50 protein-coding genes and 1 rRNA gene (1 of these 51 running past the window's edge) are annotated in these 57671 nt (G+C 35.9%); 50 read left to right on the top strand and 1 reads right to left on the bottom strand.

What is annotated here, in order from left to right:
- The 5 genes from BLP68_RS16915 to spoIIR form a co-directional block, all read left to right on the top strand.
- Positions 1-87: the end of a CLC_0170 family protein gene (locus tag BLP68_RS16915; RefSeq protein ID WP_330389209.1), read on the top strand. Its footprint begins 117 nt before the window's first position; only the last 87 of its 204 coding nucleotides appear in the window; the start codon falls outside the window, past its left edge; its stop codon occupies positions 85-87.
- Between the two features lie 18 nt (positions 88-105).
- Positions 106-1686, top strand: a complete 1581-nt coding sequence (locus BLP68_RS16910) for a spore germination protein (protein WP_091546107.1) — start codon at positions 106-108, stop codon at positions 1684-1686.
- On the top strand, positions 1686-2798 hold the full coding sequence (locus BLP68_RS16905; RefSeq protein ID WP_091546106.1) for a GerAB/ArcD/ProY family transporter: 1113 nt from the start codon (positions 1686-1688) through the stop codon (positions 2796-2798). The genes BLP68_RS16910 and BLP68_RS16905 overlap by 1 nt, the downstream gene beginning before the upstream one ends.
- On the top strand, positions 2791-3960 hold the full coding sequence (locus BLP68_RS16900; protein WP_091546104.1) for a Ger(x)C family spore germination protein: 1170 nt from the start codon (positions 2791-2793) through the stop codon (positions 3958-3960). The genes BLP68_RS16905 and BLP68_RS16900 overlap by 8 nt, the downstream gene beginning before the upstream one ends.
- 86 nt (positions 3961-4046) lie before the next feature.
- The gene (gene spoIIR / locus BLP68_RS16895; RefSeq protein ID WP_091546101.1) at positions 4047-4709 is read left to right on the top strand and encodes a stage II sporulation protein R; all 663 of its coding nucleotides are present in this window, start codon (positions 4047-4049) and stop codon (positions 4707-4709) included.
- 77 nt (positions 4710-4786) lie between these two features.
- Here the strand turns inward: spoIIR and BLP68_RS16890 are convergent, their stop codons facing one another.
- A complete protein-coding gene (locus tag BLP68_RS16890; RefSeq protein ID WP_143003116.1) occupies positions 4787-6091 on the bottom strand; it encodes a helix-turn-helix domain-containing protein in 1305 nt (434 codons plus the stop codon).
- Between the two features lie 208 nt (positions 6092-6299).
- Here BLP68_RS16890 and BLP68_RS16885 point away from each other — a divergent pair, with 208 nt between their 5' ends.
- The 45 genes from BLP68_RS16885 to BLP68_RS16665 form a co-directional block, all read left to right on the top strand.
- The gene (locus BLP68_RS16885) at positions 6300-7394 is read left to right on the top strand and encodes a D-alanine--D-alanine ligase (RefSeq protein WP_091546096.1); all 1095 of its coding nucleotides are present in this window, start codon (positions 6300-6302) and stop codon (positions 7392-7394) included.
- 20 nt (positions 7395-7414) lie between these two features.
- Positions 7415-7837, top strand: a complete 423-nt coding sequence (locus BLP68_RS16880) for a YwiB family protein (RefSeq protein WP_091546095.1) — start codon at positions 7415-7417, stop codon at positions 7835-7837.
- 253 nt (positions 7838-8090) lie between these two features.
- Positions 8091-9317 carry an MFS transporter gene (locus tag BLP68_RS16875; RefSeq protein ID WP_176759080.1) on the top strand — a complete coding sequence of 409 codons (1227 nt, stop codon included), beginning with the start codon at positions 8091-8093 and terminating at the stop codon, positions 9315-9317.
- 100 nt (positions 9318-9417) lie between these two features.
- Positions 9418-10197, top strand: a complete 780-nt coding sequence (locus BLP68_RS16870) for an XdhC family protein (protein ID WP_242877022.1) — start codon at positions 9418-9420, stop codon at positions 10195-10197.
- Positions 10198-10436: 239 nt separating this feature from the next.
- Positions 10437-11528, top strand: a complete 1092-nt coding sequence (locus BLP68_RS16865; RefSeq protein ID WP_242877019.1) for a Gmad2 immunoglobulin-like domain-containing protein — start codon at positions 10437-10439, stop codon at positions 11526-11528.
- A 1046-nt stretch (positions 11529-12574) separates the two neighbouring features.
- On the top strand, positions 12575-13711 hold the full coding sequence (locus BLP68_RS16860) for a THUMP domain-containing class I SAM-dependent RNA methyltransferase (protein WP_091546085.1): 1137 nt from the start codon (positions 12575-12577) through the stop codon (positions 13709-13711).
- 102 nt (positions 13712-13813) lie between these two features.
- The gene (locus BLP68_RS16855; protein WP_242877021.1) at positions 13814-15259 is read left to right on the top strand and encodes a sigma-54 interaction domain-containing protein; all 1446 of its coding nucleotides are present in this window, start codon (positions 13814-13816) and stop codon (positions 15257-15259) included.
- Between the two features lie 280 nt (positions 15260-15539).
- Positions 15540-16577 (top strand): L-erythro-3,5-diaminohexanoate dehydrogenase, encoded by a 1038-nt coding sequence (gene kdd / locus BLP68_RS16850; RefSeq protein ID WP_091546082.1) that lies wholly within the window; start codon positions 15540-15542, stop codon positions 16575-16577.
- Positions 16578-16596: 19 nt separating this feature from the next.
- Positions 16597-17847, top strand: a complete 1251-nt coding sequence (gene kamA / locus BLP68_RS16845) for a lysine 2,3-aminomutase (RefSeq protein ID WP_091546080.1) — start codon at positions 16597-16599, stop codon at positions 17845-17847.
- Between the two features lie 72 nt (positions 17848-17919).
- Positions 17920-18951 (top strand): lysine 5,6-aminomutase reactivase subunit KamB, encoded by a 1032-nt coding sequence (kamB, locus tag BLP68_RS16840; protein ID WP_091546077.1) that lies wholly within the window; start codon positions 17920-17922, stop codon positions 18949-18951.
- Position 18952: 1 nt separating this feature from the next.
- Positions 18953-20620, top strand: a complete 1668-nt coding sequence (gene kamC / locus BLP68_RS16835; RefSeq protein WP_091546075.1) for a lysine 5,6-aminomutase reactivase ATPase KamC — start codon at positions 18953-18955, stop codon at positions 20618-20620.
- Between the two features lie 28 nt (positions 20621-20648).
- On the top strand, positions 20649-22214 hold the full coding sequence (gene kamD / locus BLP68_RS16830) for a lysine 5,6-aminomutase subunit alpha (RefSeq protein ID WP_091546073.1): 1566 nt from the start codon (positions 20649-20651) through the stop codon (positions 22212-22214).
- Entirely contained in the window at positions 22205-22960 is a 756-nt protein-coding gene (gene kamE / locus BLP68_RS16825; RefSeq protein ID WP_091546070.1) for a lysine 5,6-aminomutase subunit beta, read from the top strand. Before kamD ends, kamE begins: the two co-directional genes overlap by 10 nt.
- Positions 22961-23335: 375 nt before the next feature.
- Positions 23336-24076, top strand: a complete 741-nt coding sequence (locus BLP68_RS16820) for a vWA domain-containing protein (RefSeq protein WP_091546068.1) — start codon at positions 23336-23338, stop codon at positions 24074-24076.
- A 165-nt stretch (positions 24077-24241) separates the two neighbouring features.
- Positions 24242-25147, top strand: a complete 906-nt coding sequence (locus tag BLP68_RS16815; protein ID WP_091546065.1) for a protein kinase domain-containing protein — start codon at positions 24242-24244, stop codon at positions 25145-25147.
- A gap of 75 nt (positions 25148-25222) precedes the next feature.
- A complete protein-coding gene (tilS, locus tag BLP68_RS16810) occupies positions 25223-26620 on the top strand; it encodes a tRNA lysidine(34) synthetase TilS (protein ID WP_091546064.1) in 1398 nt (465 codons plus the stop codon).
- 100 nt (positions 26621-26720) lie between these two features.
- Positions 26721-28742 (top strand): ATP-dependent zinc metalloprotease FtsH, encoded by a 2022-nt coding sequence (gene ftsH / locus BLP68_RS16805; RefSeq protein ID WP_091546061.1) that lies wholly within the window; start codon positions 26721-26723, stop codon positions 28740-28742.
- A 65-nt stretch (positions 28743-28807) separates the two neighbouring features.
- Positions 28808-29650 (top strand): fumarate hydratase, encoded by an 843-nt coding sequence (locus BLP68_RS16800; protein ID WP_091546058.1) that lies wholly within the window; start codon positions 28808-28810, stop codon positions 29648-29650.
- 15 nt (positions 29651-29665) lie between these two features.
- On the top strand, positions 29666-30229 hold the full coding sequence (locus BLP68_RS16795) for a Fe-S-containing hydro-lyase (RefSeq protein ID WP_091546055.1): 564 nt from the start codon (positions 29666-29668) through the stop codon (positions 30227-30229).
- Positions 30230-30321: 92 nt separating this feature from the next.
- Positions 30322-30651 carry a DUF3870 domain-containing protein gene (locus BLP68_RS16790; RefSeq protein ID WP_091546053.1) on the top strand — a complete coding sequence of 110 codons (330 nt, stop codon included), beginning with the start codon at positions 30322-30324 and terminating at the stop codon, positions 30649-30651.
- A 592-nt stretch (positions 30652-31243) separates the two neighbouring features.
- Positions 31244-32923 (top strand): acyl-CoA mutase large subunit family protein, encoded by a 1680-nt coding sequence (locus tag BLP68_RS16785; RefSeq protein ID WP_091546051.1) that lies wholly within the window; start codon positions 31244-31246, stop codon positions 32921-32923.
- Between the two features lie 33 nt (positions 32924-32956).
- A complete protein-coding gene (locus BLP68_RS16780) occupies positions 32957-33361 on the top strand; it encodes a cobalamin B12-binding domain-containing protein (protein ID WP_091546048.1) in 405 nt (134 codons plus the stop codon).
- Between the two features lie 70 nt (positions 33362-33431).
- On the top strand, positions 33432-34364 hold the full coding sequence (meaB, locus tag BLP68_RS16775) for a methylmalonyl Co-A mutase-associated GTPase MeaB (RefSeq protein ID WP_091546045.1): 933 nt from the start codon (positions 33432-33434) through the stop codon (positions 34362-34364).
- Between the two features lie 19 nt (positions 34365-34383).
- A complete protein-coding gene (mce, locus tag BLP68_RS16770; protein ID WP_091546043.1) occupies positions 34384-34791 on the top strand; it encodes a methylmalonyl-CoA epimerase in 408 nt (135 codons plus the stop codon).
- A gap of 88 nt (positions 34792-34879) precedes the next feature.
- Positions 34880-36427 carry an acyl-CoA carboxylase subunit beta gene (locus BLP68_RS16765; protein ID WP_091546041.1) on the top strand — a complete coding sequence of 516 codons (1548 nt, stop codon included), beginning with the start codon at positions 34880-34882 and terminating at the stop codon, positions 36425-36427.
- Between the two features lie 30 nt (positions 36428-36457).
- Positions 36458-36853 (top strand): OadG family protein, encoded by a 396-nt coding sequence (locus BLP68_RS16760; protein ID WP_091546038.1) that lies wholly within the window; start codon positions 36458-36460, stop codon positions 36851-36853.
- Positions 36854-36909: 56 nt separating this feature from the next.
- On the top strand, positions 36910-37305 hold the full coding sequence (locus BLP68_RS16755) for a biotin/lipoyl-containing protein (protein WP_091546035.1): 396 nt from the start codon (positions 36910-36912) through the stop codon (positions 37303-37305).
- Between the two features lie 39 nt (positions 37306-37344).
- Entirely contained in the window at positions 37345-38580 is a 1236-nt protein-coding gene (locus tag BLP68_RS16750) for a sodium ion-translocating decarboxylase subunit beta (RefSeq protein ID WP_091546032.1), read from the top strand.
- Between the two features lie 389 nt (positions 38581-38969).
- Positions 38970-39950 carry a biotin--[acetyl-CoA-carboxylase] ligase gene (locus BLP68_RS16745; protein ID WP_091546029.1) on the top strand — a complete coding sequence of 327 codons (981 nt, stop codon included), beginning with the start codon at positions 38970-38972 and terminating at the stop codon, positions 39948-39950.
- A gap of 302 nt (positions 39951-40252) precedes the next feature.
- Positions 40253-41431: an acetyl-CoA C-acetyltransferase gene (locus tag BLP68_RS16740; protein ID WP_091546025.1), complete on the top strand. Its 1179-nt coding sequence runs from the start codon at positions 40253-40255 to the stop codon at positions 41429-41431.
- A 69-nt stretch (positions 41432-41500) separates the two neighbouring features.
- A complete protein-coding gene (locus tag BLP68_RS16735) occupies positions 41501-42961 on the top strand; it encodes a sigma-54 interaction domain-containing protein (RefSeq protein ID WP_242877018.1) in 1461 nt (486 codons plus the stop codon).
- A 269-nt stretch (positions 42962-43230) separates the two neighbouring features.
- Positions 43231-44784: an acyl CoA:acetate/3-ketoacid CoA transferase gene (locus BLP68_RS16730; RefSeq protein WP_278278243.1), complete on the top strand. Its 1554-nt coding sequence runs from the start codon at positions 43231-43233 to the stop codon at positions 44782-44784.
- Between the two features lie 18 nt (positions 44785-44802).
- The gene (locus tag BLP68_RS16725) at positions 44803-46104 is read left to right on the top strand and encodes a GntP family permease (RefSeq protein ID WP_091546022.1); all 1302 of its coding nucleotides are present in this window, start codon (positions 44803-44805) and stop codon (positions 46102-46104) included.
- 65 nt (positions 46105-46169) lie between these two features.
- A complete protein-coding gene (gene fabG / locus BLP68_RS16720) occupies positions 46170-46910 on the top strand; it encodes a 3-oxoacyl-[acyl-carrier-protein] reductase (RefSeq protein WP_091546020.1) in 741 nt (246 codons plus the stop codon).
- A gap of 334 nt (positions 46911-47244) precedes the next feature.
- Positions 47245-47661, top strand: a complete 417-nt coding sequence (locus BLP68_RS16715; RefSeq protein ID WP_091546018.1) for a MaoC family dehydratase — start codon at positions 47245-47247, stop codon at positions 47659-47661.
- 28 nt (positions 47662-47689) lie between these two features.
- Positions 47690-48829, top strand: coding sequence for an acyl-CoA dehydrogenase (locus BLP68_RS16710; protein ID WP_091546016.1), 1140 nt, complete (start codon positions 47690-47692; stop codon positions 48827-48829).
- A 13-nt stretch (positions 48830-48842) separates the two neighbouring features.
- A complete protein-coding gene (locus BLP68_RS16705) occupies positions 48843-49625 on the top strand; it encodes an electron transfer flavoprotein subunit beta/FixA family protein (RefSeq protein WP_091546013.1) in 783 nt (260 codons plus the stop codon).
- Between the two features lie 15 nt (positions 49626-49640).
- Positions 49641-50645 carry an electron transfer flavoprotein subunit alpha/FixB family protein gene (locus tag BLP68_RS16700; protein WP_091546010.1) on the top strand — a complete coding sequence of 335 codons (1005 nt, stop codon included), beginning with the start codon at positions 49641-49643 and terminating at the stop codon, positions 50643-50645.
- A 503-nt stretch (positions 50646-51148) separates the two neighbouring features.
- The gene (locus BLP68_RS16695; protein WP_242877017.1) at positions 51149-51667 is read left to right on the top strand and encodes an ECF transporter S component; all 519 of its coding nucleotides are present in this window, start codon (positions 51149-51151) and stop codon (positions 51665-51667) included.
- Between the two features lie 26 nt (positions 51668-51693).
- Positions 51694-52494 (top strand): type III pantothenate kinase, encoded by an 801-nt coding sequence (locus tag BLP68_RS16690; RefSeq protein ID WP_091546007.1) that lies wholly within the window; start codon positions 51694-51696, stop codon positions 52492-52494.
- Positions 52495-52752: 258 nt separating this feature from the next.
- Positions 52753-53718 carry a tRNA dihydrouridine synthase DusB gene (gene dusB / locus BLP68_RS16685; protein WP_091546004.1) on the top strand — a complete coding sequence of 322 codons (966 nt, stop codon included), beginning with the start codon at positions 52753-52755 and terminating at the stop codon, positions 53716-53718.
- Positions 53719-53804: 86 nt separating this feature from the next.
- Positions 53805-54728: a quinate 5-dehydrogenase gene (locus tag BLP68_RS16680; RefSeq protein ID WP_091546001.1), complete on the top strand. Its 924-nt coding sequence runs from the start codon at positions 53805-53807 to the stop codon at positions 54726-54728.
- 276 nt (positions 54729-55004) lie between these two features.
- Positions 55005-55481 carry a transcription elongation factor GreA gene (gene greA, locus BLP68_RS16675; RefSeq protein ID WP_091545999.1) on the top strand — a complete coding sequence of 159 codons (477 nt, stop codon included), beginning with the start codon at positions 55005-55007 and terminating at the stop codon, positions 55479-55481.
- Between the two features lie 12 nt (positions 55482-55493).
- Positions 55494-56972 (top strand): lysine--tRNA ligase, encoded by a 1479-nt coding sequence (lysS, locus tag BLP68_RS16670; protein ID WP_091545997.1) that lies wholly within the window; start codon positions 55494-55496, stop codon positions 56970-56972.
- Positions 56973-57454: 482 nt separating this feature from the next.
- A 16S ribosomal RNA gene (locus tag BLP68_RS16665) occupies positions 57455-57671 on the top strand; the annotation flags it as partial.

Raw genomic sequence — 57671 nt, 5'->3', positions numbered from 1 at the left:
AAAAAGGAAGAAAAAATATCAAAAGCATTAGGATATATTTATGTTGTATTAGGAATAGGAAGCTATATCATTTTTGCAATTTTTTAAAGGGAGGAGAGACCAAACATGGGTTTATGGAAAAAGCTCTTGGGCAACAAAGGAGAGAAAAAACAACAGGAAGGAACTTCACCCCATAAGAACATTGATACAAATCTGAAGGCCATAAAGGATATATTTGAGGATTGTGATGATATTGTTTATCGTGAAATTGAAGTGGGGGTGGATAGTAAAATAAAGGCTGCCCTTATCTACGTTGATGGAATGGCGGATAAGTTTTTACTAAATGATTTTATCCTTGATAATATAATGGTATCTATTCGAACAACACCACCAAAGGCAGAAAACGTTAAAAAGCAATTGGCAAGTCACTTAAAGGACCATACCCTTGCCGTAAGTGAAATGAAGGAAGTAGAAACAATTGAAGAGGGAATAGATAACATACTCAGTGGTGAGACGGTTCTTTTATTGGATGAGTACGACAAAATAATAATTATCGCCTCAAAGGGCTGGCAGGCAAGAGGAGTATCTGAGCCCGTCACAGAAACAGTAATTCGGGGGCCTAGGGACGGCTTTGTAGAAACCTTTAGGGTGAATACTGCCCTAATAAGAAGAAGAATAAGAGACCCAAAGCTTAAGCTTAAAACTCAGCAGGTGGGAGTTCGGTCAAAAACCGATTTAGCTATTTTATATATCGATGATATTGTTGATAAAAGAATACTCAAGGAAGTAGAAAGCCGTATAGAAAAAATTGATATGGATGCAATTTTAGATAGTGGATATGTAGAACAATTGATTGAAGACAATTGGTTTTCGCCCTTTCCCCAGGTACAAAATACTGAAAGACCCGATGTAACAGCAGCCGCACTGTATGAAGGTAGAATAGTTATAATTGCAGATAACAGCCCCTTTGCATTAATAGTTCCAACGACACTAAACTCAATGCTACAATCATCAGAGGACTATTATGAGCGCTGGAATATAGCAACTGCAGTACGATTACTTAGGTATTTTGCAGCGTTCGTTTCTCTAATCCTGCCCTCATTATATGTTGCAATTACATCCTTTCATCCCCAAATGATTCCCACAAAGCTAACCTTGGCCTTGGCTGCAAACCGTAAGGGGGTACCCTTCCCTGCAATAGTAGAGGCTCTAATAATGGAAACCACAATTGAGTTATTGAGGGAAGCCGGGGTAAGGCTCCCGGGTCCAATTGGAGCCACCATCGGAATTGTTGGGGGGTTAGTAATCGGACAGGCAGCTGTTGAGGCAGGTATAGTTGCTCCATTAATGGTAATTATTGTTGCCATAACAGCAATTGCCTCCTTTGCAATTCCCAGCTATAATGTTGCAATTGGCTTTAGGCTACTAAGGTTTTTGTTTATTTTTGCAGCAGGTTTTTTAGGTCTCTATGGAGTTATATTGGCTATTTTACTTTTGTTAAGTCACTTATGTAGCTTAAAGAGCTTTGGTATACCCTACCTACATCCCTTTGTTAACTTTGTGGATGATATAGGTGATATGAAGGACACCTTTGTAAGGGCACCCATGCCCAGCATGAACAACCGAGAAACAGTAGGCAATAAAAAACAAAAAAATAGATTGGATGATAAGCGTGAAGAATTCCGCTATGAGAAGGAGGACAAATAATGTTTCGTAATAATGATAAGATATCCCCTTCACAAATCGCAAATATTTTAATTTTAATAATGCTGGGGACAGGTGTATTAACCTTGCCGCGGAGCTTAGCAGAGGCAGCAGGGGCAGATGGTTGGATTATTCTATTGGTTGGAGGGCTATTGATTTCCCTAATAGCCATTGCCCAGGCCTATATAGTTAAATCCTTACCCGGCAAAAATTATATGGAGATAATTACTGCAACTCTATCAAAGCCTGTGGCGTATATTTACATTGTATTTTTAGTACTTTTCCTAATAATGCTAAATGGATTTTTAGTTAGGATTTTTGCAGAGGTTGTAAAGATGTTTTTATTATTCAGAACACCGCTGGAGGTTATTATAGTTAGTGTATTATTGGTGACTGTATATCTTGTTCGGCAAGGAATTGAACCATTGGCAAGGATGGCAGACCTATTATTACCCACCATTTCAATTTTATCATTGGTACTATTTGCCTTAACCATTAGAAGTGGTGATTTAAAAAATCTATTACCGGTATTTCAAGTGTCGCTTAAACAAATAGTGGAGGCTATACCCTTGGTTTTATTTAGCTTTTTGGGCTTTGAATTTGTACTAATATTTGGCACCTATGTAAATAAGCCTGAAAAACTAACTAAATCCTCTGGAGGGGCTGTATTGTTTATTCTCCTTATATATTCAGTACTAAACCTTGCAACAATGCTAACCTTTGGAACGGAACAAACAGTACACTTAATATGGCCCACCCTAACCCTCTTTAAAACAATTGAATTTCCCGGTTTATTTATAGAAAATGTAGAAGCCTTTGTCATGGCCCTATGGGTATTTATTGTATTCATGTCCATAGCCCCCCTATATTTAGCAAAGGTGGTTTTACTGTCAGACCTAATTAAAACTAAAGAATTTAACTTTTTTGCCCTACCACTAATTCCTTTAGTGTATTTAGCGTCCTTAATTGGAGATAGCTTGGCAGAGGCCTATGAAATACTGGACATATTTACTAAATATGCAGCAACCATAGTAGCCTTCATTTTTCCTGCCTTAATTTTAATATCATTATTAATTAGAAAAAAGCTTAAGAAGGAGGGGAATACCAATGCGTAAAAAAATACTCTTACTTAGTTTATTAATTTTTTCTATTTCCTTAACTGCCTGCTGGGATAGTGTTGAAATAGATGATAGAACCTTCATACTGGCCATAGGGGTTGATGTTTATCACCCAGAGGAGGACGATGGGAATATAGATGAGGAAAGACAATATTACCCTGAGCATCATCGCCCCGCAATATTAGCAACATTTGTGGCACCAAAGGCCTTGGCTGGTGGAGGAGGGGAGATAGAGGTTGAGAATGTAAGCATGAGTAGCGTTGCCCATAGTGCCTTCCTTGCCAGAAATCAAATGGTGGCTAGGTCTGACGATCAGTTATTCCTTGGTCATTTAAAGACTCTTTTGATAGGAGAGGAGCTGGCCCAAAACCCAATGCTACTTAGAGAAGTTTTGGATCGAATAGAAAAGGACGCCCTCATTAGCAGAAGAATTTCATTGGCGGTGGTGGATGGAATGGCTAAGGAGGCCCTAGAGGTACAGCCTAAGCTGGAGCCAATGACTGGACAATTTATCAATGATCTCTTTAAGGATCAAGCTCGAACAAATAGAGCTCCCATTGCAGATGTCGGAGAAATTTTAATATCCCTCCATCGAAACAGCAATGCACTTATCCCTAGATTAGTATATTCAGAGGATGAAATTAAAGTAGGTGGAGGTGCAGTAATAAAGAATTACAAAATGGTGGGCTGGATTGGAGAAATGGAATCTATAGCCTATATGATAATTACAGATAATTTAACGCAATTGGGGTTAAACCATCATATGGACTATTATATTATTCCCTATAGCATAACTGATTTAAGCACCTCCATGGAGCTTCAGGAGAATAATGAAAATATTAAAATAATTATTTCTGTAACAGGCGAGGGGGATATCGAAGGTCTATATTTTAATCCTGAAGATGATGTATTGGATCCCAGTTTTGTAGAAAAGGTTCAAGAGGGCATAGGTCAGGACATTAAGGAATTATTGGTTGAAACTATAGATGTTTTTCAAAATGAATATCAAGTGGATGTGCTGGGGTTCGATGAATACCTTAAGAAGTATAAGCCAGGCCTTTGGAGAGAAGTTCGGGAAGACTGGGACGACATATTTCCTTTAGTAGAGGTGGAGGTAGAGGTGGATATTTTCATCCGACGGGTGGGACTATCAAGATAATAAATAACCCCTATATTGTATAAATTTTCCCATACTTGTACATAATGAAAGTATAACAAACTAATGGAGAAGCAGGGGGAATTTCTATGAAAAAGAAAAAAATTATATTGTTAATTACATCCATATTTATATTAGGTAGTATACTTTCCATTGGGAAAGTAGAGCCTGTATACCAAGAAGCCAGCTATGCCAATAAAAGCTTAATAAGATTTCATGTTCTAGCCAATAGTGATTCATCTGAGGACCAGCTTTTAAAGCTTAAGGTTAAAAATCAAATAATTACTCAAATGGCAAAGGATTTAGAAGGGGTGGCCACTATTGAGGAAAGCAGAGAGATTATTGCCAATAACCTTTTAAAAATTCAAGAGATTGCCAGAGAAGAGCTAAAAAGAAATGAGAAGGACTTTCCTGTTAAAGTTAGCCTTGGTCAGCAGGTTTTCCCCACAAGAAAATATGGTGACATTGTTTTAGCTGCTGGCAGCTATGAGGCGTTGAAGGTTGAAATCGGAGAAGGAAAGGGACAAAACTGGTGGTGTGTTATGTTTCCACCCCTATGCTTTATAGATGTGAAAAATAGCTTGATTGATGAAGAAACAAAGAATCAACTAAAGGAAGTTTTGACTGAGGAAGAATACCAAATGATTATATCTGATATAGATGAAAATGAGTTGCCCCTTCAATTAAGGTCAAAGCTATGGGATTTGTTTAAATCTTCTAGAAATCAAATAGTTAAGTGGGCAAAATTATAAAAAGACAGGCAGAAAATTTAAATTTGAACCTATATGATGGACACTTGTAAGATTAGAGTCCATCATATAGGTTCTTTTTATATTTCCGATAATTTATTTATGTAGTAAATACACTTCTGTTGGTTACTTAAGGTGCAATATAAGGCTGCCAGCTTAGAATATACGTCATAATACTTGGCTTTAGTAGTATCTTCATTTAATAGCGACTCAGCTTTTTTAAGATATTCCTCTACTAAGGTATATTCTTGAAGATACTGGTATATATCCCCATAGCACAGTAATATTTGAAACTCAGAATTATTATCAGAAAGCTGCTTTGATATATTATGGGCTTCCTTTAATATTTCAATAGCTTTTTCTGTAATGTTTAACCTTCTATAGCATTGAGCCAGCTCCAACAAGAATAAATGGGGGCAGTCATCTATTTCATCCTTTAGTTCATAGGATTTATTTATGTATTCAATTGCTTCATCAATTTTTCCCATTAGACGATAAGCGATGGATATACTATTGTATAGATGAGCCCTCTTAGTAGCTGATAAACCATCACATCTACTAATTAGACGTTCGTACAGCTTGAAGGCCTTCTCAAAATTACCAATATCCCTATAGGTATCTGCCTCCATTAAAGTGGCCTGATCTATGGATGCATCATCTAAGCCTTTGAGCTCCTTAAAGATATATAGCTGTTGAAGGGCTAAATCATATTGCTTTAATTTTTTATAACAAATAATAAGATTCATAGTGGCTTCAAGCCTAATTTGATCATGGTTAATGGTTGTATTTTCTACTGAAATGGTTTGGGCTTTATTATAATAAAGCTTAGCCTCCTCTAAAAAAAGCTTGCTAAGATAACAGTTACCAATTCCCATATATATATCAGCAGCCTTTTCATAATTACGGGATTCTAAAGTGAATTCTAAAGCACTAAAATAATCCATAAGGGCTAAATTGTACTTTCTTATATGATAATGAAAATTACCTCTGTAAAATAATACCTTAGAAAAATCTGATTTTAAAGACCAGTTAGTAGCTAGGTCCATCATCCGATTGAAAATTCCATGTATATGATTATGCTCTAAATTCTTTTTACTATTTAGTAGTAAACTTATATTATCCAATTGCTCTTGAATAATATTTTGAACCTGAGCCTCCTTTGATTCTAAAAGATACTCTGTAGTTATTTTCTTTCCTAGGTTCTTATAATAGTAATTAAGCTTTTTAGCAATAATAGCAGCAGTTTGGGGGCTGAGAGATCTTTTGCCACTTTCAATCATACTGATTAAGCTTCTAGTGACTTGGGCATCTGTTAGTTCTTCCTGCTTGAGACCTAAATCCTTACGTAATTTTTTTATTTTTTCTCCAACGCTTAACAACTCCAAGATCAATCCCCTCCATATCTTAACAATAATTCATACACTTAATATACTAAAAAGATAACAAAAAATCAATTTAATGTTAACTTTATTAAAAAATATGTATTTCCTATACCAATATAATTTAATCAAAGACCCTCTTTAAATGTATTAAAAGTTGAATAATAGTTTAAACAAGAGTAGAATATTAATAGTAATGAAAGTAGGTGGAAAAATGAAAAAAATAAATGTTATGGTATTATTTGGTGGAAAATCAGGAGAGCACGAAGTTTCATTGATGTCTGCTGCTTCAATATTGAGGGCAATCAATAAAGAAAAGTACAATATTATTCCAGTAGGAATAACTAAGGATGGTACATGGAAAAAATGCAACACAACTATAAATGAAATTGAGTCTGGAGAATGGGAAGGTATTACTAATAAGCTATTGGGTGATGATGGTATAGATTCACAGGTATCTTTAATACCAAAGGACTCCAGTGGCAGATCAATAGTTCTTGGCGATAGTATTGAAAATGTAGATGTAGTTTTTCCGGCATTACATGGACCCTATGGTGAAGATGGTACAATACAAGGATTACTGGAAATCATGAATATTCCCTATGTAGGAGCAGGTGTATTGGCCTCAGCTCTGGCTATGGATAAGGCCATTGCTAAAACTATTTTTAAAGCAGAAAATATCCCTCAGGCAGATTTTGAAGTTATATACAGAAAAAAATATAAGCAAAATCCTATTGGAGAAATTGAAGCCATTGAGGCAAGGATTAATTATCCAGTATTTGTGAAGCCTGCCAACTTAGGCTCAAGTGTGGGAATTTCAAAAGCTAAAAATAGAGAGCAATTAATAGCGGCAATGGAAATCGCTGCACAATATGATAGAAAAATTGTTATTGAAGAGAGTATTAATGCCAGAGAGATCGAATGCTCTGTATTAGGAAATGATGACCCGATAGCCTCCTTGCCGGCAGAGATAATTCCATCCCATGAATTCTATGATTATCAAGATAAGTATTTTGATGGAACAACACAATTTATAATTCCAGCGGATTTACCAGAGGAAATGATAGCGGAAGTGAGAAAACTGGCTGTTAGGGTCTATAAATTAATTGACTGTAATGGCTTAGCAAGGGTAGATTTTTTTGTTGAAAAGGATACAAACAAAATATTAATTAACGAAATAAATACTATGCCTGGTTTCACCAAAATAAGCATGTACCCTAAAATGTGGGAAGCCACTGGGATATCATATGAGGAGTTAATTAATCGATTAATTGATCTCGCAATAGAAAGATTTAACGAAAGAAATTAATAGAAGAAAAGGTTGATATTATGAAGGAAGAGATACTTATAAGAGTTTCAGGAGTACAAAAAGATAGCAAAGGTGAAGAAAATAAAATTGAATTAGTAACTGAAGGGATAATATACAAAAAAAACAATTATCTTTTCATTGTTTATGAGGAATCGGAGATCTCAGGAATGGAGGGTACAACCACCACTATAAAAATCGAAGGTGAAAATAAGATTTTCTTAAAAAGATATGGGAATAATGATTCCACTATGGTATTTGAAATGGGGAAAAGATATAACAGTGCCTATAAAACACTTTATGGGAATTTTGAAATGGAACTATATACCAATAAGCTTGAGGTGGATATTAGTAATCAATTGAAACAGGGGAAAATTGAGATTCATTATGAGTTGGCTATTTCAGGTTTGGTAGAATCAAAAAACCAATTAACCATATGTTTTTAATAAGATAGACAAAATTTTTGATTTTGTGGCTAATGACAAAGTCAACAGTCTGAGGCTATGGTAGAATATCTACTATAGCCTAAAGTCATTTAAAGAAATAAAACACTTGGAGTATTGTCAAAAAAATTTTTTTATAAAATACAAATAACGACAAGCTATAGAATAGTTTCTGATATAATGTTTATGTAGCTTATTGAAATTATTACCATATATAATAAGAAATAGAAAAATGGGGGAGGGTATATTTAATTTTATGAGTAAATATATCAAAATGTTAAGAAATAAGAATTTTAGCCTTTTGTTTTGGGGACAAGGTGTTTCGGAAATAGGATCCTTTATTAATTATATTGGGTTAACATGGTTGGTGCTTAATGCAACGGGGGAAATATTAAAGCTCAGTATGCTATTGATATTTTTGAAGCTGCCTTCCATAATTATTGGGCCATTGGCTGGGGTGTGGGTTGATAGATGGAACAAAAAAATGATTATTATTTCATCGGATATTATACGGGGAATATTATCTATCTTGCTTGTTTTTACAGGGAATATTAATATTATATATTTAATCGTATTGACACAAGGAATTTTTGATGTTTTCTTTTCGCCTGCCATTAGGAGCTTAGTACCTAAGCTTGTCAATAAAGAGGATTTAATGACTGCAAATTCAATGACCACATCTGTAAACCAATTGGCTACCCTTATAGGTCCTGCAATAGGGGGTGTACTTGTTGGTCTTTTCGGAACATATATAGTTTTTATAGTAAATGGAATATCATTTCTAATTTCAGCACTGTTTGAAATGTTTATCACAATTCCTAAAGAAGAGAAAAGTGAATGTATTAAATCAAATTCCTTTAAAGAAGATTTAGTTGAGGGCTTTAATTATATATCTAAGAGTAAACTTATTAGCTTTATTATCATTTTTTTTGCAATTGCATCACTTCCCTTTGGGGCAATACCAATTTTAAATATTGCACATATACAAAGTCTAGGGTTTTCCCCTGAGACATATGGTTTTATTACAGCAGTATTTAGCTTAGGACTACTATCTGGAGCACTTTTAATTGGTGCATTAGATAATAAATTAAATGAAGTAACAATGATTGTTTTGGGAATCGGAGGCTTTGGTATAAGCTACATATCATTTGCTATGCTTAATTATCTATTACTAATGATAGCTTTTGTATTCATATGTGGTATATTCTTGTCTATGGTTAACATTGCATACGGAGTTTATTTGCAAAAAAATGTTGAAGCCTCAAAGCTGGGGCGGGTATTTAGTATAGATATGGCAATAGGTAATATAATCCTACTGCTATCAATGGTGTTTACAGGTCTGCTGGCAGATAAGGTAGGAGCCTATATTCTAATGATAGGATGTGGGATACTAATGTTAATTCAGGTACTATTTACACTTAACTTTAAAACATATAAAGAACTAACCGATAAAGAGATAACAACTGCATCAAGGGTAATATAAAAAAATCTGCTGAAGCTTTCTCTCCTTAGAGGACTTTTAACTACTTTAATAGAAATAATAATATATAAGGATTAATAAGGGAGGAAACGATGTGATTATTATGGAAAAACTACTTGAACTAATAAAAATGCGTAAAGCCTTTGTAATGGCAACCGTAATTGAAGCAAAAGGATCATCACCTGGCAAAACAGGCTTTAAGTTAATATATACAAAGGAAAATGAGCTCTATGGTACTGTAGGTGGCGGTCTGGTGGAAGCGAAGGTTCTGGAAGAAGCACAAAAAGCTTTTATGACCAAGGAAAGCACTACATTAGAGTACAATCTATCTCCTGGTGAAAAGGGCATTGGAATGCAGTGCGGAGGGAGTATGAAGGTGTTTTTAGAGGTGTTTCTTCCCAAAACAAGGCTTCTTCTTTGTGGTGGCGGACATGTGGGCTTTGAAATAGCTAAAATAGCATCATTATTAAAAATAGAAGTAATATTACTGGAGGAAAGAGGTCATATTGCTACAGAAGAGCGATTTCCTGAAGTGAAACGTATAGTTAAGGGTTCTTATAAAGAGGCGTTACAGGAAATTGAGATAGATGACTATACATATGTGGTTATCGTTACAAAGGGACATGCTACAGATCAAATTGTTTTGGAAAATGTAATTAGTAGTCAAGCGGCTTATATTGGACTTATGGGAAGTCAAAGAAAGAAGGAAGAAATGATGAAATACATGAGAAATCAAGGATTCTCAGAAGATCTCCTACAAAAGATACATTGTCCCATTGGCTTAGATATAAAGGCAGATACTCCAGAAGAAATTGCCCTTGCCATAATTGCAGAGGTTATTGCAATTAAAAATAAAGGAAATGGTGGCTTTTTAAGAAGATAAAGGTTAAAGATATTTAACAATGTAGAATCACATATAGAACAATATCCAATCCTAAGCATTTATAGGGAATGTGTTATTGTTCTTTTTAGTTATTTCATTATAGCTTTCCAGAGCTTGACTTAGGGTCTATTCCCACCTTCCATTACAGTTCATTTTTTTTATGTTTAAAACAAAGTAATATAGATAAAAATGATAATGTAAAGAGATTTAAATATATAGTGATATGTCAGGAGGTAAACATGGGAAAATATAAATTATTAATAAGCTTAGTTATTATGGTTTTAGTGCTATTTGGTTGTCAGAGGGAAGAGGCCCCCAACCCTCCTGCAGAAGATGTTGAAGAGGTACAATATCCATATGAAGAACTACAACATCAAGATATTGCTTTTGTAGAATTTTTCTGGCAGCAGGAAAAAACCCTGCCCATAGAGGATGAAGAGGTCCTGAAGAATACAGCGCAGCATATAAGAGAGGTAGAGTTTGTTGGGAAAGCTTCACCACAAGATATTGAGGACACGACTCAAGGAATGACAGTATACCTAAACCGTGAATTAGAAGAAAGTCAAATGATAACAATGTATTTTAACGAAGATCAGGAGAATCTCTTTACTATTGGTCCAAATGGAGAAGAGTACAAAATTAGATCCCAAAGACTACTAAATTTCATTCGTCAGCAAATGGATCAGAGGCTGGTAATATTAGATGAAGATGCAATTCCACAGGAAGCTCAAGAATGGTTTGATAAGTTTAGAAATGAAATAGGGGCATATGTTTACCAGCATCCAGACGGCACATTAATTCTTATAAATGCTGGTGAAAAACCTACTGGAGGATATGGTATTAAAGTTGTCAATTATAATGAAGAAGATTATCCCCGTACCTTGACTATTGATATAGTTGAGCCGGAAGAAGGCACAGTAGTAACGCAGGCAATTACCTATCCTTCAATTATCGTTAAGATTTTTACTCAGGAGGCAAGTAAGTATGAAGTAATAACGGTAGAAAATGAGTCTTTACCTATGGAGGATAAGCTCATATTTGCAAAACTTGATGCTCCAGAGGAAGAACAACAAATTGATAATCCTGTAAGAGTAGCAGGCAAGGTTATAGCCTTCGAAGGCTCTTTTATTGTTAGAATTACAGATAATGAAGAGAATATAATTCATGAGGAGGTTCTGCAGGCAAGCGCTGGAGGCCCTCAGTGGGGAGAGTTTGATGAGGAGATTCAATATCCATCACCCGATGGTGACGAAGGAAGTATTGAAATAGGCGAGTATAGTGCAAAGGATGGCGAATATATATTACATTTAAAAGTACCTGTTAAATTTTAATTATAGATAATACTGGAAAATTCAGCTTTATTTATACAAATGAGTCAGAATAAAATCCTGGCTCATTTGTTGCGTTATTGTCATTTCAATAATTTTTATAACTCTAAGTATCTATTTATAATTTAATATTAACCTATTTCAAATACACCAGTGATTGATTCAAGCTGAATGTTATTGTTCCTTTGATTATTAGAAATATCTAAACTATATATTAGCAAAAAATTAATGAAATCCTCCTGGTTTTGAAAAAAACAATAAAAAACCACTAGGCTTAACACTATTCTCTATATTTTAGCAATGTATCAAATCTGTTATAATGGTAATCAAGATAGAAAGGTGATAGGAGGATATTAAATGGATAATCAAAAGAGAGAAAAAATTCTGAAGGCCTATCGGGGTGGAATGAAAAACTACATTTTTTTCATGGAGTCTTAAACTGGGGAATTTCCACTGCTATAATTTATAGAATACTAATTACCATCATTAATAGGGGCTTCTCATTTTCTGAAATTAGAAGCGGTTTATTCTCACTAGAAACCATGACTGCTATGTTGATTTTTGGTGCGGGTGGCTTTCTTTGGGGGCTATTTATGTGGAAGTGGATTGTAAAGGAAGCGGAAAAAATTAATTATAAACCAAATAAGAAAAACAGAAAAATCTGAGTAACGAAGAAATGACTTTCTTATCAGTCAAGGGTGCCTATCGACACCCTTTAATAACGTTTCAAACTATTGTAGAAGAAGTAAAATTAAATCTTGAGATTCTTTTCTTCTATCGTAATAAATACAATATAGGCTAATAATAAATAATAGAATTAAAGTAAGGAAGAAAATCGCTTTTTTATGTTTTTTCATAATCAGCCTCCTTGGAAAATCTATATATTCTATTATATATTACACTATAAGGAATAAAAAGAAAAAATAACCAACAAAAAATAACAGAAAAAGAGTAGATAATACATAATAGGGCATAAAAAAACTATAGAAATTGCTTTAAGTGTCAATAGAAAAGCATTGGAAGAATAAATTAATGAGGGAGGAAGCTTTATGGATAAGATACAATTGATTGCAACAGCAGCCTTTGGCTTAGAGGCAGTGGTTGCTAGAGAAGTAAAAGATTTAGGCTATGAGGATGTTGCAGTAGAGAATGGAAGAGTAACTTTTACCGCCGACTTAGCGGGAATATGTAGGTGTAACCTGTGGCTCCGGACGGCCGACAGGGTGTTAATAAAGATTGGTGAATTTAAAGCTACAACATTTGAAGAGCTCTTTCAAAATACTAAAGCATTACCATGGCATCAGTGGATTCCAGAGGATGCAGAGTTTCCTGTAGAAGGTAAATCAATTCGGTCTAAGCTATTTAGTGTATCTGACTGTCAGGCTATTGTAAAGAAGGCTGTTGTTGAAAAAATGAAGGAAAGATATAACCGTGAATGGTTTAATGAAAGTGGTGGGAAATATAAAATAGAGGTTGCATTGCTAAAGGATATAGCAACATTAACTATTGATACCAGTGGTGCAGGACTCCATAAAAGAGGCTACCGTACCTTGTCCAATAGAGCCCCATTAAAAGAAACTCTAGCTGCAGGACTAATATTATTAAGCTACTGGAATCCAGACAGAGTTTTAATTGATCCCCTTTGTGGCTCTGGTACTATACCCATAGAAGCAGGTTTAATTGGAAAGAACATTGCACCAGGAATGAATCGTAATTTTGTATCAGAGGACTGGACTATAATACCTAAAAACCTTTGGTGGGAAGCCAGAAAAGAAGCACACGATTTAGCACAATTTGATCGACCCCTTAGAATTTATGGCTCAGATATTGATGGAGAAGTTTTGAAGCTGGCACGATATCATATAGGTGAAGCAGGGTTAGAGGATGATATACATATACAAAAGCTTGGTGTGGGTGAACTTGCTTCTAGATTTCAATACGGTTGTATTATTACAAATCCACCCTATGGAGAACGTATTGGAGAGTTAAAAGAGGTAGAAGGTCTATATAAAGAAATGGGTAAAGTCTTTAAAGGAATGGAAACCTGGTCTAAATATATAATCACCTCTCATCCGGATTTTCAGGAGTTATTTGGGAAAAAAGCTGATAAAAAGAGAAAGCTTTATAATGGCAGGATCGAGTGTACCTATTATCAATATTATGGACCAAGGCCTCCTAAGGAATAATGTTTCACAAAAATCAAATCTCAGATTTATTCCGACCACTTTATTATTTGGCATTTTAATTATTTGAAATTAATTGAATTATAGGATACAATATAATTGGATGTGCCGAAAAATGGGCTTCGAAAGCTGGAAAGTGGGCTATATGGAATGAATAAAATATTTTCACAAAGATATATTGAAATGCTGCTAGATCATATTGATGAGGGTGTTCAAATAATTGATCAAAAAGGGAGTATCATCTATTGTAACCCAGCTGCAGCAAAGCTTGATAATGTTAATAGAAGTGTAGCTATTGGACGAACTATTTTAGAGGTTTATCCTTCCTTAACTGAGGAAACCAGTACATTAATTCAAGTAATTAAAACTGGTAAACCTATATTAGATATTCAGCAAACCTTTGTAAACTACAAGGGATTTAAGATTACAACTATTAACTCCTCCCTGCCGATAGCCGATGGAAGCAAAATATTGGGAGCTATAGAAATATCAAGAGATATAACTGCAGTTAGAGAATTATCAGAACGGGTGGTGGACCTACAAAAACAACTCTACAAGGAAGAAGATAGCAAGCAAAAAGAGCTTAAGGGTACTGCCAAGTATAACTTTATGGATATACTAGGCCAAAGCCAAGAGGTCCAGAAGCTAAAATCAAAGGCATTAAAAGCAGCAGACAGTCTATCCTCTATTATGGTTTATGGTAATACAGGTACAGGAAAAGAGCTGGTGGTGCAATCAATTCATAACGCCAGCAGTAGACGTAACAAACCCTTTATAACTCAAAACTGTGCGGCTATACCAGCAACCCTGCTGGAGAGCATTCTATTTGGTACTGTAAAAGGAACCTTTACAGGTGCAGATAATCGACCAGGGTTATTCGAGCTTTCTGATGGGGGTACTTTATTCTTAGATGAAATAAATTCTATGCCAATAGACCTACAGGCTAAACTACTTAGAGTTTTAGAGGAAGGATATATACGCAGAGTTGGGGATATTCGAACCAGAGAAGTAGATGTTCGAATTATTGCTGCCATGAATATGAACCCTATAGAAGCTTTAGACGGAAACCTGTTGAGAAGCGATCTCTTTTATAGATTAAATGTGGTGTCCTTAAGGGTTCCTGATCTTAAGGAAAGAAAGGCAGATATACCACTCTTGGTTGAATTTTTTATAAGGCTTTTTAATAATAAATTAAGAAAAAATGTAAAAGGAGTTAGCCCTCTAGTAATGGATATATTTTATTCATATTATTGGCCAGGCAATATTAGAGAGCTAAAGCACGTTATTGAAGGTGCAATGAACGTGTTGGAAGGACATATTATTGAAGAAGGAGATTTACCCTACCATTTACAACGGAATCAAGAAATAGTTAACAGTGGCAGAAATCAGCTTTCCCTTAGAAAAAGCTTAGAAATAGCTGAGGAAGACTCCATAAAAAATGCTCTTAAGGAAGTTAGGGGAAATGTAACCAGTGCTGCAAAGATACTTCAAATACCAAGGCAGACATTACAGTATAAAATCAAAAAGTATAATATTTCTAAATTTGATTGATACAGAATTCTTATAAAAATAGATGATATTGTAGTAGAATTTATTTAAAAAATAGAAAATTGCCAGAAAATCGGCAATTTTTTTATGGAATTTATTTTGTTGATTAAGAGAAATTTAATTATGTATGAATAAAGGCGATAGAACAGTTGAAAACAAAGGCTCTAAAAAGGCTGGCTTAATAGTCAATAGAATTGGCATAGTTATTGCAAACTCAATTTAGTGAAATATTTTCTAAAATAAGCAATATTGGAAAACAATATATAAATAAGGAGGAACTAAGGTGAAAAAAGGATGTCCATACGGTACTCATCGAGTAATTGAGCCTAAAGGTGTACTGCCGCAACCAGCACTGAAAATCGATAATAATATGGAGATATATGATAACGAGATATTAATCGATGTTCACACATTAAACATTGACTCCGCCAGCTTTACACAAATTAAGCAGGAGGCTGGGGATAATGAAGAAAAGATTAAAGAAATAATGATGAATATTGTTAATACACGAGGAAAGCATCAAAACCCTGTAACAGGTTCAGGTGGAATGCTAATTGGAAATGTAGAGAAAATTGGAAATTCCTTAGAAGGAAAAACTAATTTAAAGGTAGGGGACAAAATAGCAACCCTAGTTTCCTTGTCATTAACTCCTTTAAGAATAGACGAAATTCTACAAATGAGAAAAAATATAGACCAAGTAGATATTAAGGGTAAGGCGATATTATTTGAAAGTGGAATATATAGTATTATTCCAAAGGATTTGCCAGAAAACCTTGCATTATCTGTTTTGGATGTAGCAGGGGCACCGGCACAAACAGCAAAGCTAGTACAACCAGGACACAAGGTAGTAGTCATTGGTGGTGGAGGAAAATCTGGAATGCTATGCCTTTATGAAGCAAAGAAAAGAGCCGGAATAACAGGTCAGGTTATTTGCATTGGACCAAAAGAAAAATCTATTGAACTTCCACGAAAATTAAATCTTGCAGATGCATATATAACTGCTGACGCAACCAATGCTGTTGAAGTAATGGAAAAGGTTAAGGAAGCAACAAATGGTGAAATGGCTGACATTGTAATTAACTGTGTAAATGTGGCAAATACAGAAATGGCAAGTATTTTAGCAGCCAAAAATGATGGATTAATCTACTTCTTCAGTATGGCTACCAGCTTTACTAAGGCGGCCTTGGGAGCAGAAGGAGTTGGAAGAGATAATACCATGATTATTGGAAATGGATACACAAGAGGTCATGCAGAGATAGCATTACAAATTATGAGGGAAAGTGAAGCTCTAAGAAAGGTATATGAAGAGCTTTATGCATAAATTTGGAAGGAGCGATTTGATGCGCAATTATAGAGAAATTGAAATTTGGAAGGATGTAACTGAAGAACAATGGAATGATTGGCATTGGCAAGTGGCTAATCGTATTACCAATGTAGAGGATTTAAAAAAGGTTATACATCTTACTACAGAAGAAGAAAAGGGAATTAACGAGTGCTTAGAGACATTAAGAATGGCTATTACACCATACTATATCACCATAATGGATGAGAAGGATCCAGCCTGTCCAGTAAGAAAGCAGGCAATACCTCTTACCTCTGAGATAAATAAAAGCGATGCTGATATGGAGGACCCTTTACATGAGGATGCCGATTCTCCAGTGCCCGGTCTAACCCACCGCTACCCTGATAGAGTATTATTGCTGGTTACAGATATGTGCTCCATGTATTGTAGACATTGTACAAGAAGAAGATTTGCAGGGCAACAGGATAGTGGATTACCAATGGATCGTATAGATGCAGCCATCGACTATATTTCAAAAACTCCACAGGTTAGGGATGTATTGCTTTCTGGGGGAGACTGTCTTTTAATATCCGATGAAAAGCTTGAGTATATCATCAGTAAGCTAAGGGCAATTGAGCATGTAGATATTATCAGACTAGGCTCAAGAACTCCAGTAGTTATGCCTCAGCGTATTACCCCAGAATTTGTAAATATGCTTAAAAAATATCATCCAGTTTGGTTAAACACTCATTTTAATCATCCTAAAGAGCTGACAAAAGAAGCTAAAAAAGCTTTAGAGCTATTGGCAAATGCTGGTGTACCATTGGGAAATCAATCTGTATTACTAAGGGGAGTAAATGATTGCGTTCATATTATGAGGGAGCTTATTCATGGTTTGGTAAAAAATAGAGTTCGCCCCTATTATATATATCAGTGTGATTTATCAATGGGAATCGAGCACTTCAGAACTCCTGTAGCAAAGGGTATAGAAATAATTGAAGGATTAAGGGGTCATACCTCAGGTTATGCCGTTCCTACCTTTGTTGTAGATGCACCCGGTGGTGGTGGAAAGATACCAGTGATGCCTAATTACTTAATTTCCCAATCAGCAAATAAAGTTGTTCTTAGAAACTATGAAGGTGTTATAACCACCTATACTGAACCTGCTCATTACAAGGAAAGCTGTCAATGTGATGTCTGTAGCGGCAAAAAAACCCATGAACTTCAGGGGGTTGCTGGGCTTCTACAGGGAAATCGCATAGGGATGGAGCCATCTAATTTAGAGCGACATAATAGAAGTAAAAAATAATTAGCGTTATAGTAATGGAAAACAGGGGGACGTAGCATAAGTCCTCCTGTATTTGAATTGGAGGGGTTCATGATGCTACTGCTTACACATTTGGATGAGGGTCTTCAAACTATTTCAGTAGTTGGAATGGCTAAAAATTCAGGTAAAACTGTTACATTAAACAGGCTAATTGAGGAAGCGGCAGAATCTAATACTCCAATAGGGTTAACCTCTACTGGTAGAGATGGTGAAAAAATAGATATTATTACTTTAACAGAAAAGCCTACAGTTTTTGTTTATGAAGGCACCATTGTAGCTACAGCAAAGGAAACCTTGCTCAACAGCGAGGTTAAACTGGAAATATTAGAGGTTACAAATTTCAATACACCTTTAGGTACAGTGGTAATAGCAAGGGCTCTAAATAATGGCTTTGTGGAAATTGCTGGGCCTGATACAAATAGTCAGATTAAAGATGTAGCTTCTAAAATGAGATATTATGGTGCTAAGCTTGTAATTGTTGATGGGGCCATAAACAGAAGAACTGTAGCCGCACCTTCAATTACTGATGCCACCATATTGGCGGCTGGAGCAGTAATAAGTAGAGACATTAATAGGGCGGTTGAGGAAACCCAACATCAGGTAAATCTATTTAACCTTGAAGAAATAGATAAGGGTATTAGACATCTGGTAAATAGTATATTTGAAGAAAAAAAGTATGCAATAATAGATAAACAGGGCGAAACTACCCTTATGGATATACCAACATCCTTAAGTAATGGGAGAATAATCGGCGGATATATTAATGAGGGCACAAGCTATGTTATAATAAGTGGCTCCTTAGTTGGAAAGACCCTACAGGATATTATGGCTGCATCATATTTTTATAAAGAAGTTATCTTTGTTGTAGAGGATGCCACCAAAATTTTCATAAGCCCGAGGGAATGGCGTTTGATGAAGAAAAGAGGACTAAAGGTTAGAGTTTTGAACAAAATAAATACTTTAGCTGTTACTATAAATCCCACTTCTCCATATGGATATGGTTTTGAACCCCAGGAATTCTTAAAGATGATGAAGGAGACAATGTTTCCTTTGCCGGTAGTGGATGTAATGATGGAGGATAATTAAAATGAAAAACTATTTTATAGATTCTACCCTCATAAAGTCAGTCGGTTTAGATGAGTTGTTACATAAGCTACCGGTAATTTCTCCCTATGGAAGAGGTGCAAAAAAAGCTCTTTCACCAATCAGTGCTAAGGATTATGAAAAATTGAGTAATACTTTAGATGATTTTACTTTTTTTAAGGAAGTTATGGATTCAAATAAATTGCTATTATCTGATCTGAAGAAGAATTTAATGCAATATAAAGACTTAAGTGGAACCTTTGTAAGAATACAAAGGGGAGAAGTGCTGGATGAGGTTGAACTTTTTGAAATTAAAGGACAAATTTTTGATGTAATACAGTTAAAAGCTATTATAAGCAAAAGCATGTTAAAAAATTTAAAAATAATAAATTTAAAAACTATGTCAAGGCTGCTTACCCTATTAGATCCAGATGATATTGGAATGAAAACCTTTTATCTTTATGACAGCTACAAGCCTCAATTAAAGGAAATTCGTTTATTGAGAAAAAAGTTAGAGGCAGACATTAATTTTGAGGACAAAAGTATTAAAGAAAAAATATCAAAGGAGCTGGGAATAAAGCTAAAATCAAATGGTGAAATATCAGTATATAAAGAGGATAATGAGCTACTCCAGCGATTAACTAATCGTCAAGAAGTATATCTTTCGAATGAGGGGATAAATAACTATAGCTTTAGAATAAAGAAAACTCAATACATTGAAGAACTAATTGTAGAACTAGAAGAAATAAAGCTGGTAGAAGAAGATTTAGAATTTCAAGTAAGAGAAGAGCTTACTGAGGAAATTAAAAAATATATTAAAGACATTATCGATAATACAAGGGCTATTGGTCAGCTTGACCTATTAATTGGCAAGTACATTTTTAATATGAAAATAAATGGAGTTAAGCCTAGATTGGTAAAGGGGCACTTCATAGAAATAAAGGAAGGCCGACATGTAATCGTTGAAGATTTGTTGCGTGGAAAAGGAAGTGAGTATACACCCATTGATATTAAGCTATCACAAGGGGTTACATTGATTACTGGTGCTAATATGGGTGGAAAAACTGTTACTTTAAAGCTTATTGCTTTAATTATGATAATGGCACAAATGGGTTTGTATGTTCCAGCAAAGGAGGCTGTTATAGGCCCTGTTGATTTCCTTCATTTGTCAATAGGTGATCATCAGTCTATCGAGGCTGGATTATCAAGCTTTGGAGCTGAAATAAGGACTCTTAATAAGGTTTTGGCTAGAGCAGGTGAAGGCGGACTCATCTTAATGGATGAACTTGCTAGAGGAACAAATCCCAAGGAGGGCTATGGTATTTCAAAGGGAATTATTGAATATCTAAAGACTCAAAACTCCATATCAGTTATAACAAGTCATTTTGACGGGTTATGCGAAATAGAAGGAATTACACATCTACAGGTTATGGGCTTAAAAAGAGATGAAATAGAATTAAATGACAACATGTATAAGGAAGGCAAGTATGTTGAAGGCTTTCTAGAAAAGCATATGGATTATAGACTAATAGCAGTCAAAGGAAGCAAGGAAGTACCAAAGGATGCAATATTTATTGCTCAGCTTATGGGGCTTCGTGAGGATATAATTAAAGAGGCTGAAAAGGCTATAGAAGGAAGTAGTAAAAACACTAATGAAGAAGAATTAAGTTAATATAAATTATTTATTAGGAGGGAAAGGGATGACTAGCAAATTAAATTTAGATGTAGAATCTATTGAAATGGCTAGAAATGCTGCTAAGAGCATTGCTGAAGATGTACAGAGCTTTATTGATGAACACACAACTGTTGCAGTGGAAAGGACTATAGCTAGGCTACTGGGGATTGATGGAGTAGTTGATGGTGAATATCCACTTCCAAACATCGTTGTAGATCATATCATGAAGGGTAGAGGGATAGGACAAGGAATTGCCTATTGGATAGGGAATGCAATGGTTCATACAGGAAAGGGTCCACAGGAAATAGCCCAGGAGGTGGCTGGTGGAGATTTGGAATTAACTAAGCTTCCCCCGCAAGATATCAACAAAATAAAAGAAGCAATCGAAGATAAGGCACGTAAAACTGTAGAAGCAATTGGAGCAAATCGTCAAAAACGTAGTGATTATATAAAAAACATTGGAGAAGGTGAAAAGCCGTATCTATATGTTATTGTTGCAACAGGTAATATATATGAAGATGCACTCCAAGCCCAGGCTGCAGCACGACAAGGTGCAGATATTATTGCAGTTATTCGATCAACAGCACAAAGCCTATTGGATTACGTACCATACGGAGCAACAACAGAAGGCTTTGGTGGAACCTTTGCTACTCAAGAAAACTTTAGAATCATGAGAAAAGCACTAGATGAAGTAGGAGAAGAGGTTGGTAGATATATTAGGCTGTGTAATTACTGCTCTGGCCTATGTATGCCAGAAATCGCTGCAATGGGAGCAATGGAGCGTCTAGATGTTATGCTTAATGATGCCCTTTATGGAATTCTATTTAGGGATATAAATATGCAGAGAACTCTTGTAGATCAGTATTTCTCAAGAATAATCAATGGTTATGCTGGTATTATCATTAACACTGGAGAGGATAACTACCTAACCACAGCAGATGCAGTTGAAGAAGCCCATACTGTTTTAGCATCCCAGTTTATCAATGAACAATTTGCTTTAAAGGCTGGTATTCCTGAAGAGCAAATGGGTTTAGGCCATGCATTTGAAATGAACCCAGATTTAAAAAATGGCTTTTTATTAGAACTGGCACAGGCACAAATGGCTAGAGAAATATTCCCTAAAGCACCTTTAAAATACATGCCACCAACAAAATTTATGACAGGTAATATTTTTAAGGGGCATGTACAGGATGCACTTTTCAATCTAATTTCCATATGGACAGGACAAGGAATTCAACTTTTGGGAATGCTGACAGAGGCAATCCATACTCCACATCTTCAAGATAGAGCACTGGCAATCGAGAATGCAAAATATATATTTAATAACTGTCAAGACCTAGGTGATGAAATAGTCTTTAAAGATGGTGGTACTATACAAAAAAGGGCACATGATGTATTAAAAGAAGCAGGACAATTATTAAATCAGATACAACAGGATGGCCTATTTAAAACAATAGAAGAAGGAAAATTTGGTGGTGTAAAACGCTCACGAACTGGTGGTAAAGGACTAGATGGAGTTATAAGAGTAGAAAAGGGATATTTTAATCCATTTATTGAAATGATGCTGAGGGAGGGAGAAAAATGTCAATAGAAAAGATAGATTATACAAGAGTAAAGCCATATGGAGATACCTTGAATGATGGAATGGTTCAGCTGAGTTTTACCCTTCCTGTTCCCTACAGTGAAGAAGGGAAGGAGGCAGCCCGTCGATTGGCCCACAAAATGGGGCTTGATGAGCCAAATGTGGTTTGTTCAAAAGATATGGGAGCTGGCTTCACCTACTTTATACTTTATGGAAAGTGTCAGCATACAGTGGATTATTCTGCAATTGAAGTTATAAAAATGGAAGTTGATACCCTTTCTATGGAGGAAGTAGAGGAGTTTATAGAAAACAATATATCTAGAGATGTTGTTATTTTAGGAGCCTGTACAGGAACCGATGCCCATACAGTTGGAATTGATGCCATTATCAATATGAAGGGCTTTGATGGTCACTACGGATTAGAGCGATATAAGGGCATTGAAGCATATAATTTAGGAAGTCAGGTACCAAATGAAGAATTGGTGGCAAAGGCAATTGAACTTAAGGCAGATGCCATTTTAGTATCTCAGGTGGTTACCCAAAAGGATGTTCATATCCCCAATCTAACACAGTTGGTTGAGCTATTAGAAGCAGAAGGAATCAGAGATAAAATAGTTTTGGCCTGTGGTGGACCAAGGCTTAGCCATGAGTTGGCAAAGGAGCTAGGCTATGATGCAGGCTTTGGAAGTGGCAGCTATGCCGAAGATGTAGCCACCTTTGTAGTTAATGAGATGGTAAAGAGAAATTTAGTTTAAATAGAAAACTGCCTCCCTTTTTAATAAGGGTGGTGAGGTTGTATAAACCCTGATATTTTCAAAACTACGTAAACCCGCTCAGAACCAAAGACGAATGAGCTAAAGAAAATAAGGAATTTTAATAAGTAAAAGAAAGGATTAACTGTTTTTGGTTAATCCTTTCTTTATTTTTTTATGCCACTCTAACATCTATAAGTCTAGATTCTTTTACTTGTTTATGAATTTATGAAAGTTTATTACTAAGCTCTTTTAATGCATTTCCTACAGCTTGTCTGCATATAATTAATTAGAAGAATGCCACAACCACATTACACCTAACAAGTATAAAAAAGTATATTGTGTCAATAATTACAAAAAAAGCTTGAGGTGATATTAATGGAAAATGGAATAGCTATGGTGAAGCAAATTATAGTAGTAACCGATGGAGAATCAAATATCGGGGGTGATCCTGTAGCGGCAGCTAAGGCAGCCTATAATAAAAATATAATAGTTAGCACAATTGGTATCATTGATAATAAGTGTCAGAAGGAAAAACCCTATGAAGAGGTTGCAAACATAGCAGCAGCGGGGGGAGGCAAATATGAGTATACCTATTTGGAGCAGCTTTCTCATACCATACATAGTTTAAGCTATAAGACTGTTTCCAATACAATTCAAGAGGCAGTTAATAAACAGTTAAGAGAGCTTATTGGTAATGATATTAATCAAATGCCTCCAGAATCAAGAAGTAAAATCCTTAACTATATAGATGAATATTCGGATGATGTTTCAGTATGCTGTTGCATATTAATGGATTGCAGTGGTAGTATGGGAAACAAAATTCACTCAGCTCGAAATAGTATTTTAGATTTAATGGATTCTCTCAAAAATAGGAGAGGAAATCTCCACTTAGCTGTAATGGGATACCCAGGTATTAAAGGTGAAGAGTGTAGCGTTTTATACGATTTTAACGATGAATCAGAGGATATGGAACGAAGCCTTTATCAAATGAAACCTAACGGAGGTACTCCAACTGCAGCAGCAATTAATTTTTCTGTCAAACATATGGAGTCATTCCTTAAAAAAACATTAGATGGTGAAATTCATGAAACAATGGAGCTAGAAGCAACTATATGATAGTTAAATAATATAGATTAGGTGAAATAAATTTTTAAATTTGGTGAGTTAATGAAACTTTCAACCAGTCTGAATATTGTATATTTTGTCTACAATCACAGGCAGGGATATACCGTATCCCTGCCTTAATTATTCAATAAGGAAGTGATAAAGGTGGAAGCTCCAATGTTGGCGTTACAAAAACCGATAGTAGGGAAATGGAGTAGCAAAAAATATAAACCCTTAAGGCAGTTGGGAAGTGGCGGAACTGCTAAGGTTTTTTTGGTAAGGAATATGGAGGATCAGAAGCTTTATGCTATGAAAATAAGTCAAGATAGCCTATCCATAAATCGGGAGTATCAATTATTAAAAAAACTACATTATATGGATTTCGTCGTCGATGTACATGATATAGATGATTTAATAATAAAAAATGAAATATGGAATTATTTAATCTTAGAGTATATACCAGGAGTTAACTTAAAGGACTATCTCTTAAGGTCACCGTTGCCTGTTGATACTATATTGGGAATTATTATGATTCTATTGGAAGAGATTGAGGAAGTCCATAACTTAGGATATATATTAGGGGATTTAAAGCTTGAAAATTTAATGATGGATGAAAAAAATAAAAAAATAAGGCTTATCGATCTTGGCGGTGTTGTAGAAATAGGGGGAAACATCAAGGAATATACACCTGCATATGATCGTGCTGCATGGCGTTGTGGTGAAAGAAAAGCAGAAGCTTCCTATGACTTATTTACAATACTGATGATTTTAACTCGACTGATTATTGGTGAAAAAATTGATCCCCTTAACGGAATAAAGAAGGTGGTTTCGAAAATAAATGATAAAAGAATAAGTGTAGAGTTAAAGAGCTTCTTAATTAATTCCTATAAAAGCCAAAACCTTAGCATTGAGGGAATGAAAAAAAGCATCAGAGCACTATACAGAGTAGAGGGTAACCGCAGTAGAATGGAAAAGGAGCTAAAAAGGAGTAAATTTATTAACATAACCTTTATCGCCAGTGGGGTCTTTCTTTTAAGTACCTTTCTTTTAATAGCAGTTATATTTATTATTGATAAATTATAGAGTTTGTTATAATTTATTAAGAGGAATATTTCAAAAAATGGAGAAATTACTTAATAAAAGAATGAGGGATAACATATGATAGATTTAGACAAAATTAAAAAAACCATTGATAAACATCAATTAATCGAAATAGGAGATAAAATAGTTGTTGCAGTTTCAGGTGGTCCCGATTCAGTTTGCTTACTTCATATACTTAATGAATTAAAAGAAACGTATGATATAAAACTATATGGAGCTCACTTAAACCACAATTTTAGAGGTATTGAGGCACAAAAAGATGCCCAATATGTAGCAAAGCTCTGTGAAGACTTAAAAATCATGTGTTTCATAAAGAGTATAGACGTAACTCAACATGCTAAGGAACATGGATATACTCTTGAAGAAGCTGGAAGAATTTTAAGATATCAATTCTTTGATGAGGTTTCCGAAAAGGTTGGAGCTCATAAAATTTCTGTTGCTCATAATTTGAACGATCAAGCTGAAACATTACTCATGAGAATGCTTAGAGGAACTGGTATACAGGGACTTACAGCTATACATCACAGACGGGATAAAATAATTCGACCATTACTGGATGTAAATAGAAATGATATTGAAGAATATTGTAAAATTCATGGTCTTGCACCAAGAATAGATCATACGAATTTACAACCAATATACCATAGAAATAAAATACGTCTAGAATTAATACCATCATTAGAAGAATATAATCCCAATATTACTGAAACCCTAGCAAAGACTGCTGAGTTATTAAAAATGGATAGCGATTTTATTGATCTTCAGGCAAATGATATTTATAATTTGTTGATCAAAAAAGATAAAGTAAATCGTTTAACCTTCCCCATTCATGGTATTAATAAATTGCATCCATCATTACTTACTAGAATTTTAAGGCTAGCAGCAGAGGATCTGGTTGGGAAAAGGGAAGTACTTGAATATAAGCATATACAAAGCTTGACAGAGCTAATTCAAAAAGATGTTACTGGTAAACGGGTTGAATTACCCATGGGAATTACAGTATTTACAAATTACGAGAAGCTTGTATTTACAACTGAAAAGGAGGGAAATAAATTATCCTTCTCATATTTTTTAAAGGATGATACCTTTACTGATATACCAGAAATTGATGGTCGAATTGGATATTACATCATAAAGAGAGATCAACTGCTGGATATTCCAAAAGATATATACAAGAAGGCTTTTGATTGGGATAAGATTAAAGGTAAGTTAATAGTAAGAAATCGTAGAGACGGGGATCGTTTTTGGCCTTTAGGAATGAATGGAACTAAGAAATTAAAGGACTTATTCATAGATTATAAGGTTGAACGCTATAATAGAGATAGAATTCCTCTTTTATGTGATGAGGATGAAATTATTTGGGTAATAGGATATAGAATTAGTGATTTATTTAAAGTAACAAAGGCAACAGAAAGAATATTAATAATAGAATTTGAACAAGTTAATAATGCTTAATTCTACATAATGTATTAAGTTGTTTTTAAATGGATAGTGTGGTAAAATATTAAAATGCAGTAAGACTAATACTTAAGCATTTATGAGAGGAGGACTTTTGTTGAGGAAATTTTTCCGGGGAGCTAGCTTCTATATACTAATCTTTATTGTGTTGCTGATTATTGTCCAACAGTTTGGAAGACAACCACAACAACCAGATATAGAATTTTCAAAACTATACAAAGAAATTGTTGATGGAAATGTGAAACAAATTCATAATGTGGAGCGTTCTTTAGAAGGTATTATAATTCAGAACAATGAGGAAGTTGCCTTCAAATCCTATATTCCTATTGTTTATAGTGTAGAACGCTTTACAGATGTTTTAAATATTGCAATAGAAGAATACGGGTTAGAATTATCGGGAGATCCACCGCCGGGGACACCGTGGTTTATTGATCTATTACCTTCCATTTTCTTGGTATTAATCTTTGTGGTATTTTGGTTTGTGTTTATGCAACAATCCCAAGGAGGCGGCAATAGAGTCATGTCCTTTGGTAAGAGTAGAGCAAAGCTCCACAAAGAGGATGAGAAAAAACGTGTTACATTTGATGAGGTAGCAGGTCTTGATGAGGAAAAGGAAGAGCTGCAGGAGCTTGTAGATTTCTTGAAAAATCCTAGAAAGTACATTGAGCTGGGAGCAAGAATTCCTAAGGGAATTCTTATGATAGGACCTCCAGGAACAGGTAAAACCTATTTAACTAAGGCGGTTGCAGGTGAAGCTGGAGTACCATTCTTCAGCATCAGTGGATCAGACTTTGTTGAAATGTTTGTTGGAGTTGGAGCTTCAAGAGTACGTGATCTTTTTGAACAGGCCAAGAAGAGCGCACCCTGTATTATTTTTATAGATGAGATAGATGCAGTAGGTAGAAAAAGAGGAGCTGGCCTAGGTGGTGGCCATGATGAAAGAGAGCAAACCTTAAATCAGCTGCTTGTAGAAATGGATGGCTTTGGTATAAATGAAGGAATCATTATAGTAGCTGCAACCAATAGACCTGATATTTTAGACCCTGCTCTTTTAAGACCTGGCCGTTTCGACCGTCAAGTGGCGGTAGGTATACCAGATATTAAAGGTAGAGAGGCAATTCTTAATGTTCATGCTAAAGGTAAGCCATTGGCTGAAGATGTTGATTTAAGAGTGTTAGCAAGAAGAACACCAGGTTTTACGCCTGCTGATATAGAGAACCTTATGAATGAGGCTGCTCTACTGACAGCACGAAAGAATGAAAAGAAGATTAGAATGGCAACTATTGAAGAAGCCATTACAAAGGTTATTGCTGGTGTTGAAAAGAAAAGCCGTGTTATTAGTGAAAAGGATAGAAAGCTTACTGCCTACCATGAAGCTGGTCATGCAGTTGTTGCTACACTGATGCATAATATTGATCCTGTACATCAGGTCACTATTATACCTAGGGGTAGAGCTGGTGGCTTTACAATGATATTACCGAAGGAAGATAAATATTATAATACGAAGTCAGAAATGGAAGCTCATATTGTACATTTGTTGGGTGGAAGGGTTGCAGAAAAGCTTGTGCTGGATGATATCAGTACTGGCGCTTCCAATGATATTCAAAGAGTAACTCAAATAGCAAGAGCAATGATTACTCAATATGGTATGAGTGATGTTATTGGACCTATGGCATTGGGTGGCGAAGAAGAAGTATTTTTAGGTAGAGATATCACCTCTAGAAGAAACTACTCAGAAGAGGTGGCAGCAGAAATCGATAGAGAAATAAAAAGAATGATTGATCATGCTTATGAAACAACAGAAAGACTACTGAGTGAAAATATGGATAAGCTCCATATAATTGCCAAGGCCTTGTTAAAGATGGAAACATTAGATGCAGATATATTTGAAAAGATATTCAATGGAGAGCTTATAATTGTAGATGAAGATACTATTGATACCATTGATGAGAGATACAAGGAGCTTGTAGAAAAGAATAAGAAGGCTAATGGGGATAAAGCAGAAGAGACCCCAATAGAGAAAAAAGAAGAAGAAAATCCAGTTGTTGAGTTTGAATCACAAGATAAAGCCCAAGATAATGAGGATAATAAAGAAGAAGAGCCTCCTAAGGAGGAATAACATTAAAGCACCTTGAGATTTCAAGGTGCTTTAATTTAAAAATTTTAGACTAGGCAGGTGGAACATTGAAGAGGGTATTTTACGATGAAATTGTAAAAGTGGTAATGGAGAAATGTATAGAAATGAATATATATATGGATGAAAAATTGAAGATTCTATTGGATAAGGCAGTTGAGGAAGAAGATTCAAATCTTGCGAAGGAAATTTTAAAGGATCTTTTACTTAATCAAGAGGTTGCTAAAGAGGAGTTGATCCCCCTTTGTCAAGATACAGGTATGATTATAGCCTTTGTAGAATTAGGTCAATCGGTGATTATTGAAGGAGGAAGCTTATCGGATGCCATAAATGAAGGCGTCGAAAAAGGGTACCAAGATGGACATTTAAGAAAATCTGTAGTGGGTTGCCCATTAAGACGTAAAAATACAAATAGTAATACTCCAGCTATTATATATTATGATGTTGTAGAGGGTGAAACACTTAAAATAATTTTAGCTGCAAAAGGTTTCGGAAGTGAAAATATGAGTAGTGTTAAAATGCTAAAGCCATCTGAGGGTGTAGAGGGAGTGAAGGAATTTGTTCTTGAAACCATCCAAAAGGCTGGAGGTAACTGCTGTCCACCAATTATTGTAGGAGTAGGTATCGGTGGATCCTTTGATAAAGCAGCACTTCTTGCAAAAAAAGCCCTTCTAAGAGACCTAATGGAAAGAAACAAGGATCCATATTTAGCAGAATTAGAGGGTGAATTATTAGAAGCTGTGAATCAGTTGGGAATTGGACCTCAAGGCTTTGGTGGCAAGACAACAGCCCTTGCCCTTCAAATAGAAACCTATCCCACACATATAGCAGGCTTGCCTGTGGCTGTAAATATCAATTGCCATGCATCTAGACATAAAGATATATTATTCTAGGTGGAGGAGGATACTATGAACATCATGAGAATATCCACCCCTTTAAATAAGGATATAATCAGTGGTTTAAGGGCTGGAGATAAGGTTTTAATTAGTGGAATCATCTATACAGCCAGAGACGCTGCTCATATGAGGCTACAAGAGCTAATCATCAATAATAAAGAGCTTCCATTTAATCTTGAGGGTGAAATCATATACTATGTTGGACCAACACCAGCTCCACCTGGGAAGATTATTGGATCTGCCGGCCCCACCACCAGTACTAGAATGGATGGTATTGCACCTTTATTGCTTGAAAAGGGTCTTTTGGGAATGATCGGCAAAGGCAATAGGGATGCCACTGTTGTTGAAGCTATAAAAAAATGTGGAGGAATTTATTTTGCTGCAATAGGCGGTGCAGGTGCATTAATAAGTAAGTCTATTATCGAATCCGAGGTTATAGCATTTCCAGAACTAGGGACTGAGGCTGTAAGAAAATTAAAGATTATAGATTTGCCTGTTATTGTTGCTATAGATAATCGGGGTGTTAACCTATATGAAACTGGACCTAGTAGTTATATAAACAGAGAAAAATTTTAGAAAAAAAATAATTACCTTGAAATTTTTCTGATAAAACAATAAAATAGTATTAGGTACCAATACTAGCTCACAAAAAAGGAATTGATAAATGAATGGAACCCTATAAAATATTCATAAGTGGGTATGCTAAGCTTCCTACTGGAACCACTGCAGAAGAGCTATATAAAGTAATAGCCTTAGGTATTATTTTGGATAAAAATACCGGAGAAATTCTAGACGCCGACTGTTCAGTGGTAACAAGCGTTGCAAAGGAGCATGTTAGGGAGCTTCTAGTTGGTAAAAATCTAAAGAATATTGAAGCTATTGAGGAAGAATTTAAAAATAGATACTATGGATCTGTTAAGAAATCATTAATTTCATCAGTTAGAAAATGTTACACCAAATACATCCAAATCCTCGAAAATAATGATATTGAAGAATAAGTAACTGAAAAGCCATGAAGTTTAACTGGTTTATCTTTGAAGCAAAATTCCCTTTTGCTTCCACCATAGATAATAGAAGGTTAGATATGTCATTCTATAGGAAGGACATATCTTTTTTCGTTGTAAGGATAGTTGGTTCTGAACTTCCGCATTTCTCATTATTTTAAAGCATGAAATGCTATTATTCTTTTGAGGTTATCTTATATAAAGAGTGTTCTATTAATAGAATATATATTAGGATTGGAATTGGTAGAATGATACAAATGATTACAGGGAAAAATAAACCAAATTTAAATCATCATAGATAATACCTAAGAAAAAAATACCAACTATTTTTATCAATAGTTGTTGCAGGATTTGACAAAAAGCTGTAGAATAACTTTAGTGAGATGCAATAGAAATTTCAGTGATTGCAAGCGATGAAATAAAACTTGCATAAATTAACATTATCGAAATATTCATCATTATATGTAGACATTATTAGAATGAAATAACTTAGCAATATAGTAAGGCATTATAAAAATATTTAAACTGAAGGATTCATTGTGTATACTTCAAAAACAAATTTATATTTTTAGAAGGAGGAAGTATAATGTTTGAAAAGGGCAAGTTAGAACAGCTAAAAAAAAGCAAATCTGACTGGAATGAAGGTAAAGTAGAAAAGACATTAAGTAAATTTCCTGAAAGAAAACAGCAATTTGTTACAGGTTCAAATGAAAAGGTAGATCGATTATATAGCCCTGAAGAGGTAGGCGATTTAGATTACGAAAGAGACCTTGGTTTTCCAGGGGAGTACCCATTTACAAGAGGTGTACAGCCAACCATGTATAGGGGTAAATTCTGGACTATGCGACAATATGCTGGATTTGCAACAGCAGAAGAATCTAATAAGAGGTATAAATATCTGTTGGAGCAAGGACAGACAGGATTATCAGTAGCTTTTGACTTGCCAACACAAATTGGTTATGACTCCGATCATCAATTATCAGAAGGTGAAGTAGGTAAGGTTGGGGTTGCCATAGACTCCCTTAAGGATATGGAAATTTTATTTGATGGTATACCACTTGATAAGGTAAGTACATCTATGACCATAAATGCACCAGCTTCGGTTTTGCTAGCAATGTACATTGCAGTTGGAGAGAAACAGGGTGTGTCCTCTGATCAACTAAGAGGAACAATTCAAAATGATATACTAAAGGAGTATATTGCAAGAGGTACATACATTTTTCCAACAGCTCCATCAATGAGATTAATTACTGATATTTTCGAATTCTGCTCTAAAGATGTTCCAAATTGGAATACAATTAGTATTTCAGGATATCACATCAGAGAAGCAGGTTCCTCAGCAATACAAGAGGTAGCATTTACGCTAGCTAATGGTATTGCATATGTTGAAGCTGCAGTAAAGGCTGGACTGGATGTAGATACCTTTGCTCCAAGATTATCCTTCTTCTTTAATGCTCATAATGATTTACTTGAGGAAGTAGCAAAGTTTAGAGCCGCTAGAAGGCTATGGGCAAAGATTATGAAGGAAAGATTTGATGCTAAAAGTCCCAAGTCAATGCAGCTAAAATTCCATACACAAACAGGAGGCTCTACCCTTACAGCTCAACAACCTGAAAATAATATTGTTAGGGTAGCTATACAGACATTAGCAGCAGTTCTTGGAGGCACACAATCATTACATACAAACTCGAAGGATGAGGCTTTAGCTTTACCTACAGAGGATTCTGTAAGGGTAGCTCTAAGAACACAACAAATTGTAGCCCACGAAAGTGGTGTTGCAGAAACAATAGATCCATTAGCAGGATCTTATTATGTTGAAAGCTTGACCAACTCCATTGAAGCAGGAGCAATGGCCTACATAGAAAAGATAGACCTATTGGGTGGTGCCCCTGAAGCTATTGAGAAGGGTTATATACAAAAAGAAATTATGGATAGCTCCTATGAATACCAAAAACAGGTTGAAAGTAATGAACGTATCGTTGTCGGCATGAACAAATTCCAAATAAAGGAAGAAGCGCCAAAGGGATTACTTAGGGTTGATCCTACAGTAGGAGAGCTACAAAAACAAAAAATTCGAAACATAAAAGCTGAAAGAAACAACACTGTAGTTGAAGAAAAGCTAGCTAAATTAAAAGTGGCTGCAGAAGGAACTGAAAACCTAATGCCATATATTATTGATGCTGTTAAGGAATATGCAACATTAGGTGAAATTTGTGGTGTTTTAAGGGAAGTATTTGGTGAATATCAACAAAGTGTTATTCTTTAATCATATGATATGAATAGTGAGGGAGGATTAATTATGGCCAGACCAATTCGTGTATTAGTTGCTAAGCCCGGTCTAGATGGACACGATCGAGGTGCAAAGGTAATTGCTAGAGCTTTAAGAGATGCCGGTATGGAGGTTATTTATACAGGTCTTCGACAAACACCAGAACAAATTGTTCAAGCTGCTATTCAAGAGGATGTAGATGTTGTTGCATTGAGTATATTATCAGGTGCTCACAACCACCTACTTCCTAAAGTGGTAGATCTATTAAAGAGTGAAGAAGTATATGATGATATGCTGGTAATTGGGGGTGGAGTTATTCCTGATGAAGATATTCAAGGACTAAAAGAAAGTGGCTTAGCTGGAATATTTACTCCTGGTACACCAACTCAAGTAACAATTGATTTCATAAAGGAAAACCTTAAAAGAGAATTATAATAAATGTATAGATGGGGAACAAAGAGAATGCTCTTTTTCCCTATCTAAATGATTGACAGGTGGTGGAGCAATGAACCTAGCTGAAGGACTTATGAATAAAGATAAGAGAGCAGCTGCAAGATTAATTACTATGATAGAAAGCAATGATTCCGAAGCAATAAGTATACTCTCGATGCTTTATAAACATACTGGGAGAGCTCATGTAATTGGAATAACAGGACCTCCTGGAGCAGGTAAAAGCACCCTAACTGATAAGCTTGCAAAGGAGATTCGGAAAAATGGGAAGACTGTAGGAATTATAGCGGTTGATCCCACCAGCCCCTTTACAGGAGGTTCTATATTAGGGGACAGGGTTAGAATGACAGATTTGTATACTGATTCTGGAGTATTTATTCGCAGTATGGGAACCCGTGGTCACTTAGGGGGGCTTTCTAAAGCAACCTTAGGGGCTGTAAAGGTATTGGATATTTACGGCTTCGATTACATATTCATAGAAACAGTTGGAGTTGGTCAATCAGAGGTAGATATTGTTAAGGCTGCAGACACTGTACTAATGGTAATGGTGCCGGGACTAGGAGACGATATACAGGCCATCAAGGCTGGGATTATGGAAATTGGAGATTTGTTTGCCATTAATAAATCAGATAGGGAGGGAGCAGATCGCACTAAGGTTGAAATTGAGATGATGTTAGATTTTAATCATAGCGACTGGAGGCCTCCGGTATTACAGGTGGTGGCTACAGAAAATAAAGGTGTAGATCAGCTGTTAGAGATGCTCCATAAACACCGTAGCTATCTAGAAAACTCAGGGATGTTAATAAAAAAGAGAAGAAAAAATAGTGAAACTGAAATAATAGATTTAATTCAAAATAGTTTAATGAAGCGAGTTATAGGGGATGGAAATCAGCTAGAGATACATAAAATGGCTGAAGCGGTTGCTCTTCGTCAGCTGGATCCCTATACAGCCAGTGATAAATTGATAAAGAAAATGATAAATTTATAAATAAGGAGGCAGGTTTACGATGGAAGTTAAAAAGCTAGATCATATTGGAATAGCTGTTAAAAATCTAGATGAAGCTTTAAAATTCTATCAAGAAATTCTTGGTTTAGAATGTGCTGGTACAGAAGTAGTAGAAGAACAGAAGGTAAGAGTAGCTTTCCTACCTGTTGGAGATACTGAGGTGGAATTACTTGAATCAACAGATGAGGAAGGGCCTATAGCTAAATTTATTGAGAAAAAGGGTGAAGGGATTCAACACCTTGCCTTCAGAGTTGATAATATTGAAAAGGCTATTGAAGAAATGAAGGAAAAGGGCATGAGGATGATCGATGAGAAACCTCGATATGGTGCAGGTGGAGCTAAAATAGCTTTTTGCCATCCCAAAAGCACTAATGGAATACTGGTAGAACTAAGCGAAAGAGAGGACTAATTCTCTTTGACTGATAGGTTTTTCCTTCAGTCTAGCCAATAAAATATAAGATGAGTACTTTAGTATTTTTACATTAGGAGGGTTAAGCATGACCATAAACAAATTGGAAGATCTTCGCCAGCGGAAAGAAAAGATACTGTTGGGTGGTGGAGAAAAAAGAATTGCCAGTCAACATGAAAAGGGTAAATTAACAGCAAGAGAAAGAATTAGTCTTTTATTCGACGAAGGGACCTTCGTTGAGCTAGATGCATTTATTAAACATCGTTGTGTAAATTTTGGTATGGAAAAAGTAGACGCTCCAGGAGAAGGAGTTGTTACTGGATACGGACAGGTTGATGGACGATTAGTTTATGCATACGCTCAAGATTTCACAGTAGTTGGTGGATCTTTGGGGGAAATGCACGCTAAAAAGATTTGCAAGGTTCAAGACATGGCTTTAAAGATGGGTGCGCCTATTATTGGGTTAAATGACTCTGGCGGAGCTAGAATTCAAGAAGGCGTAGATGCTTTATCAGGCTATGGACATATATTCTATCGTAATACAATTTCTTCAGGGGTAATACCTCAGATAACTGCCATTATGGGACCATGTGCAGGTGGCGCAGTTTACTCTCCTGCATTAACTGATTTTATATTTATGGTGGATAAAACTAGCCAAATGTTTATAACAGGACCTCAGGTTATTAAAACGGTTACAGGTGAAGAGGTAAGTGCCGAAGAACTGGGGGGAGCAATGACCCATAATAAAATCAGTGGTGTTGCTCATTTTGTATCTGCAAATGATGAGGCGTGTATTGCAGAAATAAGAAGACTAATAAGCTTCCTGCCATCAAACAATATGGAAACCTCACCAATCTTTGAAACTGACGATGATATTAATAAGATTCTACCTGAGCTAGATGAAATAGTACCTGAAAATCCAAATAAGCCCTATGATATGAAAAATATCATTCAACATATTGCCGATGATGGAGATTTCATGGAAGTGCAACAATACTATGCACAAAATATGATAACAGGTTATATTAGAATAAATGGACAAACAGTAGGAGTAATTGCAAACCAACCAAAAGTATTGGCAGGCTGCTTAGATATTAATGCTTCTGATAAAGCTGGTAGATTCATTAGAACCTGTGACTGCTTCAACATACCAGTATTAAATATCGTGGATGTTCCAGGCTTCCTACCCGGGACTACCCAAGAATATGGTGGAATCATTAGACATGGAGCAAAGATGCTATATGCCTACAGTGAAGCAACAGTGCCAAAAATTACATTGATTGTACGAAAGGCATACGGTGGAGCATATATAGGCATGTGTAATAAAGAACTAGGCTCTGACATAGTATTAGCTTGGCCAACTGCCGAAATTGCAGTAATGGGCCCCGAAGGGGCAGCTAATATCATATTCAAAAATGACATTAGTAATTCCGATGATCCACAGACTACAAGGGCAGAGAAAATAGCAGATTACAAATCAGAATTTGCTACACCATATAAAGCAGCAGAAAGAGGCTTTGTAGATGATGTAATTGAACCATCTTCAACAAGACCAAGACTTGTAGATGCCTTAAATATGCTGGCCAGCAAGCAGGAAACAAGACCTCCTAAAAAGCATGGTAACGTGCCACTATAGGCTAAGAAACTATAAAGAGGTGATAATTAAATGAATGTTCTAGAAAAATTAAGCAATGGTGTAGATAATATGACCTTGGGGGAAAAACTATTAGCCAGCCTTCAAGTGACTTTACTGGGAGTATTTATCGTTTTCATTGCACTAATGATGCTATATTTCATCATTAGAATAATGGATAAGCTAGTGAATAAGCCAGTTAAAGCTAAGCAGCAGACACAAGCAATAGAAACACAACCAGTGGTAGTGGAAACTATTGAAGAAGATACTATAGATGATACAGAGCTGGTTGCAGTTATAACAGCAGCAGTAGCGGCTAGTCTACAAACCTCTACCCATAACATAGTAGTTAGAAATATTGTTCGGACAAATGATGTAACACCTGCATGGGGAAAGCTAGGTAGAATGCAACAGCTAAATAATATATAAGCCATAAGATCATTATTATTAAAACATCGAAAAGCGATATAAGGAGGAAAATAATCATGAAAAAGTTTAATATAACTGTAAATGGAGTTAGCTACGAAGTAGAGGTAGAAGAAATTAAAGATGGTGCTTCACCAGCCCCAAGACCAGCAGTAACTTCAGCTCCTGCTCCGGTGGCAAAACCAGCAGCAAAACCAGCAGCAAAGCCTGCTCCAAAATCAGCAGCAGCTGCACCAGCTGGAGCTACAAATGTAGACTCTCCAATGCCGGGGAATATATGGAAGGTATTGGTTAAAGAAGGTGAAGAGGTTCAAGAAGGACAAGTATTGATTATTTTAGAGGCAATGAAAATGGAAAATGAAATTGTGGCTCCTTCAGCTGGAGTAGTGGCTACAATTCATGTGTCGGAAGGTGCATCGGTAAATGGAGGAGATATTTTAGTATCACTAAAATAATAGTCCCCATATAAAATCAATTGAAAGGAGATGCACAAGATGTTTGAAGTGTTGATGGAATTTTGGGGAAATACAGGCTATGCAAATCTTACTTGGCAGCACCTAGTAATGCTAACAATTTCCTGTATATTACTCTATCTTGCTATTGGCAAGAAGTTCGAACCACTATTATTAGTTCCAATTGCATTTGGAATGCTACTAACAAATTTACCCTTTTCAGGATTAATGGATATAGGAGACATAGTAATCAAGGCCTTAAGCCCAGAAACAGCCGGAGCTACAGCAGAAATGCTTAAAAATCCAACTACACAAATGCTGGTGGATGGAATACCAGCACAAGTATATACAGAAACCCCAGGTGGGCTATTAAACTATTTTTATATGGGCAATAAACTAGGAATCTTCCCACCACTGATATTTTTAGGGGTAGGAGCCATGACAGACTTTGGACCACTAATAGCAAATCCTAAGAGCCTATTCCTAGGAGCCGCAGCACAATTTGGAATCTTTTTTACCTTCACAGGAGCAATACTTATGGGATTTAATGCCCAAGAAGCATCATCAATAGGAATTATTGGAGGAGCAGATGGACCAACAGCCATATTCCTAACATCAAGATTAGCACCCCATCTATTGGGACCAATAGCTGTGGCAGCATACTCATATATGGCACTGGTGCCTATTATACAGCCACCAATTATGAAGGCATTAACCTCAAAGCAAGAACGTATGATAAAGATGGAGCAGCTAAGACCAGTTTCAAAAGAAGAGAAAATAATCTTCCCAATACTAGTTACTATAGTGGTATCTTTATTATTACCATCAGCAACAGCCTTAGTTGGTTTATTGATGTTTGGTAATCTTCTTAAGGAATCGTTAGTAACAGATCGACTATCAAAGACAGCTCAAAACGAATTAATTAATATAGTAACCATACTACTTGGAGTAAGTGTTGGAGCAACAGCCAAAGCAGAGCACTTCTTAAAGCTTGAAACAATACAAATAATTGTACTGGGAGTAATTGCCTTTGCCGTTGGTACAGCAACAGGAGTAATTCTAGCAAAAATTATGAACAAGCTGATGGGAGGCAATGCAATTAACCCATTAATAGGATCAGCTGGGGTATCTGCAGTACCTATGGCAGCGAGGGTTTCCCAAACAGTTGGACAAAAAGAAAACCCAAGCAACTTCCTTCTTATGCATGCAATGGGGCCAAATGTTGCAGGTGTAATTGGATCAGCCGTTGCAGCGGGAGTATTATTATCACTATTTTAAGCTGGTAGTATATACGAGAACAAAATTATAAATAGATTAGAGTCCCGAAGGGTAGACCCATGATAGTCTACCCTTTGGGGCTTTTGTATTAAGAATCACGATGTAATTATGAGGTTTTAACCTCAACACAGGTTGTAGACAAAGTCATCAAAATGCAGACTGATGAAAAAGCCACAGATTCGAGGCGCAAGAAAACCTAGCGACTGCAGCGTATACGTAATACGTAAGGGTGCTGGGTTTTAGAAGCAACGAGGAAGATGGGGGTTTTTCATCAGTCTGTTATGAGGTTTTAACCTCATCACTTAATATAATATTGTTCATTCTGTAAAAAATAGGATAAAATATAATTAGCTAAAGAAATATATTCCTTATCATAAGGAGATGATGAATTGAAAAATAAAATTTTACAGGAATTAATTAGTCAGCAAGGAGCATATATATCTGGTGAATCATTAGCAGAAAAATGCAATGTATCTCGAACTGCAATTTGGAAACAGATAAATGCCCTGAAAAAGGATGGATATATCATAGAAACAGCCAATCGAAGGGGTTATCTACTAAAAGAAAATGACGATATGCTTCTTCCAGCAGAAATTCAAGCTAATCTTAATACATCTGAAATTGGTAAAAAGATTATTCATTTCCAAAGTATAGACTCAACCAATACTTATGCCAAAGAAATTGCTGAAAAAATGCCGTCCGGTACAATAATTGTCAGTGAAGAGCAGTTGGGTGGCAAAGGGAGAATGGGAAAAGACTGGACATCTCCTAAAGGTGAAGGAATATGGATGTCAGTAATTTTAAAGCCTCATATTCCACCTGAAGAGGGAAGTAAACTAACACAAATTGCTGCAGCAGCCGTATGTGAAGGCATAAGAAGCATTACAGGTCTTAATGCTTTAATAAAATGGCCAAATGATGTAGTTGTTGGTGGCAGGAAGGTTTGTGGAATACTAACTGAAATGGTAGCTGAAATAAATCAGATCCATTACCTAATAGTAGGCCCTGGTATTAATGTTAATAACAGCAGATTTGATGAATCACTTAGCAATATAGCAACTTCATTGTATTTAGAAAAGGGTGAGAAGATTCATCGTAAAAAGCTCCTATGTGAAATAATAAATAAGTTCGACCAGCTATACAACGATTTTATTACAGAAGGTACTTTAAAGAAATCCATTGATATTTGTCGAATGAACTCTGCATTAATTGGAAGGGAAATAATAATACATCAAGGTGGTAAAAAGATAAAGGCAAAGGCATTAGACATAACAGAGGATGGATTATTAGAGGTGATTTATGAGGATGGAAGTAAATCTAAAATTATATCAGGAGAGGTTTCTATAAGGGGAAAAAACGGATATGTTTAAAGGCAATGAATAATTAATAATGAGTAATGAGTAATGAATAATTAAAACAGTTAAAAACTAAAATGGAAAGTAGAAAACCAATAAAACAGGAAGAGTCAAGAATTAAGAGGGAAGAGCAAAAAAAGAAAAGAGAAAAAAATTTGCCTCTGGTAAATTTCAACAACATTCAGCATTCAACATTTAACATTCAACATTAGTTTTATATTTTAACTCATAACTCTTAATTCTAAACCGTTTACATTCTTTTAAAATGGTATAATTCTTGCAATAATATTTAGTAATAAATAAAAGGAGGAATTCGTATGAAAGAAATAGTTATTACTAGTGCTGTTAGAACCCCAATAGGAAGTTTTGGAGGAGTATTGGCAAACGTTTCGGCTGTTGAGTTGGGGGCAATTGTAATTAAAGAAGCATTAAATCGGAGCGGTGTTAGTCCAGAGCAGGTAGATGAAGTATACATGGGTTGTATTTTACAGGCAGGACTTGGACAGGGTGTTGCAAGACAAGCTTCTATTAAAGCAGGAATTCCTGTTGGAGTCCCAGCTACAACTATTAATATGCTTTGTGGTTCAGGACTAAGAACTGTTTCAATGGCAGCTCAAACCATTATTGCTGGAGATAATGATATTGTAGTTGTGGGAGGAACAGAAAACATGAGCCAAGCTCCCTATATTTTGAAGAAAGCCCGTTGGGGAGTTAAAATGGGACATGATCAAATTATTGATTCCATGGTGCACGATGCATTAACAGATGCCTTCGAGGATTATCATATGGGAATTACTGCAGAAAACCTTGCAGAAAAATATGGAATCACTAAAGAAGAACAGGATCACTTTGCGGTATTAAGTCAAAACAAGGCAGAAAAAGCCATTACTGAAGGCAGATTTAAAGATGAAATTGTATCTGTAGAAATTCCACAGAGAAAGGGAGATCCAATTGTTGTTGATACTGATGAATATCCAAAGGCTGGTGTTACTATAGATAAGCTGGGCAAGATTAGACCAGCCTTTAAAAAAGATGGAACGGTTACAGCGGCAAATGCATCAGGAATCAACGATGGGGCTGCGGCACTGGTAATTATGTCTAGGGAAAAGGCAGATGAACTGGGGATAACCCCCATGGCAACCATCGCATCCTATGCAAATGCAGGTGTTGAGCCTTCAATCATGGGTATTGGACCAGTACCTTCCAGCCAAAAAGCCTTATCAAAGGCAGGATTAACCCTTGAAGATATGGACTTAATTGAAGCAAATGAAGCTTTTGCTGCCCAAGCTCTAGCTGTAAAAAAGGAATTAAATTGGGATTCCGAAAAAGTAAATGTTAATGGTGGAGCCATTGCTTTAGGACATCCAGTTGGGGCCAGTGGAGCAAGAATTCTAGTAACACTCCTTTATGAGATGATGAAGAGGGAATCCACCTACGGATTAGCTACATTATGCATCGGTGGTGGAATGGGTACTGCAGTTATTGTAAAGAGATAGTAAAGAAGGCAGCAAAATACCCTAGGGTGTTTTGCTGCTTTTAAATAGTTCAGTGTTAAAGAAAAGGAGGTGTTTCTCATTTCTTTAGACAAAAAAGCAAAGTATTTTGCCTTTAATCAATTGAATGGCAGTATAGATAGTGGACAGCCTTTTGAAGGAAAGGAATTTTTATTAAATTTATATAAGTATATATTTGACAATGTATATAATTGGGTTGTTGTTGTAGATGACGAGGGTTATATAGTTATGATAAATAGATGCTATTGTCAGTTTATAGGAATATCCCAAGAAGAAGCAATAGGGAAGCATGTTACAGAAGTAATTGAAAATACTAGAATGCATATTGTTGTAAAGACAGGTCATAAAGAAATAGGTGATATACAGAATATTAAAGGAAATCAGATGATAGCAGACAGGATACCAATTTTTCAAAAAGGAAGGATAATTGGTGCTGTAGGAACCGTAATATTTAAAAATTTGGTGGAGCTTGATGTATACGTAAAAAAAATATTAAGAATGGAAAATCAAATTGAATTTTATAAGGAAGAACTTAAGAAGGCACTGGGGGGAGACTACACCTTCAGTAATATTGTTGGCTACAGTGATAAGATAATTAGAGCCAAGGAATTAGCTGGTAAGGTGGCTGCTACAAAATCCAATGTAATGCTTTTAGGAGAGAGCGGAACGGGAAAGGAATTGTTTGCCCATGCTATTCATAACGCCAGCTCAAGGGCTGATTATCCCTTAATAAAAATCAATTGTGGTGCTATTCCTGCAGAATTACTTGAATCTGAGTTATTTGGCTATGAGTCAGGGGCCTTTACTGGTGCTAAGAAAAGTGGAAAGCCTGGAAAATTCGAACTCGCTAATAAAAGCACTATATTTTTAGATGAAATTGGAGATTTACCCTATAACATGCAGGTCAAAATACTAAGGGTTATCCAAGAAAGAGAAGTTGAAAGAATAGGTGGAATTAAGAGCTATAAGATAGATGTTAGAATAATAGCAGCAACCAATAGAGATCTTGCTGAAATGGTTATGAAAAAGCAATTTAGAGAGGATTTATATTATAGATTAAATGTAGTAAATATAAGAATACCACCCTTAAGAGAGCGCAAGGATGACATTCGCTTATTAACACAGTATTTAATAAAAAAGCTCTCTAAGGAGATGAACTGTCATGTTACAGAGGTTTCCACCGAAGCCATGAATGCCCTTGTTAGATATAACTGGCCGGGTAATATTAGAGAATTAGCAAATGTTATTGAAAGAGCCCTTAATTTTATTGAAAAAGAGGCAACAATTATGGTAGAGCATTTACCTTATCATATTAGGGGAGAAATTAGGGATAAAGGCAGTAATTATTATCAGGAAGGAAGCTTAAAGGAAATTATTGAGGAAGTAGAAAAAAAAGCAATAAAGAATGCCTTGAAGGAAACAGAAAATAATAAGTATAAGACTGCAAGGAAATTGGGAATAAGTCGAACAAGTCTCTACGAAAAAATGAAGAAGTATGGACTGGAAGTGTAAATAAAATGAACAGTGAACAATTACTGAACACTTTAGAAAATAATCATTACTAATAAAGCATAGGCACTGTTATTTCAGAATAGTCAAAAAAATAACAGCGGCAAATCTATTTGTTTAGAACAATAATGTTCATAATCTGAACGTTATCCTTAAAAACCATCCTCCTTTTCATTGTAAATTAGGATAATATATTGGAATCTAGCCATTGGTGAAGTTGGCATAAGGGTTGCAATATATATTATCAATATTTATGAGAGGAGGATTTTATTTTGGCACCTAAGTTTATGACTGCAGATGAAGCAGTAAAATTGATTAAATCAGACAGTACACTGGCAACGGGGGGCTTCGTTGGTAATGCTGTACCTGAGGAACTAGAAATTGCACTAGAAAAAAGATTTACAGAAACAAATGAACCAAAGAACCTGACATTGGTGTACGCAGCCGGGCAAGGTGATGGTAAGGAGCGGGGCTTAAATCATTTAGGCCACGAGGGACTATTGAAAAGAGTAATTGGAGGACACTGGGGGCTAGTTCCTAAAATACAAAAGTTAGCCTTCGAAAATAAAATTGAAGCGTATAATTTTCCTCAAGGTTCAATTTCTCATCTTTTTAGAGATATTGCAGCTAAAAAACCAGGTACCATCACAAAGGTAGGGCTAAAGACCTTTGTCGATCCAAGGATCGATGGTGGAAAGCTGAATAAGAAGACAAAAGAAGACCTGGTTGAACTAATTGAAGTATTAGGAAAAGAGTATTTAATTTATAAGTCATTTGCCATCGATTTTGCTCTAATTAGAGGAACCTATGCAGATGAAAATGGAAACGTAACCATGGAAAAGGAGGCAGGCTCCCTAGAAGTATTATCTATCGCTCAAGCATGTAAAAATTCTGGAGGCAAGGTGATTGTCCAAGTTGAAAAGATAGTTAAAACCGGGACATTAGATCCAAAGCTTGTGAAAATTCCTGGCATATATGTTGATACAATTGTTGAGGCTCAGGATATGAATAACCACATGCAAACCTTTGCAGAAGCATATAATTCCAGCTATACTGGTGCAACAAAAGTCCCCATGGATTCAGTTAAACCAATGAAATTGGATGAGAGGAAGGTAATAGCCAGACGAGCAGCTATGGAATTAGTACCAAGCGCAATAGTAAATTTAGGTATTGGTATGCCAGAGGGCGTTGCAATCGTAGCCAATGAAGAAGGAATTGGGAATGAAATGGTGTTAACCGTCGAGCCTGGTCCAATTGGTGGTATTCCAGCAGGTGGTTTAAGCTTTGGAGCTGCCATTAATCCAGAAGCAATTATTGATCAGCCCTATCAATTTGACTTCTATGATGGAGGTGGCTTAGATGTAGCCTTCTTAGGATTAGCAGAATGTGACAGAGTTGGAAATATAAACGTAAGCAAATTTGGACCTAAAATAGCAGGTGCTGGTGGATTTATTAATATCACTCAAAATGCAAAAAAAGTTATATTCTGCGGCACCTTTACAGCAGGTGGCTTAAATATTGCTATTGAAGCTGGTCAGCTTAAAATCAATCAAGAAGGAAAAGTTAAAAAGTTTATTAAACAGGTGGAGCATATTACCTTCAGTGGAGATTATGCAAATGAAACAGAACAAACAGTAATCTATATTACAGAAAGAGCAGTATTTAAATTGGAAAATGGTGGAATTGTGTTGATAGAAATTGCGCCTGGAGTAGATTTGAAAAAAGACATCTTGAATCAAATGGAATTCCAACCAGCAATCAGCCCAGAACTCAAGGTAATGGACACGAGAATTTTTAAACCTGAAAAAATAGGATTAACAATTTAAAGAGTGGAGGGAGAATAAATGTTAGGAATTATTATTGGATTAGTACTATTAATGTATTTGGCTTACCGAGGAATGTCTATTATTTGGGTGGCTCCAATTGCAGCCCTGGTGGTTGCATTCTCAGGAGGACTAGAGCTTTTGCCAGCCTATACAGGAACCTATATGGCTGGGCTTGTAGGATTTGCACAAGCATGGTTTCCTGCATTCCTACTGGGGGCTATATTTGGTAAGGTTATGGACGAATCTGGGGCAGCACGTTCTGTGGCCTATTGGATTACTAAATTAATTGGTACAAAGTTCGCCATTGCAGCTGTGGTTGCAGCATGTGCCATATTAACCTATGGTGGTGTATCGTTATTTGTAGTAGTTTTTGCTATATATCCTTTAGCTGTTGCCCTTTATAGAGAAGCAAATATCTCCAGAAAATTAATTCCAGGTGCCATTGCTTTAGGTTCTTTTACCTTTACAATGACAGCCTTACCAGGAACACCACAAATTCAAAACTTAATTCCAATGCAATATTTCGGTACCACACCAGCTGCTGCTCCTATCATGGGCATTGCCGCAGCAATTGTAATGTGTGGTGGGGGATTGGCTTGGCTAACATACAGACAGAAAAAATTAACCGTTGCAGGGGATGTATTTACTGAGCCAGATACTAAAGTAAGTGAAGTTGATGTAGCTACATTACCAAACCCACTTTTATCATCAATACCATTATTCCTAGTTATTATTATCTTAAATGTTTTCACTAAAGAATTGCCAGCAGCACAACAGGTAATACCACCTTTAGTAGTAGGTATTTTTGCTGCAATACTAATAAATATAAAAAGATTACCTAAATTAATCGAGACGATAAATGCAGGAGCAGCCGGATCAGTATTAGCTATTATCAATACAAGTGCTGCCGTAGGATTTGGAGCTGTCGTTAGGGCAGTACCAGGCTTCGAAACCTTAACAGAGATGGTGCTTGGGATTAAGGGTAATCCCCTTATATCAGAAGCCGTTGCTGTAAATATCCTTGCAGGAGCAACAGGCTCAGCATCTGGCGGTCTGGGGATTGCATTAGCAGCATTAGGGGACAAATATGTTGAGTTAGCTGCTACAGCAAATATACCCCTTGAAGCGTTTCACCGTGTTGCATCCTTATCCAGTGGAGGCTTAGATACATTACCTCATAACGGTGCAGTATTAACACTATTGGCAGTTTGTGCAATGACCCACAAGGATTCCTACAAAGACATCTTTATGGTTGGTACAGCAATACCTATAGTGTCAGTTATAGTTGCAATTATCTTTGCAAGCATAGGTCTTGTATAGAATATGTTAACGAATTTATTAAAAAACTTAACCAAGATAGGTAAAATTTTTTAGGAGGGAAAACTATGAAATTAAAAGACAAAGTTGTTATTGTTACTGGGGCAGCTCGAGGAATTGGAAAGGCAACTGCAATTAAGTTTGCTCAAGAGGGTGCAAAGGTGGTTGTTGCAAATATCAGATTAGAATCAATGGATGAAGTTGTAGCAGAAATTAAAGAAATAGGTGGAGAGGTTTTAGCCTATGATGTAAACGTGGTCAACCGTGACCAAATTCAAGTAATGGTGGATGATATTATAAGTAAATGGGGTAGAATTGATGTATTAGTTAACAACGCTGGTATTACAGCAGATAATCAGCTATTAAAAATGCCAGAAGAAGATTTTGATAAGGTTATTGCCGTAAATCTAAAAGGGGTCTACAATTGCACACAAATCGTGTCTGCTGTAATGGCTGAAAAGGGCAGAGGTGTTATCCTTAATGCATCTTCAGTTGTTGGAGTATATGGAAATTTTGGTCAAACCAACTATGCTGCAACAAAATTTGGTGTAATAGGTATGACTAAGACGTGGGCAAAGGAATTAGGCAGAAAAGGAATACGTGTTAACGCAGTAGCCCCCGGATTTATCTTAACACCGATGACAGAAAAAATGCCTGAAAAGGTGCTGGAATTAATGAAGGATAAATCCCCCATTAGATTACTGGGTATGCCAGAGGATATTGCAAATGCCTATGCATTTTTAGCATCAGATGAAGCAAAATTCATTACAGGAACAGTTCTGAGTGTAGATGGAGGAGTAGTATTATAGAGAAAAGCACTGTAAAGTATTTGGACAGTGTATATATTTCAGACATAAACCCATATGTCGCTTAATTAGAAGGATAAACCACAGTAAACTGTTCAAAAAATGTACAGATTACTGTGGTTTATATAAGCCTTTAAAAGTTAAAATATTAACATAAAAATCCTTTTACCTTTTAATATCTTTATAATATTTAATAAATAGTATTAGAAAATGGCGAGTTTGGAGTCGTTCAGATTAGGACATGAAAAAATTAATGTTAAAAAAATATCAAATAAAAGGATTTTGGTATAGAACTTGCGAATTAATAAGATGTATGTCATCGATAGGAGGATTTTATATGAAGGGGAAAACCATAAAGGATTTAAAAATTGGCGATACTGCAATGTTTCAAAAAACCTTATCAGAAACAGATGTTTATTTATATGCAGGAATAACTGGTGATTTTAATCCCGCCCATATTAATGCAAGCTATAGTAAGGACAGTATCTTCAAAGACAGAATAGTCCATGGCATGCTGACGGCTGGACTAATATCAACAGTATTGGGCACACAACTACCAGGTCCAGGAACTATATACTTAAGTCAGGAGCTAAAGTTTACTGCTCCAGTCAGGTTTTTAGATACCATCACTGCAGAGGTTGAGGTGATAGAGATAATAGAAGAAAAGAACCGCATTAAGCTAAGTACCACTTGTCGAAATCAAAGAAATGAAATGGTTCTCTCGGGGATAGCAACAGTTATACCCCCAAAATAAAAAATGAATGAGCATAGGAGGTTACAGAATGAATTTTAATCTATTAAAGGAGCATCAGATGCTAATAAAGCTCTATGAAGAATTTACAGAAAAGGAAGTAAAGCCATGGGCAGAAGAAATTGATGAAACAGAAACCTTTCCTGTAAATACATTAGAAAAACTAAAAAGATATGGATTTATGGGTATTCCTTTTCCAAAGAAGTACGGTGGAGCTGGAGGGGATATTTTATCCTATATTCTGGCAGTAGAAACTTTATCTAAAGCATGCGCAACTACTGGAGTAGTTGTATCTGCCCACACTTCCCTTTGTGGAGCACCTATTTTTGAATTTGGTTCAGAGGAGCAGAAGTTAAAATATTTAGTTCCCTTGGCAAGTGGAGAAAAACTAGGAGCCTTTGCTCTAACAGAAGCCAATGCAGGAACTGATGCTGCAGCGCAGCAAACCGTTGCAGTAAAAGATGGAGATAACTATATTATTAATGGGTCAAAAATATTCATTACCAATGCTGGGATAGCTGATATATACGTTATTATGGCAATGACAGATAAAAGCCAAGGAACAAGAGGCATTTCAGCCTTCATAGTTGAAGCTGACACACCTGGATTCACAATTGGCAAGAAGGAAGCAAAAATGGGAATACGAGGCTCATCCACCTGTGAATTAATATTTGAAAACTGTATAATTCCAAAAGAGAATCTTATTGGCAAGGAAGGTAAAGGATTCTCAATTGCCATGAAAACCCTTGATGGAGGTAGAATTGGAATTGCAGCCCAAGCCTTAGGAATAGCCCAAGGAGCATTGGATGAAACGGTCAATTATGTTAAAGAAAGAAGACAGTTTGGAAAGCCCTTGTCATATTTCCAGAATACACAGTTCCAATTGGCAGAAATGAAAACAAAAATTGAAGCAGCCCGTATGTTGGTTTATAAGGCTGCCTACCTAAAGGAAAGCAATCTACCCTATGCAAACGAAGCTGCAATGGCTAAGCTATATGCTTCTGAAACAGCTATGGAGGTTACAACAAAGGCAGTGCAGCTACATGGTGGCTATGGTTATACAAGGGAGTATCCAGTTGAAAGAATGATGAGGGATGCAAAAATTACAGAAATATACGAAGGAACATCTGAAGTGCAAAAAATGGTAATAGCAGCTAATCTGTTGAAATAAGGGGGATATCTATATGAAAATTATTGTTTGCATTAAACAGGTGCCAGACACCACGGAGGTTCGATTAGACCCTAAAACTGGAACTCTGATTCGTGAAGGAGTACCAAGTATAATAAATCCAGACGATAAAAGTGGTTTAGAGGCAGCTTTAAGATTAAAGGATGAAATTAACGCTGAAGTTACAGTCTTAACAATGGGGCCACCCCAAGCAGATGCAGCTCTACGGGAAGCACTGGCAATGGGAGCAGATCATGCTATACTATTAACTGATCGAGCCTTCGCTGGATCTGACACATGGGCAACCTCCTGCACCTTGGCGGCTGCTATACAAAAACTAGAGTATGATTTAATAATTGCTGGAAGACAGGCGATTGATGGCGATACAGCTCAGGTGGGTCCACAAATTGCAGAGCATTTGAATCTACCTCAGGTATCCTATGTAGAAGACTTGAAACGGGATGGAGACGCTCTTATCTTAAAGAGAGTTTTCGAGGATGGATATCACCTTATAAGGGTAAAAACTCCTTGCTTAATTACAACCCTAAAGGAAATGAATGAAGCTAGATATATGAGTGTTGGTGGAGTATTGGATGCCTATAGAGAAAAGGAAATAGAAGTATGGAGCCTAAAGGATATAGAGGTTGATCATGGGAACTTAGGACTTACAGGTTCACCAACAAAGGTAAAGAAATCCTTTACTAAGGGTGCTAAGACAGCTGGTAAGCTTTATGATGTAGACTCAAAGGAAGCTGCAAAAATAATAATTGATAAATTAAGAGAAAAATACATTATATGATAGGAGGAATCCCTGTTGAATAATTTAATAAATAAAGGTGTATGGGTATTTATTGAACAGAGAGAAGGGGAGGTTCAAAAAGTATCACTAGAGCTTCTAGGAAAAGGACGACAATTGGCAGACCAATTAAGTACTAAGCTTACAGCACTCTTAATGGGAGAAAATGTAGCTCAAGCTGCTCAGGAGTTAATATATCGTGGTGCAGATGAAGTTATTGTAGTAGAAGATTCTCTATTGAATGTTTATATAACAGAGCCCTATACAAAGGTGATGTCTTGTTTAATTGAGGAAAGAAGGCCAGAGATTATTCTAATTGGGGCAACGGCCATTGGAAGAGATCTTGCACCAAGGGTATCTGCTAGGGTTCATACAGGTCTAACTGCCGACTGTACTTCTCTAGAAATAGAAGACGAAACACAAAACCTACTTATGACAAGGCCGGCCTTTGGGGGAAATATAATGGCAACAATTATATGCCCAGATTTTCGTCCTCAAATGTCTACTGTAAGACCAGGAGTAATGGTTGAGCTGGATATAGATACAACAAGAAAAGGAGAAATAATAAATATAAAACCATCCCTAGTAAAAGAAGATATAAATGTTGAAATACTTGAGATTGTAAAGGAAAAGAAGCAAAAAGTTAAAATAGAAGAGGCAAACGTCTTGATTTCTGGTGGTAGAGGGTTGGGGAAAATCGATGGATTTGAAATTCTTAACCAATTGGCATCAGAACTGGGAGGTATGGTGTCTGGCTCTAGAGCTGTAGTAGATGCAGGCTGGATTGATAGAGATTATCAAGTAGGACAAACCGGTAAAACAGTACGTCCTAATCTATATTTTGCTTGTGGTATATCAGGGGCTATTCAACATGTTGCAGGTATGGAAGAATCAGAATTAATTATTGCCATCAATAAAAATACTGAAGCACCTATTTTTGAGGTGGCTGATGTTGGAATAGTTGGTGATGTGCATAAGGTAATACCCGCTTTAATTGAGGAACTTAAGTCCTTAAAGAAATAATAATAATCCACCCGCCCTCAATGAATATTGAGGGCTGAGGTTGTTGAAAAAGTCAACAATATCCAGACTGATGAAAAAGTCACAGATTCGAGGCGCAAGAAAACCTAGCGACCGCAGCGTATACGTAATACGTAAGGGTGCTGGGTTTTTGCAGCAACGAAGAAGATGGGGGTTTTTCATCAGTCTGCGCCCTCAATGAATATTGAGGGCTATTCTAATTAAATGTTTTTTAAAAGCAATAAATAGTAAATATGGCATGAAAATTGCTGCTATTAAGTAGTTAATTAAAAAAGCATACATCAAGAAACTATGTCAGCTATTGTGAAGGGATGCTAAATATTGACATATGTTAGTCAATATAATTAATATAATAGTTGCATAACACAAAATAAACTGTTAAAATGATTACGGAAAATAGCTGGCATCAATTTGAGTCAGACAATATTACTTTTTTAAAAAAAAATAAGTCCGGCATCTTAATGAGCTGGAACGGAGGTGTTTTTGTGGAAAAGAGAATTTCAACAAAAAAGTTAGCAATTGCTGGTATGTTAAGTGCATTATCTGTTGTTCTTAGTGTAACACCATTTTTGGGTTACATCCCTCTTCCATTTTTAGCAGGCTTGAGTGCGACAACAATGCATATTCCGGTAATTATCGCAGCGATTTTAGCAGGTCCAGAGATAGGCATATTTGTTGGTCTCATATTTGGAATAACCAGTTTTATAAGGGCTACTCCTGCCTTTATGGCTGACCCATTTGTGTCTATACTGCCAAGATTATTTATAGGGTTAACCACCTATTGGACATTTCGTATTACAAAAAGCACAGTAGCAGCAGCAATTGTAGGAACAGCAACCAATACAATTGGAGTGCTATCAATGGTTTACCTACTTGGATATTTACCTTTTTCTGTGGTGATAGGAGTTGCAGCAGTTAATGGAACCGCTGAGATGGTTGTTTCAGCAATTATTGTTTATACTATAGTTAAACTATTAAATAAATCTCAGATTAATAAAAAATAATATACAGATGATAAGAAGGTGTAAAAATGATCTTAGTCTTTGACGTAGGAAATACCAATATTGTTATTGGTGTATATAAGGGTACGGAATTGATCGATTCTTGGAGAATTGCCACTGATAAAGATAAAACATCAGATGAATATGGTATAATGATTCATTATCTATTTCAGCTTAGCAACCTAGACATGAAATCAATAAAGGATGTTATTATTTCGTCAGTAGTTCCTAATATCATGTATTCCCTGGAACATGCAATTAGAAAATTATTTAATGTAGCACCGCTAGTTGTAGGACCAGGTATAAAGACAGGAATGAATATTAAAATCGATAATCCAAAACAGGTGGGTGCAGATAGAATTGTAAACGCAGTGGCAGCATATGAAAAATATAGCGGGCCCTTAATCATTGTTGATTTTGGAACAGCAACGACTTTTTGTGCCATCTCCCAAAAAGGAGACTACTTAGGAGGAACTATTGCTCCAGGAATAAAAATTTCCAGTGATGCATTGTTTCAACGGGCAGCAAAGCTTCCCAGAGTAGAGCTTATTAAACCAGGAAAAGTTATATGTAAAAATACAAACAATAGTATTCAATCTGGAGTAATCTACGGTTATGTTGGATTGGTGGAATACATCGTTAGAAAAATGATTCAAGAGCTTGGGGGAGAAGATGTAAAGGTAGTAGCTACTGGTGGGCTTGCCAGTCTTATTGCTAGCGAAACAAACTATATTCACATAATAGATAAATTACTTACTCTCGATGGACTTAGAATTATTTATGATAGAAATAAAGAAGAAAGAATAAAATACATAGATGGTCAGGAGTAATTGAGGCATCAGACTGTAGAAAATTCCCCATCTTTCTTTGTTAATGTAAAACCCAGCACCCTTACGTATTACTTATACGCTGCCTCCGCTGGGTTTTCTTGTGCAACCAAGCGAAAAATCTTCTGTTGTCTGGATACTTTTCCAAACACCCTTAGGTAATGAAGTAGTATCAACTATAGAATTTAACAGAGACTATGATAAAATATAATATAAAACAAATAATAAGAGTCATAATTGAATCATTGATGAGGTGGCAAAATGAAAATAGGACAAGCATTACTAGAAAGCAATATATTTTTAGCTCCTATGGCGGGGGTGACTGACCTTCCCTTTAGGTTAATCTGTAAAGATTTGGGCTGTGGAATGGTATATACAGAAATGGTAAGCTCTAGGGGACTCTATTATGGAGATTTAAAAACTGAAGACCTATTACATATTGAAGATAAAGAAAAGCCTGTAGCGATACAAATATTTGGGTCTGAGCCGGATATTATGGCTAAAGCAGCCTATAGCTTAAATGATAGAGAAAATCTTATTTTAGATATAAATATGGGATGCCCTACACCTAAAATTGTTAAAAACGGAGATGGTAGCGCTTTAATGAAAAATCCTAATCTAGCGGGTGAAATTGTAAAGCGAGTTGTAGAAGAATCAATCAAGCCAGTCACTGTTAAAATCCGTAAGGGGTGGGATGACAATAGTGTAAATGCAGTAGAAATGGCTAAAATTTTAGAGGCAAATGGTGCTACAGCAATAGCAGTACATGGTAGAACAAGAGAACAATATTATAGTGGAAAAGCTGATTGGGATATTATAAAGAAAGTAAAAGAAGCAGTTAAAATACCTGTGATAGGTAATGGAGATGTTTTTAGTGTTGAAGATGCAATAAGACTATTTGATTATAGTGGATGCGATGGCATAATGATAGGTCGTGGTGCTCAAGGGAATCCTTGGATATTTGAGAGAATAAACCATTATTTAAATACAGGCAAAGTATTACCTGAAGCTACACTACAACAACATATCGATGTAGCCCTTAAGCATATGAGACTTGTGGTAGAAATAAAGGGTGAATATGTAGGCATCAGAGAAATGAGAAAGCATATAGCTTGGTATATGAAAGGCTTTAAAAATAGTGCTCAATTGAGGAATGCTGTAAATCATATAGATAGCTGTCAGCTGATGGAGGCTACACTTTTAGATTATTTACATAAGCTTCCATAAAAATAATAACCTTTAAACCCTCGGTATAGGTAAAATAAATAGGTCAATAATAGAGTTAATAATCTATGCCTTTGGGAGGAAAGAAGATGAGAAGAATAGTTGGTGTAAGTATTGGTAGCTCTAAAAGAAACCACTATACAGAGATAGAGCTTCTGGGTGAAAAATTTGTTATAGAGAGACTTGGCACCGATGGGAGTTTGAGTAAGGCTGTTTCTTTAATAGAAAAATTAGACGGAAAGGTAGATGCCTTTGGTATGGGTGGAATTGACCTGTATCTCTGGGCAGGGAAGAACAGGTATATAATAAAAGATGCATGCAAATTGAAAAATGCTGCAAAAAAAACACCTATAGTTGATGGATCAGGGCTAAAGGATACATTAGAAAGAAAAGTCATACAATATCTTAGTATTAATGGTATTGTAAGCTTTAACAATTCAAAGATATTGATACCATCGGCTATGGACAGGTTTGGAATGGCAGAGACAATCGTGGAAAATGGAGGAGAAATTATAGTAGGAGACTTAATATTTTCTTTAGGCATTAATATACCACTATATTCATTAAGTGCCTTGCAGAAAATTGCCCATGTAATAGCACCAATTGCTTGTCAATTACCCTTCAATTTGCTATATCCAACTGGTGAAAAGCAAAATCACTCTAAAGTTAATAAAATAAGCCAGTATTATGATAAGGTTGATATAATTGCTGGAGACTTTCATTATATAAAAAGATATATGCCTCAAAGGTTAAATGGAAAAACAATAATAACTAATACAGTCACAGAGGAAGATGCGGTAGAGCTAAAATCAAAGGGAGCAGAGCTTTTAGTTACAACTACTCCTAAGCTAGAGGGTAGGTCCTTTGGTACAAATGTTATGGAGGCATTATTGTTGGTCCTATTAAAAACCATGGGTCGTAGTTATTCTATTGATAACTATAAAGAGATATTGGAAGAAATAAATTTGCAGCCTAGAATAGAGGCTTTAAACTCTGAACATAGAACAATTTAGCAAACCTTACGAAGGATTATAGTAATTATTTGACTTGACATTTTATTTAGCCTATCTTATAATATCTACAATATATTGGGATGGTAAGCACTGCCAGAATCAGTGCTTCTTATGTTGTATAAGCAGTTTTAGGATAAATTTCCATATGAATATGAGAATAAAAAAATTACAAGCACATATATTATCTAACATCATACATATATATAACATATCATTTAAGAATCAATTTTAAATAGTATTATTAATTAAAATAGGGCGAAGGAGAGGGTCAAAGCTATGGATAAAGAAGTTGTTTTAACCGCAAATGGTTTAAAAAAGATTGAAGATGAACTAGAACAATTAAAAACTGTTAGAAGAAAGGAAGTAGCAGAAAGAATTAAACAAGCTATTGCTTTCGGGGATATCAGTGAAAACTCTGAATATGATGAGGCAAAGAACGAACAAGCACAAGTTGAGGAACGAATTGCTAAACTGGAAACAATGTTGAAAAAAGCTAGAGTAATTGATGAAGATGACATATCAACCGATGTTGTAAGTATTGGTTCTATAGTAGAAGTAAAAGATATTGAATTCGATGAAGAAGTTGAATATATGATAGTTGGATCAGCAGAAGCAGATCCTTATGAATTAAGAATATCTAATGAATCTCCAGTTGGTAAGGCGTTATTAGGAAAGAAAGTAGGAGACGTTGTAGAAGTACAAATCCCAGATGGAACAACCCAGTATAAGATTCTTGAAATAAAAAGGCAGTAGGGGGAATTATTGATGACTAATGAAGAGCAAAATTTGAATGAACTCTTGATAATTAGGAGGGAAAAACTTAAGCATCTTCAGGACATAGGGAAGGATCCCTTTAAAGTTGAGAAAGTCCACGTAACCCACTTAAGTAAAGAAATAATTGATAACTTTGATAGCTTGGAGGGTAAAAGTGTTACTATTGCGGGGCGACTAATGGCAAAGCGTGGTCACGGAAAAGCAAGCTTTGTTAATGTACAAGATAATGAAGGTCGAATTCAATCATATGTTAGAGAAGACCGTATAGGTACTGAGGATTATGAATTGTTTGTAGCCTATGATATTGGAGATATAGTTGAAATAAATGGAGAAGTATTTAAAACAAATAAGGGAGAAATCTCTATAAAGGCAACAACAGTACGTCTCCTTTCTAAATCCCTTCAAATACTTCCAGAAAAATGGCATGGATTAAAGGATCAAGACCTTCGATATAGACAAAGATACGTTGACTTGATTGTTAATCCTGAGGTAAAGGAAACCTTTCTAAAAAGAAACAAAATAATTAAAGCTGTTAGGGAATTCTTAGATGATAAAGGATACCTAGAGGTAGAAACTCCTATTTTAACAACTATTGCTGGTGGTGCTGCAGCAAGACCATTTATCACCCATCATAACACCTTAGACCTTGATATGCAGCTTAGAATAGCCAACGAGCTATATCTTAAAAGATTGATTGTTGGGGGCTTTGATAAGGTATATGAAATGGGTAAAATGTTCAGGAATGAGGGCATTTCAATAAAACATAATCCCGAATTTACTAATATGGAATTATATGCTGCATACAATGACTATCATGACATGATGGAAATTACAGAGAATCTTGTTGCCTACTGTGCAGAAAAGGTACATGGCACAACAGTAATAAATTATCAAGGTGTTGAAATTGATTTTAAGCCACCTTGGAAAAGAGCATCCATGCATGATTTAGTTGAAGAGAAGACAGGAATAAACTTCTATGAAGTGGCTACAGATGAGGAAGCAAGAAAAATTGCTAAAGAAAAGCTACACTTAGATGTGGAAAATCGTATGACAAGAGGTCATTTGGTGGCCTTAGCCTTTGAGGAATTTTGTGAAAAGGACTTAATTCAACCAACCTTTGTTTTACATCACCCAGTGGAAATATCACCATTAGCTAAAAGGAACCCAGATAATCCTCTAATAACTAATCGATTTGAAGCTTTTGCAAATACATGGGAAATAGCCAATGCATTCTCTGAGTTAAATGACCCAATAGATCAGAAGGAACGCTTTGAGGAACAACTACGCCAGAAGGAAGCGGGTGATGATGAAGCGCATCCAATGGATCTAGATTTCGTTAATGCATTAGAGGTAGGGCTACCACCTACAGGAGGATTAGGAATAGGGATAGATAGAATGATTATGCTACTTACTGATTCACCATCTATTAGAGATATTATATTATTCCCAACTATGAAGCCTATAGAATAATCAATACTAGAGCCATAATAATGATATGCTCCCCTTGTGGTAGACAGTTTAAATAATAAAACTGCTTACTATAAGGAGGAGCATATTTTTATGGGACGAAAAAGTAAATTTTCAGTTATATTAGGATAATATAAGGTAGTAAAAGAAATAATATATTTGAGTTGCTGATAAATGGAAAATAATACATAGGCATAAGCCTTTGACAATCAATTTGATATGTGATATATTAGTTTTTGTCGCCGAAACAGTAGGCGAATAATTAACTGGTTTATCAAATGTGGATTGAGTAATAGTAGAATAAACTGGAAGATATAATAAGTGAAAAACTGTTGACAAAAGATATGCAAAATGTTATAGTATTTAAGTCGCCACTTGATGGCGAATAGGGTGTAAGCCCTAAAAATAGGTCTTTGAAAACTAAACAGTATAGATATTAAGCCAGCAAAAAAAACACATCTTTTAAAAAGATGTACCCAGAAATTTTGATTAAGAGTTTGATCCTGGCTCAGGATGAACGCTGGCGGCGTGCCTAACACATGCAAGTCGAGCGGAGTTTATTAAAGGAAGTTTTCGGATGGAATTTAATAAACTTAGCGGCGGACGGGTGAGTAACGCGTGGGCAACCTACCCTGTACAGAGGGACAACAACGGGAAACCGTTGCTAATACCTCATAAAACCCTAAAGGGGCATCCCTTATG

Origin of the sequence: Alkaliphilus peptidifermentans DSM 18978, assembly GCF_900101495.1 — a bacterium.
Classification (GTDB): domain Bacteria; phylum Bacillota; class Clostridia; order Peptostreptococcales; family Natronincolaceae; genus Alkaliphilus_C; species Alkaliphilus_C peptidifermentans.
Note: the sequence above shows the minus strand (reverse complement) of the source record. Positions and strands in the feature narration are given on the sequence as shown.

Bases quoted from the DNA above. Each gene is read 5' to 3' on its own strand.
- BLP68_RS16910 (WP_091546107.1), top strand. From the start codon at position 106: ATGGGTTTATGGAAAAAGCTCTTGGGCAACAAAGGAGAGAAAAAACAA.
- BLP68_RS16905 (WP_091546106.1), top strand. From the start codon at position 1,686: ATGTTTCGTAATAATGATAAGATATCCCCTTCACAAATCGCAAATATT.
- BLP68_RS16900 (WP_091546104.1), top strand. From the start codon at position 2,791: ATGCGTAAAAAAATACTCTTACTTAGTTTATTAATTTTTTCTATTTCC.
- spoIIR (WP_091546101.1), top strand. From the start codon at position 4,047: ATGAAAAAGAAAAAAATTATATTGTTAATTACATCCATATTTATATTA.
- BLP68_RS16885 (WP_091546096.1), top strand. From the start codon at position 6,300: ATGAAAAAAATAAATGTTATGGTATTATTTGGTGGAAAATCAGGAGAG.
- BLP68_RS16880 (WP_091546095.1), top strand. From the start codon at position 7,415: ATGAAGGAAGAGATACTTATAAGAGTTTCAGGAGTACAAAAAGATAGC.
- BLP68_RS16875 (WP_176759080.1), top strand. From the start codon at position 8,091: ATGAGTAAATATATCAAAATGTTAAGAAATAAGAATTTTAGCCTTTTG.
- BLP68_RS16870 (WP_242877022.1), top strand. From the start codon at position 9,418: ATGGAAAAACTACTTGAACTAATAAAAATGCGTAAAGCCTTTGTAATG.
- BLP68_RS16865 (WP_242877019.1), top strand. From the start codon at position 10,437: ATGGGAAAATATAAATTATTAATAAGCTTAGTTATTATGGTTTTAGTG.
- BLP68_RS16860 (WP_091546085.1), top strand. From the start codon at position 12,575: ATGGATAAGATACAATTGATTGCAACAGCAGCCTTTGGCTTAGAGGCA.
- kamA (WP_091546080.1), top strand. From the start codon at position 16,597: ATGCGCAATTATAGAGAAATTGAAATTTGGAAGGATGTAACTGAAGAA.
- kamB (WP_091546077.1), top strand. From the start codon at position 17,920: ATGCTACTGCTTACACATTTGGATGAGGGTCTTCAAACTATTTCAGTA.
- kamC (WP_091546075.1), top strand. From the start codon at position 18,953: ATGAAAAACTATTTTATAGATTCTACCCTCATAAAGTCAGTCGGTTTA.
- kamD (WP_091546073.1), top strand. From the start codon at position 20,649: ATGACTAGCAAATTAAATTTAGATGTAGAATCTATTGAAATGGCTAGA.
- kamE (WP_091546070.1), top strand. From the start codon at position 22,205: ATGTCAATAGAAAAGATAGATTATACAAGAGTAAAGCCATATGGAGAT.
- BLP68_RS16820 (WP_091546068.1), top strand. From the start codon at position 23,336: ATGGAAAATGGAATAGCTATGGTGAAGCAAATTATAGTAGTAACCGAT.
- BLP68_RS16815 (WP_091546065.1), top strand. From the start codon at position 24,242: ATGTTGGCGTTACAAAAACCGATAGTAGGGAAATGGAGTAGCAAAAAA.
- tilS (WP_091546064.1), top strand. From the start codon at position 25,223: ATGATAGATTTAGACAAAATTAAAAAAACCATTGATAAACATCAATTA.
- BLP68_RS16795 (WP_091546055.1), top strand. From the start codon at position 29,666: ATGAACATCATGAGAATATCCACCCCTTTAAATAAGGATATAATCAGT.
- BLP68_RS16790 (WP_091546053.1), top strand. From the start codon at position 30,322: ATGGAACCCTATAAAATATTCATAAGTGGGTATGCTAAGCTTCCTACT.
- BLP68_RS16785 (WP_091546051.1), top strand. From the start codon at position 31,244: ATGTTTGAAAAGGGCAAGTTAGAACAGCTAAAAAAAAGCAAATCTGAC.
- BLP68_RS16780 (WP_091546048.1), top strand. From the start codon at position 32,957: ATGGCCAGACCAATTCGTGTATTAGTTGCTAAGCCCGGTCTAGATGGA.
- meaB (WP_091546045.1), top strand. From the start codon at position 33,432: ATGAACCTAGCTGAAGGACTTATGAATAAAGATAAGAGAGCAGCTGCA.
- mce (WP_091546043.1), top strand. From the start codon at position 34,384: ATGGAAGTTAAAAAGCTAGATCATATTGGAATAGCTGTTAAAAATCTA.
- BLP68_RS16765 (WP_091546041.1), top strand. From the start codon at position 34,880: ATGACCATAAACAAATTGGAAGATCTTCGCCAGCGGAAAGAAAAGATA.
- BLP68_RS16760 (WP_091546038.1), top strand. From the start codon at position 36,458: ATGAATGTTCTAGAAAAATTAAGCAATGGTGTAGATAATATGACCTTG.
- BLP68_RS16755 (WP_091546035.1), top strand. From the start codon at position 36,910: ATGAAAAAGTTTAATATAACTGTAAATGGAGTTAGCTACGAAGTAGAG.
- BLP68_RS16750 (WP_091546032.1), top strand. From the start codon at position 37,345: ATGTTTGAAGTGTTGATGGAATTTTGGGGAAATACAGGCTATGCAAAT.
- BLP68_RS16740 (WP_091546025.1), top strand. From the start codon at position 40,253: ATGAAAGAAATAGTTATTACTAGTGCTGTTAGAACCCCAATAGGAAGT.
- BLP68_RS16725 (WP_091546022.1), top strand. From the start codon at position 44,803: ATGTTAGGAATTATTATTGGATTAGTACTATTAATGTATTTGGCTTAC.
- fabG (WP_091546020.1), top strand. From the start codon at position 46,170: ATGAAATTAAAAGACAAAGTTGTTATTGTTACTGGGGCAGCTCGAGGA.
- BLP68_RS16715 (WP_091546018.1), top strand. From the start codon at position 47,245: ATGAAGGGGAAAACCATAAAGGATTTAAAAATTGGCGATACTGCAATG.
- BLP68_RS16710 (WP_091546016.1), top strand. From the start codon at position 47,690: ATGAATTTTAATCTATTAAAGGAGCATCAGATGCTAATAAAGCTCTAT.
- BLP68_RS16705 (WP_091546013.1), top strand. From the start codon at position 48,843: ATGAAAATTATTGTTTGCATTAAACAGGTGCCAGACACCACGGAGGTT.
- BLP68_RS16690 (WP_091546007.1), top strand. From the start codon at position 51,694: ATGATCTTAGTCTTTGACGTAGGAAATACCAATATTGTTATTGGTGTA.
- dusB (WP_091546004.1), top strand. From the start codon at position 52,753: ATGAAAATAGGACAAGCATTACTAGAAAGCAATATATTTTTAGCTCCT.
- BLP68_RS16680 (WP_091546001.1), top strand. From the start codon at position 53,805: ATGAGAAGAATAGTTGGTGTAAGTATTGGTAGCTCTAAAAGAAACCAC.
- greA (WP_091545999.1), top strand. From the start codon at position 55,005: ATGGATAAAGAAGTTGTTTTAACCGCAAATGGTTTAAAAAAGATTGAA.
- lysS (WP_091545997.1), top strand. From the start codon at position 55,494: ATGACTAATGAAGAGCAAAATTTGAATGAACTCTTGATAATTAGGAGG.